The organism is Nocardia carnea (assembly GCF_029869215.1).
GTDB lineage: Bacteria > Actinomycetota > Actinomycetes > Mycobacteriales > Mycobacteriaceae > Nocardia > Nocardia carnea_B.
The window spans coordinates 1-57,671 of the sequence record NZ_JARWPM010000198.1 but is presented as its reverse complement, the minus strand read 5'-3'; the positions used below and the strand labels follow the sequence as shown (position 1 = coordinate 57,671).

At 65.6% G+C, this 57,671-nt stretch carries 52 protein-coding genes, 3 pseudogenes and 1 other annotated feature (1 of these 56 running past the window's edge); of the genes and pseudogenes, 33 read left to right on the top strand and 22 right to left on the bottom strand.

All coding sequences use genetic code 11. The features are described 5' to 3' along the window. Window positions 1-193, top strand: the 3' portion of a protein-coding gene (locus tag QH276_RS13315) for a hypothetical protein (RefSeq protein WP_043737905.1). It extends 101 nt beyond the left edge of the window; the window shows 193 of its 294 coding nt (coding positions 102-294); the start codon falls outside the window, past its left edge; the stop codon is at window positions 191-193. Between the two features lie 29 nt (window positions 194-222). On the opposite strand, the gene QH276_RS13310 is transcribed toward QH276_RS13315, so the two are convergent. Continuing rightward, the gene (locus QH276_RS13310; protein ID WP_082393299.1) at window positions 223-1,158 is read right to left on the bottom strand and encodes an SUMF1/EgtB/PvdO family nonheme iron enzyme; all 936 of its coding nucleotides are present in this window, start codon (window positions 1,156-1,158) and stop codon (window positions 223-225) included. A gap of 66 nt (window positions 1,159-1,224) precedes the next feature. Then, complete coding sequence (locus QH276_RS13305; protein ID WP_043737908.1) at window positions 1,225-2,004, bottom strand: aminotransferase class IV family protein; 780 nt, start codon at window positions 2,002-2,004, stop codon at window positions 1,225-1,227. A 200-nt stretch (window positions 2,005-2,204) separates the two neighbouring features. On the opposite strand from QH276_RS13305, the gene QH276_RS13300 reads away from it, so the two are divergent. The 15 genes and pseudogenes from QH276_RS13300 to QH276_RS13235 all read left to right on the top strand — a co-directional run bounded on the left by QH276_RS13300 (window position 2,205) and on the right by QH276_RS13235 (window position 16,376). Further along, a complete protein-coding gene (locus QH276_RS13300) occupies window positions 2,205-2,408 on the top strand; it encodes a hypothetical protein (RefSeq protein WP_043737910.1) in 204 nt (67 codons plus the stop codon). Between the two features lie 6 nt (window positions 2,409-2,414). Next, entirely contained in the window at window positions 2,415-2,696 is a 282-nt protein-coding gene (locus QH276_RS13295; protein ID WP_068048176.1) for a hypothetical protein, read from the top strand. Continuing rightward, complete coding sequence (locus tag QH276_RS13290) at window positions 2,674-3,642, top strand: nucleoside hydrolase (protein ID WP_157227750.1); 969 nt, start codon at window positions 2,674-2,676, stop codon at window positions 3,640-3,642. Before QH276_RS13295 ends, QH276_RS13290 begins: the two co-directional genes overlap by 23 nt. Further along, window positions 3,642-3,869: a hypothetical protein gene (locus QH276_RS13285; RefSeq protein WP_043737912.1), complete on the top strand. Its 228-nt coding sequence runs from the start codon at window positions 3,642-3,644 to the stop codon at window positions 3,867-3,869. Before QH276_RS13290 ends, QH276_RS13285 begins: the two co-directional genes overlap by 1 nt. 28 nt (window positions 3,870-3,897) lie before the next feature. Continuing rightward, complete coding sequence (locus tag QH276_RS13280; protein WP_054814843.1) at window positions 3,898-4,692, top strand: SAM-dependent methyltransferase; 795 nt, start codon at window positions 3,898-3,900, stop codon at window positions 4,690-4,692. Between the two features lie 92 nt (window positions 4,693-4,784). Next, a pseudogene (locus QH276_RS35535) lies at window positions 4,785-5,327 on the top strand (D-sedoheptulose-7-phosphate isomerase); the annotation flags it as partial. 96 nt (window positions 5,328-5,423) lie between these two features. Then, the gene (locus QH276_RS13275) at window positions 5,424-6,788 is read left to right on the top strand and encodes a PfkB family carbohydrate kinase (protein ID WP_232111129.1); all 1,365 of its coding nucleotides are present in this window, start codon (window positions 5,424-5,426) and stop codon (window positions 6,786-6,788) included. Further along, window positions 6,785-7,762 (top strand): NAD-dependent epimerase/dehydratase family protein, encoded by a 978-nt coding sequence (locus tag QH276_RS13270; protein ID WP_043736640.1) that lies wholly within the window; start codon window positions 6,785-6,787, stop codon window positions 7,760-7,762. Before QH276_RS13275 ends, QH276_RS13270 begins: the two co-directional genes overlap by 4 nt. Before the next feature lie 14 nt (window positions 7,763-7,776). After that, window positions 7,777-8,886, top strand: a complete 1,110-nt coding sequence (locus QH276_RS13265; protein ID WP_138456835.1) for a hypothetical protein — start codon at window positions 7,777-7,779, stop codon at window positions 8,884-8,886. A gap of 152 nt (window positions 8,887-9,038) precedes the next feature. Beyond that, the gene (locus QH276_RS13260) at window positions 9,039-10,163 is read left to right on the top strand and encodes a cytochrome P450 (protein ID WP_138456836.1); all 1,125 of its coding nucleotides are present in this window, start codon (window positions 9,039-9,041) and stop codon (window positions 10,161-10,163) included. After that, window positions 10,160-11,434, top strand: a complete 1,275-nt coding sequence (locus QH276_RS13255; protein ID WP_051047262.1) for a hypothetical protein — start codon at window positions 10,160-10,162, stop codon at window positions 11,432-11,434. The genes QH276_RS13260 and QH276_RS13255 overlap by 4 nt, the downstream gene beginning before the upstream one ends. Then, complete coding sequence (locus tag QH276_RS13250) at window positions 11,431-12,582, top strand: glycosyltransferase family 9 protein (RefSeq protein ID WP_043736645.1); 1,152 nt, start codon at window positions 11,431-11,433, stop codon at window positions 12,580-12,582. The genes QH276_RS13255 and QH276_RS13250 overlap by 4 nt, the downstream gene beginning before the upstream one ends. A gap of 4 nt (window positions 12,583-12,586) precedes the next feature. Beyond that, entirely contained in the window at window positions 12,587-14,311 is a 1,725-nt protein-coding gene (locus tag QH276_RS13245; RefSeq protein ID WP_051047263.1) for a carbamoyltransferase family protein, read from the top strand. Beyond that, window positions 14,308-15,678: a GDSL-type esterase/lipase family protein gene (locus QH276_RS13240; protein WP_051047264.1), complete on the top strand. Its 1,371-nt coding sequence runs from the start codon at window positions 14,308-14,310 to the stop codon at window positions 15,676-15,678. Before QH276_RS13245 ends, QH276_RS13240 begins: the two co-directional genes overlap by 4 nt. Continuing rightward, entirely contained in the window at window positions 15,675-16,376 is a 702-nt protein-coding gene (locus tag QH276_RS13235; protein ID WP_043736648.1) for a hypothetical protein, read from the top strand. The genes QH276_RS13240 and QH276_RS13235 overlap by 4 nt, the downstream gene beginning before the upstream one ends. Window positions 16,377-16,532: 156 nt before the next feature. On the opposite strand, the gene QH276_RS13230 is transcribed toward QH276_RS13235, so the two are convergent. After that, on the bottom strand, window positions 16,533-16,892 hold the full coding sequence (locus QH276_RS13230) for a hypothetical protein (RefSeq protein ID WP_043736650.1): 360 nt from the start codon (window positions 16,890-16,892) through the stop codon (window positions 16,533-16,535). A 237-nt stretch (window positions 16,893-17,129) separates the two neighbouring features. Continuing rightward, window positions 17,130-17,633 carry an HIT family protein gene (locus tag QH276_RS13225; protein WP_043736653.1) on the bottom strand — a complete coding sequence of 168 codons (504 nt, stop codon included), beginning with the start codon at window positions 17,631-17,633 and terminating at the stop codon, window positions 17,130-17,132. Window positions 17,634-17,745: 112 nt separating this feature from the next. On the opposite strand from QH276_RS13225, the gene QH276_RS13220 reads away from it, so the two are divergent. Both QH276_RS13220 and QH276_RS13215 read left to right on the top strand, forming a co-directional pair. Further along, window positions 17,746-18,519, top strand: a complete 774-nt coding sequence (locus QH276_RS13220; protein WP_043736656.1) for a class I SAM-dependent methyltransferase — start codon at window positions 17,746-17,748, stop codon at window positions 18,517-18,519. A gap of 53 nt (window positions 18,520-18,572) precedes the next feature. After that, window positions 18,573-19,517, top strand: coding sequence for a dihydrodipicolinate synthase family protein (locus QH276_RS13215; protein ID WP_082393294.1), 945 nt, complete (start codon window positions 18,573-18,575; stop codon window positions 19,515-19,517). Between the two features lie 12 nt (window positions 19,518-19,529). On the opposite strand, the gene QH276_RS13210 is transcribed toward QH276_RS13215, so the two are convergent. The 4 genes from QH276_RS13210 to QH276_RS13195 form a co-directional block, all read right to left on the bottom strand. Further along, window positions 19,530-20,141: an AAA family ATPase gene (locus tag QH276_RS13210; RefSeq protein ID WP_051047265.1), complete on the bottom strand. Its 612-nt coding sequence runs from the start codon at window positions 20,139-20,141 to the stop codon at window positions 19,530-19,532. 55 nt (window positions 20,142-20,196) lie between these two features. Continuing rightward, window positions 20,197-21,699: an exonuclease subunit SbcD gene (gene sbcD, locus QH276_RS13205; protein WP_113975353.1), complete on the bottom strand. Its 1,503-nt coding sequence runs from the start codon at window positions 21,697-21,699 to the stop codon at window positions 20,197-20,199. Window positions 21,700-21,825: 126 nt separating this feature from the next. Further along, a complete protein-coding gene (locus QH276_RS13200) occupies window positions 21,826-23,301 on the bottom strand; it encodes a hypothetical protein (protein WP_043736662.1) in 1,476 nt (491 codons plus the stop codon). 401 nt (window positions 23,302-23,702) lie between these two features. Next, window positions 23,703-24,038: a helix-turn-helix domain-containing protein gene (locus QH276_RS13195; protein WP_197986988.1), complete on the bottom strand. Its 336-nt coding sequence runs from the start codon at window positions 24,036-24,038 to the stop codon at window positions 23,703-23,705. A 562-nt stretch (window positions 24,039-24,600) separates the two neighbouring features. Here QH276_RS13195 and QH276_RS13190 point away from each other — a divergent pair. Beyond that, window positions 24,601-25,074, top strand: a complete 474-nt coding sequence (locus QH276_RS13190; protein ID WP_280397855.1) for a DUF488 domain-containing protein — start codon at window positions 24,601-24,603, stop codon at window positions 25,072-25,074. Here QH276_RS13190 and QH276_RS13185 read toward each other — a convergent pair. The 3 genes from QH276_RS13185 to QH276_RS13175 form a co-directional block, all read right to left on the bottom strand. Further along, window positions 25,071-25,859, bottom strand: a complete 789-nt coding sequence (locus QH276_RS13185) for a hypothetical protein (protein ID WP_280397854.1) — start codon at window positions 25,857-25,859, stop codon at window positions 25,071-25,073. The two genes, QH276_RS13190 and QH276_RS13185, sit on opposite strands and share 4 nt — an antisense overlap. Before the next feature lie 703 nt (window positions 25,860-26,562). Next, window positions 26,563-27,573, bottom strand: a complete 1,011-nt coding sequence (locus tag QH276_RS13180) for a hypothetical protein (RefSeq protein WP_280406746.1) — start codon at window positions 27,571-27,573, stop codon at window positions 26,563-26,565. 923 nt (window positions 27,574-28,496) lie between these two features. Continuing rightward, window positions 28,497-28,754, bottom strand: a complete 258-nt coding sequence (locus QH276_RS13175; protein ID WP_280397852.1) for a hypothetical protein — start codon at window positions 28,752-28,754, stop codon at window positions 28,497-28,499. Between the two features lie 92 nt (window positions 28,755-28,846). On the opposite strand from QH276_RS13175, the gene QH276_RS13170 reads away from it, so the two are divergent. Continuing rightward, window positions 28,847-30,079: a sodium/glutamate symporter gene (locus QH276_RS13170; protein WP_280397851.1), complete on the top strand. Its 1,233-nt coding sequence runs from the start codon at window positions 28,847-28,849 to the stop codon at window positions 30,077-30,079. Window positions 30,080-30,305: 226 nt separating this feature from the next. Beyond that, window positions 30,306-30,803, top strand: a complete 498-nt coding sequence (locus QH276_RS13165; RefSeq protein WP_280397850.1) for a hypothetical protein — start codon at window positions 30,306-30,308, stop codon at window positions 30,801-30,803. A gap of 18 nt (window positions 30,804-30,821) precedes the next feature. Here the strand turns inward: QH276_RS13165 and QH276_RS13160 are convergent, their stop codons facing one another. Then, the gene (locus tag QH276_RS13160; RefSeq protein ID WP_280397849.1) at window positions 30,822-32,492 is read right to left on the bottom strand and encodes an ABC transporter permease; all 1,671 of its coding nucleotides are present in this window, start codon (window positions 32,490-32,492) and stop codon (window positions 30,822-30,824) included. Beyond that, entirely contained in the window at window positions 32,489-33,403 is a 915-nt protein-coding gene (locus QH276_RS13155) for an ABC transporter ATP-binding protein (RefSeq protein ID WP_280397848.1), read from the bottom strand. The genes QH276_RS13160 and QH276_RS13155 overlap by 4 nt, the downstream gene beginning before the upstream one ends. 91 nt (window positions 33,404-33,494) lie before the next feature. On the opposite strand from QH276_RS13155, the gene QH276_RS13150 reads away from it, so the two are divergent. After that, window positions 33,495-33,986, top strand: coding sequence for a GbsR/MarR family transcriptional regulator (locus QH276_RS13150; RefSeq protein WP_280397847.1), 492 nt, complete (start codon window positions 33,495-33,497; stop codon window positions 33,984-33,986). Between the two features lie 28 nt (window positions 33,987-34,014). Here the strand turns inward: QH276_RS13150 and QH276_RS13145 are convergent, their stop codons facing one another. The 4 genes from QH276_RS13145 to QH276_RS13130 form a co-directional block, all read right to left on the bottom strand. Further along, window positions 34,015-34,953 (bottom strand): hypothetical protein, encoded by a 939-nt coding sequence (locus QH276_RS13145; protein ID WP_280397846.1) that lies wholly within the window; start codon window positions 34,951-34,953, stop codon window positions 34,015-34,017. Further along, window positions 34,950-35,813: an alpha/beta fold hydrolase gene (locus QH276_RS13140; protein WP_280397845.1), complete on the bottom strand. Its 864-nt coding sequence runs from the start codon at window positions 35,811-35,813 to the stop codon at window positions 34,950-34,952. The genes QH276_RS13145 and QH276_RS13140 overlap by 4 nt, the downstream gene beginning before the upstream one ends. A 53-nt stretch (window positions 35,814-35,866) precedes the next feature. Then, the gene (nhaA, locus tag QH276_RS13135; protein WP_280397844.1) at window positions 35,867-37,177 is read right to left on the bottom strand and encodes a Na+/H+ antiporter NhaA; all 1,311 of its coding nucleotides are present in this window, start codon (window positions 37,175-37,177) and stop codon (window positions 35,867-35,869) included. A gap of 198 nt (window positions 37,178-37,375) precedes the next feature. After that, on the bottom strand, window positions 37,376-37,840 hold the full coding sequence (locus QH276_RS13130) for a GbsR/MarR family transcriptional regulator (protein ID WP_280397861.1): 465 nt from the start codon (window positions 37,838-37,840) through the stop codon (window positions 37,376-37,378). A gap of 90 nt (window positions 37,841-37,930) precedes the next feature. On the opposite strand from QH276_RS13130, the gene QH276_RS13125 reads away from it, so the two are divergent. Then, window positions 37,931-38,830: an ABC transporter ATP-binding protein gene (locus QH276_RS13125; protein ID WP_280397843.1), complete on the top strand. Its 900-nt coding sequence runs from the start codon at window positions 37,931-37,933 to the stop codon at window positions 38,828-38,830. After that, window positions 38,820-39,614, top strand: a complete 795-nt coding sequence (locus QH276_RS13120) for an ABC transporter permease subunit (RefSeq protein ID WP_280397842.1) — start codon at window positions 38,820-38,822, stop codon at window positions 39,612-39,614. The genes QH276_RS13125 and QH276_RS13120 overlap by 11 nt, the downstream gene beginning before the upstream one ends. 64 nt (window positions 39,615-39,678) lie before the next feature. On the opposite strand, the gene QH276_RS13115 is transcribed toward QH276_RS13120, so the two are convergent. Next, window positions 39,679-40,311 (bottom strand): potassium channel family protein, encoded by a 633-nt coding sequence (locus QH276_RS13115; RefSeq protein WP_280397860.1) that lies wholly within the window; start codon window positions 40,309-40,311, stop codon window positions 39,679-39,681. A gap of 31 nt (window positions 40,312-40,342) precedes the next feature. Further along, the gene (locus QH276_RS13110; RefSeq protein ID WP_432278581.1) at window positions 40,343-41,776 is read right to left on the bottom strand and encodes a TrkH family potassium uptake protein; all 1,434 of its coding nucleotides are present in this window, start codon (window positions 41,774-41,776) and stop codon (window positions 40,343-40,345) included. 358 nt (window positions 41,777-42,134) lie between these two features. Here QH276_RS13110 and QH276_RS35530 point away from each other — a divergent pair. After that, window positions 42,135-42,780: pseudogene (locus QH276_RS35530) on the top strand (potassium channel family protein); the annotation flags it as partial. On the opposite strand, the gene QH276_RS13095 reads toward QH276_RS35530, so the two are convergent. After that, window positions 42,774-45,689, bottom strand: coding sequence for a UPF0182 family protein (locus tag QH276_RS13095; RefSeq protein WP_280397840.1), 2,916 nt, complete (start codon window positions 45,687-45,689; stop codon window positions 42,774-42,776). The pseudogene QH276_RS35530 and the gene QH276_RS13095 overlap by 7 nt on opposite strands. Before the next feature lie 374 nt (window positions 45,690-46,063). Here QH276_RS13095 and QH276_RS13090 point away from each other — a divergent pair, with 374 nt between their 5' ends. From QH276_RS13090 to QH276_RS13075, 4 genes are read left to right on the top strand one after another with little or no spacing between them, the layout of a single operon-like run. Continuing rightward, window positions 46,064-46,552 carry a GbsR/MarR family transcriptional regulator gene (locus tag QH276_RS13090; RefSeq protein ID WP_280397839.1) on the top strand — a complete coding sequence of 163 codons (489 nt, stop codon included), beginning with the start codon at window positions 46,064-46,066 and terminating at the stop codon, window positions 46,550-46,552. 23 nt (window positions 46,553-46,575) lie between these two features. Further along, a complete protein-coding gene (locus tag QH276_RS13085; RefSeq protein WP_280397838.1) occupies window positions 46,576-47,439 on the top strand; it encodes an ABC transporter ATP-binding protein in 864 nt (287 codons plus the stop codon). Then, window positions 47,436-48,155, top strand: a complete 720-nt coding sequence (locus QH276_RS13080) for a fluoroquinolone transporter permease (protein ID WP_280397837.1) — start codon at window positions 47,436-47,438, stop codon at window positions 48,153-48,155. The genes QH276_RS13085 and QH276_RS13080 overlap by 4 nt, the downstream gene beginning before the upstream one ends. Window position 48,156: 1 nt before the next feature. Further along, the gene (locus tag QH276_RS13075; RefSeq protein ID WP_280397836.1) at window positions 48,157-48,891 is read left to right on the top strand and encodes an ABC transporter permease; all 735 of its coding nucleotides are present in this window, start codon (window positions 48,157-48,159) and stop codon (window positions 48,889-48,891) included. 77 nt (window positions 48,892-48,968) lie between these two features. Here QH276_RS13075 and QH276_RS13070 read toward each other — a convergent pair whose 3' ends face one another. Both QH276_RS13070 and QH276_RS13065 read right to left on the bottom strand, forming a co-directional pair. Further along, window positions 48,969-49,322, bottom strand: a complete 354-nt coding sequence (locus tag QH276_RS13070; protein WP_280397835.1) for a hypothetical protein — start codon at window positions 49,320-49,322, stop codon at window positions 48,969-48,971. Window positions 49,323-49,342: 20 nt separating this feature from the next. Further along, window positions 49,343-49,678, bottom strand: a complete 336-nt coding sequence (locus tag QH276_RS13065; RefSeq protein WP_280397834.1) for an ArsR/SmtB family transcription factor — start codon at window positions 49,676-49,678, stop codon at window positions 49,343-49,345. 269 nt (window positions 49,679-49,947) lie between these two features. Between QH276_RS13065 and QH276_RS13060 the strand changes: the two genes are divergently transcribed. The 4 genes and pseudogenes from QH276_RS13060 to QH276_RS13045 all read left to right on the top strand — a co-directional run bounded on the left by QH276_RS13060 (window position 49,948) and on the right by QH276_RS13045 (window position 56,282). Further along, entirely contained in the window at window positions 49,948-50,490 is a 543-nt protein-coding gene (locus QH276_RS13060; RefSeq protein WP_280397833.1) for a TerD family protein, read from the top strand. Window positions 50,491-51,435: 945 nt separating this feature from the next. Next, window positions 51,436-52,679, top strand: a protein-coding gene (locus QH276_RS13055) for an IS3 family transposase (protein ID WP_280397859.1) whose coding sequence is annotated in 2 segments (ribosomal slippage) — window positions 51,436-51,730 and window positions 51,730-52,679 — 1,245 coding nt in all. Because the reading frame shifts where the segments join, the coding sequence is not laid out codon by codon here. Then, window positions 51,722-51,851, top strand: a sequence feature (AL1L pseudoknot). Its footprint overlaps the gene before it by 130 nt. A gap of 54 nt (window positions 52,680-52,733) precedes the next feature. Continuing rightward, window positions 52,734-53,623, top strand: a pseudogene (locus QH276_RS13050) (IS5 family transposase). 634 nt (window positions 53,624-54,257) lie between these two features. Continuing rightward, complete coding sequence (locus QH276_RS13045; RefSeq protein WP_280397832.1) at window positions 54,258-56,282, top strand: hypothetical protein; 2,025 nt, start codon at window positions 54,258-54,260, stop codon at window positions 56,280-56,282. The last annotated feature ends 1,389 nt before the right edge of the window (window positions 56,283-57,671 follow it).

Here is a 57,671-nt window from a genome sequence, read left to right as displayed (position 1 = left end):
CCGGCTGCTCGCGAATCTGCCCGACTCGGTCGATTTGGTGATGATTCCGTCGGAAGCCCACTTGGGCGCGTGGATTCCCGCCGCCCGGCGCACAGCTGAGGTGTGGTCGGTCGATCGGGGCGTGTGCTGGCCCCAGGGTGAAGGCAGGACGCGGTTGATATCGCGCCCCGATCGCCTGCGGGAGATCCGATGACATCTCTCGCGGGCCACACGGAGTATCCGCTATCGGTCGACTTGGTCCGCCTCGTTCGCGAGGCCGGTTGCGACACATCGGAATCCGGTGTCGTCGTCGAGCATCGAATGCGCGGCGTCGTTGAATGCCGACGGTTCGCCTCGGTCGAAGGGGCTGGTGAAGGCACTGCCTTTGAGTTCGTACCGGCCGCTGGTGGTTTCGGTGGCGGTCCATTCCCAGGTGTTGTCGACGAGGTCGTATACACCGAATGGACTGACACCGCTGGCGTAGGTCGCGACAGGGGTTGTCGTGCCAGGGCCGGAACCGCGAATATTGCATTTGGCTGGGGTCGGTTGGTTTCCCCAGGGCCAGACGTTGCCGCGGGTACCTCGAGCAGCTTTCTCCCACTGCTGGCTGGTCGGCAGGGACTTCTGGGCCCATCGGGCATAGGTGGCGGCGTCGTCCCGGCTCACCCAGACCACCGGGTGATCGGCGATCTCACGGGCCGGAGCCGGACCGCCCCAGTGGTGGGGTGCGGAATACCCTTGGGCCGCCACAAATCTCGCGTAATCCGCGTTGGTGGTCGGGAAGACATCGATCCAGTACCCAGCCACCCATACGGGTTGGTCCTGTGGCCCCGCGAGGTAGATCCCTTCGGGAATCCAGGTCATGAGCTTGCCGTCAGCGGGATGGCGGGTGTCGGTGCGTTGCTCAGGTACGTCGGTATCGCGGGCGTCGCTGAGGACGGCCGGGGATATCGCTTCGACGAACCGGGTCAGTTCGTCGCTGCCCAGCCGCGCCAGGATGGTGTCGAGTGCTGCTTGGTTGACCGGGCGGGGGCGGATGTTCTTGCCGCCGGCCTCCCAGCGGGAGATCAGCCGAGGATTGACGCCGATGTGTGCGGCGAATTCGGTGATACTCATTCGCCGTGCGTCTCGCAGTGCGCGCGCTTCGGCGCCGGTCCAGCTGCGGACCACGATGCCCATCGCCTGTGTGCTCCCTTCCCCGAGCGGTGGGTTCCGAGCCTAGTCACAATAGTGGCGCAAAGCAGGTCAGATGCGTTGCGGGGGAATGGATTCGTACTCTGTCCGGAGCCTGGCGATCATCTCATGGTCGACGGGCAGGTCGACGTTGTCGATGCGGGCGATGGCGCGAACGCCGACCGCTGCGTTGGTCGCGACCGCGCCGTCGACATGCGGCAGTTCGGCCAGCGTGATGGGTTTGACGACGACGTCCTCATCGAGGGTCTGGCTGAGCAGGCGCATCGTGATGCCGGGAAGTACCTCGGCCTGCGGCCAGATCAGCTGGCCATCGGAGATCACACCGATATTGGAGGTCGCGATCTCGGTGATGGTCCCATCGGCCAGGGTGAACAGGACGTCATCAGCGCCATCGCGTTGCGCGAGGCGACGCTGGTAGAGACTGCCGAACAACCCGACATGCTTGGTTTTGGGCAGGTCGCGGGTGTAGACGGCCGACCGCAAAGTCAGCGGGGCCTGCGGGACGGCGGGAGCCTCCCGCGAGGTGACGAGGATCTGCGGGTCGGCGTCGGCTCCAGGTTTGCCGAGCCCGAGGTGCGGGTCGAACACAGTGACGCGAACAACCACCGGAGACGCCGTGTCCGGCAGCGCGTGACGGATGAGTTCGCGTACCCGGTCGGGGTCGAGCTCGGTGTCGAACACGGTGCGGCAGTCGCGGATGAGTCGGTCCATGTGCTGGCTGAGTCCGCGAACAGCGTGGTTCTCGACCCGCATGGACGTGAAGTGCCCGTACCCGACCAAACCCAATGCAGCGAGATCGGACTCGGTGATCGGCGACCCGTTGAGTTCCATGGGGCCAGTCTGTCATCGACCGGCCTGCCTGGAAGCAGCGCTGGGTGCTCAACGTCAGCGAAACGTCAGTGCAACGCCGTGAAGCGACAGTTCCGGCCAAGCGCCCGCACACCGATTCTGAGGTTCATGGAAACCACCGAGGGCAGGGCCGGGTTCGGTGCCCGGCCAGGCCGCTCGATACATGCGCAAGGGGTTCAGTGATGACCGACGATCTGCCGCAGCGTAATCCAGGAGCGACGTTGCCCACGCATTTCGAGCGGCTGGGCGAGGCGCTGGCAACGGTCATCGTCGCCCGAGACGAGTCCGGCGGCCCGCTAGCGCGGTCGTTCTCGTGCGACGAGGCGACGATGCGACGGGTCGCTGAGCAATTACCGCTATGGACCGGCGACCCTGCGGCCGATTGATCCGCCATGGAGCGCCGCCTGGTCGTTGACTTCGACATCCCGGGAGTGCCGGTACAGCACTACCGAGCAGAGCGGTGTGCCGCAGAGGCATTCGCCGCCGAAGCAACACGACAGGGACTGGCGCGTGTGACGGTCGACGATCTGGCGACCGACGAGATGAAACAACTTCCGTACCAGCGGCTTTTCCTACCCAGCAGAAGGGACGACCACACTGATGGACTCGATACGAGCACCGATGCGGCCTGGCATGCGGCCGATGGACCGCATGCCCGCCATTATCTGCACTGATGTCGGGCACGACCCGGACGATTTGCTGGCGCTCATCCTCGCTGCGGCGGCGCTGCCGCTGCGGCTGGTGGTGACCAGTGACGAATTCGGCGGCGGTCAACGCGCAAGGCTGGCGCGGTTCCTGCTGAACTTGTGCGGGCGAACCGGGGTCGTGGTGGTCGCCGGCGCGGAAATCGAGGGCGCGCAAGCGCGATGGGTGTGCGACGGTCTGGTGCCCGCCGGATTCCCGCCAGTCTCGGCGCCGGTGACCGGGTCGGTAATCGACGCCGTGCGCGCGGTGCTGGGCGAGACCGGGCGTGCGGCGTGGATCGGTCAGGGACCGATGAGCAACCTGGCCCACCTCTACGCCGACGCACCGGGGTTGGCGCGGCGGCTGACGATCATGCAGATGGGCGGCGGCTTCGCCCATCTGTACAGACGGCCCGATCGTGCCTCGCACAACCTGCGCATGGACCCCGCAAGCGCCCGGACGGTGCTGACCGCGCCCGATCTGGACGTAGCCTTGGTGACCTCCGATGTCACCTTCACCCCCGAGACCGCGATCGACGCGGACAGCGAGGTGTATCAGCTGCTCGCGGCGGCCAACGCGCCGAAGTGGGCGAAACTCGTCGCTGCGGGCTACGACCGATGGTTCGCCGGGGAACGTTCCGCGTCGATGGCGGCCGACCCGCTGACCGTGACCGCTGCGGCCGGGATGGGCTTCGTCGAGTTCGCCACCCATCACGTGACGGTGGCGCCGGACGCGCGCATGTACGACAACCCCGACGGTGTGGCCCTGTCCATGTCGGTGGCGGCGGACTATGCGGCGTTTCGGGCGTGGGTCACCACGGTGGTGCAGCATGCTCTCGAGGTCGGGATGCGATACGACCCCGCCTTGATCGGGCATAAGCCGGGGAACACCCGACCCGTGGCCACCGGGCACGCCATGCCGATCGGTACCCGGTAATGGCCGACAGCCTGGTGCGAGGGCACCTGAACCCGGCCACCTTGACACACACCCAATCCAATATCGGCGACTGCTTCGCCGACCCCGGCGCACTGACCTACGGCCAGGCCCTGCATGCCCAGACGCTGCACCAGTACTGCTCACCGAGCTGCGGTGTCCGCAACCGAATCGATGAACAGCTCGGGACTGCGGCCAGTGAAATCGGAGAGGCGAGCTCAGATGACTAGTCCCCGTCGCGCAGACAATGAGGCGATCGTGCTCGATCCGTCTCAGGCACACAGCGGACGCATTCACGACGTCCTGTTGGGTGCGGGCAAAGACGCCTATCTGGTGGACCTCGAGGCCGGTCACAAGCTGATCACCCACTCCCGCGCCTTTCTGGTCGCGGCCCGCGCGACACGTTTGTGGCTGCTGCGGGCCGTGCGGTACCTGGCAAGTGAACAGCTGGTACGGCAGTTCGTCGAACTCGGCAGCGGCTACCCATGCTCGCCGAACCTGCACGAGGTAGCCCGCAACTGCGCGCCGACCGCACGCATGGTCTACGTCGATCACGACCCGGTGGTCGCCGCCCACGGCCGAGTATTTCTCGCCGACGAACAAACTGAATTCGTCCACGCCGATCTGAGCGACACCGACGCCCTCGTCACCGAGATCACCGCTGCCATGGATCCGAGCGAGCCGATCGCGGTGTGTCTGTCGTTCGTCGCCGAATTCCTGCCCGACCCGGGCATGGTCGTGGACGCGGTCACGACCATGCTGCCGAGCGGCTCGTTCCTGGCACTCAGCCATATCACACGTGACGCTGATCCCGGCCCCGTCGACCGCGCGGCCGATATCTACACCGGATTCGGCATCGAATTCCGTTCTCGCAGTCGCGACGAGGTCGCGGCACTGCTGGCCGGCTATGACCTCGTCGAACCTGGGCTGGTTGCGCCACACCGTTGGTGGTCACCCCACGACGTCGACCAGCGTCGTGCCCGCAACCTCGGCTGGGAGCCGCCGCAGGCCGACGACCTGTGTTGCCGCGCCGCCGTCGGGCGACTGCGATGACGAGGTGAGCCCCGGCGAACGCCAACCCAAATGAGCATCAAATGTGCTGATGGACAAGGAGATCCGTAACCATGATCGAGGCGGGGAGACAGATGAACGAATCCGGCGCGGATCGCGTCGCGAAGTTGTCCGAAGCCCTGGAACGCACCGATCTGGACAAGGTCCGGTCGTGGGGCCAGATGGTAGCCAGCCGACTACGGCGCGGCGGGCGAGTGCTAGCCGTCGGAAATGGTGGAAGCGCCGCGCAGGCGCAGCACCTGGTTGCTGAGTTGGTGGGCCGGTTCGAGACGGAGCGCAACCCACTCGCTGCGCTCGCGCTCACCACTGACTCCGCGGTGGTGACTGCGATCGGCAACGACTACGGCTTCGACCAGTTGTATGCCCGGCAGGTCCGTGCACACGGTCGGGAGGGCGATGTGTTGATCGCGATTTCCACTTCCGGGTGCAGCACGAACGTGATCGCTGCCGCCACAGAGGCGAACGAGCTAGGGATGCTCACCTTCGCCTTGACCGGTCCCGCTGACAGCGTATTGGCGCGAGTATGCGACGAGGTGGTGTCAGTCGATTCGTCGGCGACCTCAACCATTCAAGAATGCCACCTTCTGATCGCGCACGAACTGTGTGCGGCGGTCGATGCGGCTTTGGCATCCGCCCCGTCGACGTCGCAGCCGACCGAAGCAGAGACCGCCGAGTCCGTCCCGCCGCCGACGGTTGAGCACGCTCGGCGCCTGGTGATTGTCGGTGACGTGCTGGCCGACTGTGACTGGTGCGGTGAGGTCACGCGGGTATCGCCGGAAGCGCCAGTGCCGGTGCTCAGCGCGGTGTCACGGCAGTGGCGACCAGGCGGGGCAGGCTTGGCCGCGATCCTTGCCGCCCACGATGGCTGCGAGGTCACGCTGGTGACCGCGATCGGCGCCGACGAGCCCGGCCTGCGGATTCTCAGCGACCTCACCGAGGCGGGGGTGTCGGTGATCGATCTGGGCATCGAGGCGCCGACCCCGGTGAAGATCCGGATGCGGGCACGCGGACAGACCCTGGTCATGGTCGACGACTCCGATCCGGCGGTGCCGGTGGGCGATCCGCCCCCAGAGGTCGCGCACGCCCTTGTCGAGGCACAAGGCGTACTCGTCGCCGACTACGGGCGCGGGGTAGCCGCCCAACCACGACTGCGAGTACTGCTGGCCACCGTGGCGCGGCGTGTGCCGGTGGTGTGGGATCCCCATCGTCACGGCCCGGCACCGACCGACGGGGTGAGCGTCATCGTCCCGAATGCGGAGGAAGCCGATCTGCTCACCGCCGAGGACGGAGCGGCCGGCGACCTCGACAGCGATGTCCGCCGGGCGCGCAGCCTTCGATCACGATGGCGATGCCAGTACGCGGTGGTCACCCGAGGCGCCGATGGCGCTGTCCTGGTCGGCGCCGACACCGATCCCGCGCACGTATTCCCGGCCCCACGCCGGGAGCAAGGCGATACCTGCGGGGCGGGTGATCGGTTCGCCGTGAGGCTGCTCGGTGAACTGATCGGTAATCGCACAATGTCGACAGCTGTGCAACGCGCCGTCACAGCGGCGGCCGACTACGTCGCCGGGCAACGCGCTACGGCGGGCAACCACCCGCGACCGGATGGCGCGGGTGACGGGTTCGCTGTGGCCGATCGGGTGCACGCAGCCGGTGGCCGGGTGGTGGCCACCGGCGGCTGTTTCGATGTGCTGCACGACGGGCACCGACAGCTGCTGGAGGCCGCTCGCGCCATGGGCGACTGCTTGATCGTGCTGCTCAACAGCGACGCGTCGGTGGCCAATTTGAAGGGACCGAACCGGCCGCTGGTACCGCAAGCGCAGCGGGCGGCGATGCTGACAGCATTCTCCTTCGTCGACGCGGTGCTGGTGTTCGACGAGGACACCCCGGCTGCGCTGTTGGAAAGGTTGCGTCCGCATGTGTGGGTCAAAGGCGGCGACTACGGAGCGACCGAACTACCCGAAACGGCCGTGGTGCAACGTCATGGCGGCCAAGTTGTCGTCGGCCCGTACCTGGAAGGGGTGTCGACGAGCGAGCTGATCGAACGCGCTGTCGCCGGGCGGGTGATGCAGCCATGACCCGCTCCGTGCTGGTCACCGGGACGGCCGGGTTCATCGGCGGGCATGTTGCCACCGGTCTGCATGCGGCCGGGTGGACGGTGACCGGAGTCGACCAGAATCCCGCGGCTACGGCGTGGCCGTGGGAATCGATCACCGTGGACGCTGCCGACCCAGCTGTGCTGGCTCGGATCGCTGGAGGGGAGTTCGCGGTGGTCGTGCACCAGGCAGCGGTCAGCGACACCCTCGCCGCAGATGACGAGCGGTTGCGGTGGGCCAACGCCACGGTGCCGCTGCGGCTGGCTCGCGCATGCACCGACTCCGGGACACGACTGGTGTATGCCTCCTCGGGCAGCGTGTACGGCGTGGTGCCGCACGGGGCGTCGTCCCGCGAATCCGACACCGAGGATCGTGGGCGCTGCTCGGGCCCCCTGAATTGTTACGCGAAATCCAAACTCGTCCTGGATCAGTCGATGCTGCGCCGCGCGGCGGTGTTCGGCCTGGATTGCGTGGGGTTGCGCTACACGAACGTCTTCGGTCCCGGCGAGGAATCCAAAAGCTCGATGGCCTCGATTCTGTGGCAGATCGTCACGGCCGTGGCGGCGCGGCGGCCGGTCCGGTTGTTCGACGACACCTTGACCGCCGCGCGGGACTACCTGCCGGTGCAGGTGCTGGTGTCGACGCTGGTGCGGCTGCTCGATACCCCGCAGGTCGCAGGCGTCTACAACCTCGGTTCCGGGACCGCGATCCGGTTCGAGACCTTGCTGGGCTGGTGTACGGAGTGGGCGGGCGCACCGGTGCCGCTGGTGGGGGTGCCGAACCCGATCCGTGACCGCTACCAGTACTGGACGTGCGCCGATATGCGGCGACTGCGCGCCGCGTTGCCTGGCCTGGAGCCGGTGGACACCGAGGTGATCCACCGGTACGCCCGCGACCTGTTCGACCACGCCCGCGCCGAAACCTTCGGCGTCGGCGAGCTTGTGAAGTCCCTGTGATCGGAGGAAACGCAATGTCTACCAGCACAACCGGCGTGCTCGCTGGCGAGAAGGCGCTACGCCACCGGCTCACGGCCTTGTCGCGGTCGCTGCGCGAGGTGACCGCGGTCGAGCACCTCCAAGAGCCGCGGTACATCAGCTACGACACCGTCCGCGATGCCGACGGCACCACCTACGGCCGCAAGAAGGCGATCCTGATGTCGGGCGGCTGTTCGGTGCCGACCTGCACCATGTGTCCGTTCACCAACTACAACAACTTCGGCCTGCACGGCGCGAACCCCCGGGGCTTGCGCGAGCAGGTCGCCACGCTGCTGGCACGCACCGATGACGAGCCGGACTACGACATGCTCGCCCTCTACAACGACGGGTCGTTCTTCGCCCGCCGCGAGGTACCGGCCGAGGTCCAGCTCGATATCGCCCGCCGCGTCGCGGTCACTGGTGTGCGCCGCCTGGTCGTCGAAAGCCTGCCCCAATTCCTCACGCCCGAGACCCTGGCACCTTTCGTCGAGGCCCTCGGCGATGTCGAGCTCGAGGTGGGAATCGGGTTGCAATCGGCCGACCGGCTGGTCCGCGAAACCCTGGTCAACACCCGAATCACCCGTGAGTCGTTCGAAGACGCGGTGGCGTTGATGCAGGCACACCACGTAATTCCCAAGGTGTACCTGATGATCAAGCCCCCGTTCCTCACCGACGGCGAGGCCATCACCGACGTGATCTCCTCCACCGAGTACGTGGCCTCGCTCGGCATCGGCGGAGTCACCGTGTGCCCGACGAGGCTGGCACCGAACACCGTGGCGTGGTGGCTCTACCAACGCGGGCACTACCAGGCGCCGAACCTGTGGACCGTCGTCGACGCCGTGCGCGGCGCGCACGCCAAAGCGGCGGTGCGGGTGGCCTGTATCAACATGCGCGGCACAGACTTCGACTCGGTGTACCCGGACTCCTGCGAGCGCTGCGCGAACGGCATCGTCGACGGGCTGGTGTCCTACAGCGTCACCGGTGACCTCGCCGATTTGCCCGTCACCTGCGACTGCCGGCCTGACATACGAGCGGTCGACCTCGACCATGACGCGATCCTTGCCCGCACCGCGGCATCCCTCGACGTCGGCGAGGCCACCCCGTGAAACCGCCACCTACCATCGCCGAACCACCACCAGGGTCGCACCTGCCGCAGATTCTGGCTGCTGCGCACGCTCGGCATGGCCCCGTCTTTGGTGTCGGCTCAACGACGGGGCCGCCGACGGTGTTCTGCATCGGGCCGGACTCGGTGCGGGAGATGTTCGACCAGGAACGCGCAGGCACGCTGAGGGTGTACAACACTGCGGCGGTGCAGGCGCTGTTCCGCAGAGCGGTGTTCACCCTCCACGGTGCCGAACACCTGCGGGCGCGCAGTTTCCTGTCGACCGGGTTGCGCCACGGTGCGGTCACCGCCTACCTGCCGACAATCGGCGCTATTGCGCACCGCCATGTCGCCCAATGGGCCACCCTGCCGACCATCGAGCTCTATCAGGCGGCGCGCGACTACACGATGGCAGTGTGCCTGGCCGCGATCATCGGCCTGGCCGTCGACGACCCCATCGCACAGCGGGTGCCGGACCTGTTCGACCGATTCGTCGCCGGAACCGAACTCCCACCGACCCGCACGACCGGCAGCGACCCGGCATACGCCGCCGCACTCGCCGCCGCCGAGGAACTGCGCGCCCTGCTCGAATCGCCCGCAGTGCGCATAGAGGGCAGGGCCGAGTCGGTGACCTCGAAGCTGGTCGCCGCCGGTCACGCCCCGGGCGGAAGCTTGGCTGATCATCTGCTGGCCCTGCTGATCGCCGCGCGAGAAACCACCGCCAGCCTGGTTACCTGGTTGCTGGTCGAGTGCGCGCTCGACGACCAGCTCGCCACCGCGCTCACCGCTGAAGCCCGCAGTCTGGTCGAGAACCCGTTGCAGGTGCTCCAGCACGGCGCTATCCCGCAGTTGCGGCACGTGCTGACCGAGTGCACCCGAGTCCATACACCCAACACGATCGCGACCCGGCGGGCCACTACGCCGGTGACGCTCGGCGGCTATCTGGTCCCAGCAGGCTGGCACGTCGCCTACAGCGCTCCCGTCACCCACCTTCTACCGCAGGAATATCCGGACCCGGAAGCGTTTTGCCCGCAACGCTTTCGCAGTGCCGAGGGCAGGCGCCGCGCCGCGGGGCTGCTCGCGTTCGGACGCGGCCCGCACGCCTGTGCAGGTCGCGGGTTCGCCGAGGCCACGACACTGTTGCTGGCGGCGGCTGTGCTGGCCGAACACTGGATCGACCTGCCGGCCCGACGACCAGAGGTCGGCCGATTCCAGCCGGTCCGGGCGCCAGCGGGGCCGGTCGAAGCCCGCATACGCACAAGGGAGGTGGCTGGCCGGTGAACATCGACGACATCGTCGACCGGCTCGCCCGGTTCGAAACCGCGACAGCAGCCCGGCTTCATCTGATCGCCAGCGAGAACCAGATGCCCGCCGACGCCCGGCTGCCGTATGTGAGCGCTGCCGCCGTCCGCTACTGCTTCGGCAGCGCCGAGGACACGCACTGGGCGTGGCCTGGACGCGACGAACTCGCCGAGCTGGAATCGGTAGCGGCCCACGCCATCGGAGAACTCCTCGGCGCCCAGCATGTGAACACCAAACCCGTCTCGGGATTGTCGGCGATGACGGTGGCGCTCTCGGCGCTGGCCGGGCCGGCACACACCGTGCTCAGCCTCGCCGAAGCCGATGGCGGTCACGGCTCGACACAGTTCGTCGCACACAGGTTCGGGTTGAACTGGCAGCCCCTGCCCGTCGACCCAGCCACTATGGGCGTCGACCTCGAGCTGCTGGCCTCCCAGGCCCGCCGGACCAGCGGGCCCGTGCTGGTGTACCTCGACTCGTTCATGGCGTTGTTCCCCCATGACATCGCCGGCATCCGGGCCGCGGTCGGCGAGGACGCGGTGATCCATTACGACGGCTCGCACACCCTCGGCCTGATCGCGGGCGGCGCGTTCCAGAACCCCCTAACCGAAGGCGCCGACAGCCTCGGTGGCAGCGTCCACAAGACCTGGCCCGGTCCGGTCGGCAAGGGCATCGTGGCCACCAACGATCCGAACCTCGCCCACCAGATCGACACCCACGCCGCCGGATGGATATCGCACCATCACCCCGCCGACGTCGCCGCGCTGGCGATCTCGACGGCATGGATGACCGCCCATGCCACCCACTACGCGACCGCGACCGTCACCCACGCCCGCCGCCTGGCTTACGCCCTCGCTGCAGAGGGGTTCACCGTGTGCGCGGCCGACCACGGATACACCCGATCACACCAGGTGTGGATCGACATCGCTCCCACGTGCCCGGCTGATACTGCCTCACGGCTGCTGTATGAGGCCAGGATCGTCGTCAACGCCATCCCGTTGCCCTACCTGCCCGAGCCCGGCCTGCGGCTGGGAGCACAGGAACTGACCTTCGCCGGTCTCGACGCCGCGGGTTTCGACGAACTCGCCGCGCTCATGGCGCGCGTACTCATCCACCGCGATCACCCTGAACAGGTCGCCCGCAACGTCGCAGACCTGCGCATCCGCTACGGCATCGGCGACGCCGCTGCGGCCGACCATACGGCGCAGGAGGTGCTGCGCCGAGCGTGGCGGCAGGAAGAGAGGACTTCATGAACGCCACTGATCTGCCACTGACCACCAGCGACTTCTTCTGGCGACCCGACTGTCGTCATTTCATCGGCGGCCTGCCGTGCAAGCACTGGCGTCCTTGCCCAGGGTGCACACTGTATGACCCGGTGACCCACCGCATCCTGATCGTGATGCTCAAACGGATGGGCGACATGCTCATCGCCTCCCCACTACCGGCCCGCATCAAAGCCGAACACCCCGGCGCACACATCACCTGGCTCGTCGGCGCCGAATCCGCCCCCATCGTGGAGATGATCCCGCACGTCGACCGCGTCCTGACCTGGGAGACCGAGACCGCCCACACAGTGCTCGCCGAACACTACGACGCCGTCTACAGCTTCGAACGCCACCCCGCCGTGGCCGGGCTCGTGCCCCGGATCAGCGCCGAGCACCACGCCGGCCTCGCCTACGGCGGCGAGAACAACAGCCTCTATCCGATCGGCACAGCGGCCCGGCACTTCTTCGCCATGAACACCTGGAACGACTTCCGCACCAGCGGAAACAGTAAGACGTGGACCGAGCTGTACTTCGAGGTCGCCGGCTACATCTACACCGGCGAGCCCTACCAGCTGTCGGTGCCGGACGCGGCCAAAGCCCGCGTCGCCGCGCGGCTAGGTACCAGCGGCGGCTGGGTCTGCCTTAACGTCGGCGGCTCCAAGACGACCAAGCTGTGGCCCACCGGTCACTGGGCCGACCTCGGGCGGCGACTGCTCGGCGACGGGCACCGGCTGGTCATCACCGGCGGCCCCGCCGACGCCCGCACCTGCCACCAGCTGTTACGAGAACTGGACACCGGAGTGGGCCGAGTGCGTCACGACGCCATGACCCTGCAGGAATTCGCCGCGGTCCCGGACTTCTGCGACGCGATGGTGACCGGCGACAGCCTCGGATTCCACCTCGCCCTCGCCTACGACCTGCCGGTGGTGCTGCTCCTGGGCCCGAGCAACGGCGCCGAAGTCATCCCCAAACACGCCGACAATGTCACCGCGCTGCGGTCGACTCTGCCGTGCTCCCCGTGCGCACACCGGGTCACCTGCGGCGGGATCGGCGGCTGCATGGACACCATCACGGTCGCCGACGTCCATGGCGCGGTCCGCAACTCACTGTCCACAGCCGCCGTGCGGGAGGGCTGACCGCGTGGGATACGTGCTCGGGCTCGGCGGCCCCTACCATCACGACGCCTCCGCCTGCCTCGTCGCCGACGGCCAACCCGTCGCGTTCGCCGAAGAGGAACGGTTCTCCCGAATCAAGCATCACCGCGATTCCCGCTCGGCCGCCTCCTCGGCCGCATGGTGCCTGGCCCAGGCCGGAATCCGGTGCGGTGATATCGACGAGATCGCGGTGGCCTGGAACCCGTACTGGCCGAACCCCGCCGATGAGATCACCGACCCAGACCTAATCGCTGAACTCCTCGGACCGCTCGGCACCGGCCCGGAAAGACCACGTCGACTGACCATCGTCGGCCACCACCTCGCCCATGCCGCCAGCGCCTTCTACCCCGCAGGTGTCGCCGACGCCGCGGTCATCGTGGTCGACGGCTCCGGCGACGGTGTCTCCACCAGCATCCATCACGGAACCCGAGCCGGTCTGCGATGCCTGCGAACCTTCCCGTTCACACAATCACTGGGCTGGTTCTACCAATTCGCCACCGAACACGCCGGGCTCGGCGACTGGACCCACGCAGGCAAACTGATGGGCCTGGCCGCCTACGGAAAACCGACCATCGACCTGAACTTCCTGCACCCCACCCGCGACGGCTACCACCTCGACCTCACCCCCTACGGCCTCGCACCCGAGGCCGACCACACCGCCGGCTACACCGACCTCACCTACTACCGAGCCCTGCGCCACGCCTACCGCAAGGCATTCACCGACGCCGGAATCCCGCGCCAAGCACCAAGATCGGACGACGCCCACCAAAGCCTCGCCGCCGACCTCGCAGCATCGGCCCAATTCCTGCTGCAACGCTGCCTGATCAGCGTCGTCTCCACCGCTCTGGAGGAAACCGGCGCGACCGCGCTGTGTCTGGCCGGCGGTGTTGGGCTCAACTGCACCACCAACGGCATCCTCGCCCGCACCCCCGACACCGACACCTTGTTCGTGCAACCGGCCGCCGGTGATGCCGGATGCGCTCTCGGCGCAGCCCTGGAAGTCGCGCACCGCCGCGGTGACCACACAGTGCCCGGTCCTCGCCAAGCACACGCCTTCTTGGGTCCGGCCTACGACAACCACGCCATCGAGACCGCCCTGCACGATGCCGGCGCGAACTTCACCACCCCACCCGATATCGCCGCGACCGCCGCCCGCCTGATAGCCGAGGGCAAGGTCATCGGCTGGCACCAGGGCCGCGCCGAAGCCGGTCCACGGGCACTCGGTGCCCGCAGCATCCTCGCCGACCCCCGCACCACCAGACTGCGCGACCGCATCAACCGCGACATCAAACACCGCGAACTCTGGCGGCCCCTCGCACCGAGCATGCTCGACCCGACCGGCTGGACCACCACACCCGACGGCCCGGCAGAATTCATGATCGTCGCCCACGAGGCCACACCCCGAGCACGCCAACAGATCCCCGGCGTCGTCCACGCCGACGGCACACTGCGCCCACAACACGTCGACCCCGCACACCAACCGGAATACGCCCGACTCCTGCACGCCCTCGAAGCCGAGACCGGGATCGGCGTCGTATTGAACACCAGCTACAACGGCCCCGGCGAACCGATCGTCGACACCCCAGCCGACGCACTCGCCAGCGGCGCCCGACTCGGCCTGGACGCCCTCGTGATCGGCGACTACCTCGTCACCACACCACCATCGGCACCCACCCATCAACAGCACCGACCACCGAGAAAAGGATCATGACCAGCGTGACCGACACCGACTCGATTGCCCTCACAGACCGAGTCCGCGCCCGCTACGGCGACGCGGTACACATCGGCGCCGACTGCGACATCGCCGACGACGTCGACTTCGTCGTCGACACCGACGCCACCATCACCATCGGTGACCGTGTCAGCATTCGCCGCGGCACGACCCTGCAAGCCAACACCGGCGGACACATCACCATCGGCGACGACACCGCCCTCGGCGAGAACGTCGTCCTGTCCGCCATGACCCGCATCCACATCGGACGCGGCGCAGGAATCTCCAACATGGTCGACATCCACGACCACAACCACCGCGCCCGCACCCCCGACACCCTCACCCCGGGTGAGCCCATCACCCCGTGGGCCAGCGGATTCGACACCGCTCCAGTCACCATCGAGCCCGGCGCGATCGTCGCGAACAAAGTCTCGATCACCGCCGGCGTCACCATCGGCCAAAACGCCCGCATCGGCGCCAACGCCGTCGTCACCGCATCCGTGCCGCCGAACACCACCGCCGTCGGCGCGCCCGCCCGCGTCACCGCCCGCCACCCCGGACCCCTCGACCCCGAACACCCCCGACCCCAACTGCGGATCGGCTGGTTCGGAACATCCCTGATGGAACACTACGAAGCCCACAACCCCCGCCTCGCAGTCCAAGCCGATCTCCCCGAGATCGGCGAACAGATCACGGTCACCGAATGGCGCAAACGCGGCTACGTCCATGTCCTGACCACCGGATGGTCCACCCGCTACCCATGGATCACCTTCACCACCGACAACCACGGCGAAGGAGGAGCAACCAGCCGCGACGTCCTGACCAACCTCCGAGCCGCAGTCGACGCCGGCGGCCGATGGGACCTCGCCGTCCTCGGAGTCGGCCTCAACGACGTCTGGCGACACCACCAAGGCCGGATGAGCGAAGCAGTCGGCATCGGCGAATACGACACCAACATCCGCACCGCCCTCGGGCTCCTCAGCGCCTGCGCCCGCCGGATCGTCGTGATCGGTGAACCCCCGATCGGCTGGGACCCCACCATCGACGTCGCCGCCGCCAACGGCGATCTGACCGAATACAACCAGCGCGCCCGCCGCGCCGCCGCCGACCACGACGCGGTCTTCGTCGACATCTGGGACGACATCACCTATGTCGCCACCTGCTTCGGATGGTCACCCGCCACCCCCACGGCCCCAGCCGCCGAAGCACCCAGCGTGTGGGCCGACGGAGTGCACCTCTCCGAACAAGGCGACGAAACCGTTCGACACATCACCGACCAAGCCATCACCGCCCACCGAGTCCTCGATGGCCTGCTCACCCTCGACAGGCTCGACCGCGCGACCGCGGCTCGGGAATACGCCCAGTGACCCTCGCCCACCCGGCGATCAAGACCATCGCAGACGTTATGCGAAGTGCGGACCCTCCTCGCGTCGTCTTCTGCGATTGGCACGGAGTGCTGTGCCGGAAACCGTTCTGGCACAGCATTACCGACGATCCGGATCACTCCCTTTACGCTGTTCTGAATCGAGAACTGGACCGGCTGTTCACGACAGGCAATCGGGAGGGCCGCGAATGGATGTGCGGAAAGCGCAGCTCCCGCGACATCCTCACCAACCTCGCTGCCACGCACTCGGGCCTCGATGTTGACCAGCTCCTGACGCAACTCGCACACGACATCGCCCACATGCCCGTAAACCAGTCGCTTCTCCGAGCACTGCGTGACGCCCGGTACCACTCGACCGTTGTCCTGGCGACCGACAATATCGACGCGTTCACCAGCACCTTTCACGCCGTCACGTCCAGTCATAACGAACAACCATCAGGCACGGAGACGCTGAAAGAGGCTGCCGCCGTATTCGACGACATCATCAGCTCGAGCGACACCGGCGTACTGAAATCCGAAGACCCTGAAGCCTTCTTCGGCTCCTGGCTGACCACCGCAGGGCTCTCCTTCGGCGAGGCGCTTCTGATCGACGACCGCGCCGACAACTGCGCGGCATTCGAACGATGCGGCGGTGCCGCCATCGAATGGACCCGATATCGGCTGGAAGAGCTGTCCGCCTGAACGAGCCACCGTAGACCTGCTGCCAAATGCAAACCGGAGCGTTCAACCGAGCAGCAGCAAGAACACGAAGCATCAGAAGAGAGCCGACGACCGATGGCCGGTGGATTGATCGGCCACCGGTCGAAGCCCTCTGATTTCTGTGTGGCAGGCCAGCCCCTACTTCAGCGCTTGCAGGGCGGTATGTACCTCAGCGACCTCGTCGAGCAGCATGTCGAGACGGTCGAGCAGGTCCGCCCGCCGTTGATGGGTGCTCACAACAGGCAGTTCCGAAGCCTCGCTGGTGCCGACTTCGGAGCGGTCGAGCGGCTGGTCCGTCGCCGGGGTCGTGCCCTGGTCTTCTCCGAAGATTGTGCTGCATAGTTGGCGGACACGTTCTTCGTCGTTGCGGGAGAAGCGCCACGCTTCACCATCCGAGGTGGGTGTGCCACCGAGTTCGTCCGCCGCGTCGTGGAAACGGCGGTCGTATGGTGCCTCGACTTCGACCTCGGACCCGACCGAGATGATTACACTTTGCATTGCGGAGCCCTTTCTCCGTACCTGCCCCGGTCTGGTGTTGGCCCACCAGCCGGGGCGTCTCAATTCTGGCGGATACGACGCTATATGTGCGCCCGGAGACCATCAATAGGTAATTCAGCGAAAAGATTTCCACAGCAATATTTTTCGCGAGTCCATCGGAAAACAATTTAGGGATTGGTCCTACACTTGGCGGTTACTCAGCTACCTGCGGATATGAATTCTTCGACGCATGGTGGTTCAGTTCGTGCCGTCGGCAGCCAAGGCGGCGCGGATGAGGCCGGCGAGTTCGACTGCCTGCTCCAGAGACCAGGACAGTATTCCGTTTTCCGCCATCAGGGCATGGAATTGCTGTTCGCGGTAGGGCACTCCAGGTGGTAGGGCGGCAACGTGCCAGTGGAGGTGAGCGTTGCCCTGTTGGCTGCCGAGACTGGCGATATATAGCCGTTCGGTGGGGACCACCGTTTGCAGTGCTCTCCCAACGCGGCGAACCATTCTCATCAGTCGCAGATATTCGTCTTCGTCCAGGTCGTCAACCACATGCTCATGGTGATGTTTCGGCGAAACGAGCACGTAGCCGGGCAGGGTCGGATACCGGGACAGGAACGCGATGTTCTCATCGTCCTCAGCAACGATCTGCTCAAGCTTCGAGTCGTGCTGTCCCGCGACGATGGCGCAGATGAAGCACGGTTTCGAGCGAACCCGCCGTTCATAGTCGTCGATGTCGAACGAGATGCGTTCCATGACAACGATTCTGCGCCGATCCTGCTCACGAAGGCGCCGGAACGGCACGATAATTACGCGGCGCGGTGCCGCCTGATCGGGGTGGTCGCGGTGAGCAGAAGGAGCTGAATCAATGATGTTCGACGACAAGTTGGGCGAGTTCCAGCAATGGCAGGCCAGCCCATGGGGCAGGCTGCGGTACACGGTGGCGATGGCGAACCTTGTCCGGCACCTGCCCGCCGAGCGAGGACTGGAGATCCTCGATGTCGGTGGTGGCAATGGTGTGGAAGCGGTTGAACTCGCTCGACGCGGACACCACGTCACCATCGCCGACCCCTCACCCCAGTCCCTCGCCGAAGCGAACACGATCGCCTCCGAGCGTGGCGTCCGCGACCACATCACCACATACCCGGCCGATATCGACTCCCTCGGCGCCACGCTGGGCACCGACGGCTTCGATGTCGTGCTACTGCATAACGTGCTTCAGTACCTTCCGGAGAGGGAACGCACCGCAACCATGCTGGCGGACCAGCTTCGGCCGGCTGGGGTGCTGTCGCTGATAGCACCCAACGCTGACACCGACCCACTGCTGAGTGCGGTGCGTGGCCTGGATCTGGACGAAGCACTGTGGCTGCTGGATAGCCCCACCCGGTACAGCGGCGCGTACGACACCAGAACTCACGCCTGCTATGCCGACCGGGTCGCGGCGGACCTGCGCACGGCGGAGCTGAGCGTTATCGGGAGGTACGGCATCCGCTGTGTCTGCGACCTCATCGTCGACGACTCCCGCAAGTCCGACCCGGATTTCTACAGCAAGCTCGAGCGGCTGGAACTCACCTTGTCCCACCGCGCTCCGTACACCCATACCGCACGGTTCTTCCACCTCATCGCAGCCCGCGCACAGTAGATGCTCCGCACGGCGTACGTCCCGAGGCGTTCGCCGAGCCTCTCGTCCGCACGATGCGCTGCGGAGAGCGTGGGAGGCTGGGGGCCGTGACCGAATCCTTCTCCTGTCCGATTGTCGCTACGGTAACGCCGTACCAACGTGGCGGTCACCTGGATCTTTCGGCGTTGAGCGACTATCTGGATCTGATTGGGGCTGCGGGTGTCGAGACGGTCCTGGTCAACGGAACCACCGGGGAATTCGCCAGTCTGACGGTGCGCGAGCGGATCCAGGTCGCCGAGCACTGCCGAAGCAGGTGGAGCGGTGTCCTGGTCGTGCACGTGGGTGCATGCGCGGTCGGTGATGCCGTGGAATTGGCGCGCCACGCCAGCGACTTCGCCGATGCGCTGGCGGTGATGAACCCGTTCTTCTTCGCCGAGGCTGCCGAAACCGGGATCGGGGCCTACTTCCGCGCAGTGTTGCCGCACTGCCTGCGCCCGACACTGCTGTACAACTTCCCACGCCACACCCAGGCACCAATCCCACCGCGGCTCGCCGCGCAGCTGGCCGGAGAGTTTCCGCAGCTGACCGGGATCAAAGACTCCGGGAAGGACCGCTCATTGACCTACGAGTATCAGCAGATCGGCCCCGACTTCCGGGTGTATCTCGGTGACGACCGGATCGGGGCCCGGATCGCGGAGATCGGGGCGGCCGGGGTGGTCACCGGCGCCGGAGGGCCGGTCGCGGAGCTGCCGGTAGCGGTCGCAGCGGCGGTGGCGGCCGGTGACATCGAGCGTGCCCAGGCCCGGCAACACGAATTCGACCGCTACACCGACGCCCGTAAACGACTACCCATCAGCGATGTCGCCTTCGCCAAAGCCGCGGTGTCGACCCGGCTGCCCGGGTTCCCGACCCTAGTCCGGCCACCGCTGACCTCAGCATCACCCGAACATGCGCGAGAGATCCACACGGTCATGAGATCGATACTTCCGCTACTCCACCGTGACAACCCGGCGTACTGATCAGAATCCGGTTCAGTTTTCGATCACGAGATCGCACACTGTGCGGGCCAGTTCCCGAACTCCGGAATCGAGAACACCGGACCGATACCCAGTCCAGTCCGCCAACTTGGGTGCGTCGCGGGCAGAACCCCGTGCGATCATCCGCTGTCGAACCTGTTCGGTGGGCGAGTCTATCCACACGGTCACGACCGGCAGGTCCGCCTCAGCTTCGGTGTGCTGTCGCATGAAAACTCCCAACGGAAGTCCTGCGGCGCCTGCCGCACGCATGGTCGACAGGAACGGTGCGTCCAGCACCACCGGGTGGTGGGTGGCCACGGTCAGGCCGGTACGGATGAGGCTGTCGTAGATGCCCGGCGCAACGACCTCGCGGTAGGTGTCGGAATCGCGATCGAACGGATCGCCGGTCAGCCGCGTCATTACCGACTCCTCCAACGCCGGTGCGAGTGTGTCCTTGTCCAACACGACCGCGCCCATCCCCGCGGCGAGCCACCGCGCGGCCGAGGACTTGCCTGATGCGGGGAATCCGCAAATCACCATCGCACCAGTGCTCCGGATCGGTGCCGCCGCCTGGTCGAGCTGCTCGCAGACCAGGGCGGCCAGGGACGTCGACTGCTGTTCTTTCATCACCGATGGACTCCATCACACTTGCTTGCGCTGGCGAATTCAAGCCGCGTGCTGGTCACGTTGCGGGAACCGGTGTGCGTGCGCGGTGGGCGCGAACACGGCATTTGCCGGAGCAGTACAGTGCTGGTCTGCCACCGCGGCGCTGTTTCAGTGGTGCCGCGCACCCCGGTGCGGCGCAGATCCCAAGACGGTTCGGGCGACCTTCGGCAAGGCCGGGCCGTTCGGCCGGCGTCGGCGGTAGGGTGTGGCAGCCGTCCCGGTGTACTGGCCACTGGCTTTCGGTGCGCCACAGCTGGCGGTGGGTGCCGTGGTCGTCGACCTCGTAGGGTTGATAGCCGAGCCGAGCCAGTTCGGCGGCGTCGAGTCCGCGTTCGCGATGGAAGGTGTTGATGGTCGAGGCGCCGATGGCGCTGCGAATCTGGAAGCAGGGGCGTCCAGGGTGCGCGCCGCAGCGTAGGCACGGCTGGTCCATTTCGCCGTAGAACCCGCGCCAAAGCTCGCCGGTCACAGGCATGCTTGTGGCGAGGGACGCGTGTGGTTCGGCTTCATCAGGATGAAGTGGAGTCACGCTCGCGGTGACGGGATCGACCCATTCCGCGCGAACCAGGAACGGGAACCGCCTGCGTAGCTGCTTCCATGCCCCGGATGGCCGAAAGGCGTCTGTCAGCGTTGCGTGCACGTAGTCCAGCGACCGCGTGGCGGCCGTGAGCTCGGTGAGGGTGCCTTCGACCCGGACCAGTCCAGACGGCATGAGTAGAGGGACTTCGGTGGTCGAGGTCAGCCCGTCTGCGCCGAGGTCGATCATGCAGACCGATTTCGGCGGGTCGAAATCGATGGGCCGCGGGCCGAAGTCGTAGACATAGGGCAGAGGCGAGCCCGAGTAGCGGACCGCGCGGGAGACCGCGTGCGGCCAGTGTAGGTCACCGAGCGCGACATAGTCGATTCCGGCGAACACCTCGACCGGGACCGTGTGACGGCTACCGACCCGCAACCGTTCCGGACCGCGTTCGGTGGGGTCGGCCACTGGAACATGACCGACCACCACCGAACGCGCTTCCGGACGGCCCGCCAGGTCCGCACGCACTCGCGTCATCGCGGTAAGCCAGCGATCGGCGTGCGACCGGCCCGCACCACAACCGAGCGCGGATCCAGTGAACTGCAGACATGGAACCCCGTACACCGCGACAGACCCGTGCTCGTCGTCGAACAACACCGGCCTGCCGATGCCGGCCACGCTGGTCACCAAGTGCAACCCGCCTGCGGCAGAGAACACTGCTCCGGCTCCCAGACGGATCGGTGAGTCATGGTTACCTGCTATTATCAGCAGCTGCGCGCCAGCAGCTCGGATCGCGGCGAACGCGTCCTGACACACAGCAACCTCGGCCTCAGATGGATCGGTTCTGTCGTATATATCGCCAGCGACGACCACGAGATCGACTTCCCACTCCTCTACGAGTGCTGGGATCTCCCCGACGAGTATGACCCGCTGAGCGGCCAGCAAGGGCATGCCACGCATCCGGAACCCGATATGCCAGTCGGACGTGTGCAGGATCCGCATGCGCGACAGGATATTCCGCGCCACTGACAACTCTCGCGGACCGGGGTCACAGTGCCCAGGGGTACCCGCAAGGAGTTCCAGCGGTGGGCCTTCGTGCGGCAGGCGCCGGCCGTTTCGCTGCTCCGATTACCAGCCGAAGTAGCTGCGGATGAGCAATTCGTCCGGGCGTGGCTCGGGTATATGGAGGTCTTTTGGCGCGCATCCGAGGAGTGGGTGGGCGTCTGCGGTGGGGTCGGTGGGGTGGTGGAACAGGATCAATTCGATCACTGTGTCGACGTAGGCGAGCGCCGTGGTCATCAAGGTGACCGCGAAGGTGGCCAAGTCGCCGACGGTCGTCGGTTCGGCCGACAGGACCGTGGTGCTGGCCTTCCAGACGCCGAGTTTGGCGACCTGTTGCTGGGTGAGTTTCACGTCGTCGAGCAGGTCGAGGTTTACGGCGATGGTGGTAGCGCTGCCGTATCCACGGCTCGGTACCGGCCCAGTCGGCAGTACGGCCTCATGGATGTAGTTGCGCAGTGTCGAGGTGATGTAGGCGTAGGTTCTGTATTCGACGATCCGGTCCACGATCTCACCGGCGGCGTATTTCTCGACGATGTGGCTGGTGATTAGGGGCAGAGAGTGCAGGCTCTTGGGTTCGTTCCTCTTCGGTCCCCGGCCGTCGTGCAGCCGTCTGAACAGTCGGCCGAATGTGTCGAATACTGCGGTCAGGTAGAGCAGTTCGCGGTCGAATGCCTCGCTGACCCGCTCGGTGGTATCGGCGGTAGGTGTGTGCGGCCCGTTGTGGGTCGACAGTGCGGCCAGCAACTCGTCGAGCGCGCGCAGCGCGCGCTGGGCCCGTGCCGAGATCGAGCCGAGGTCGGAGACGACATCGGTGTGCCTGCCCATCAGGGCGGCCACCATCAGGTGGCGAAGATGCGGGATGTGGCTCTCGATCCCGATGTGGTAGACCCCGCTGACCGATCCGGCGCGCAGATCGTCGTAGACGATGACGCCCGTTCGGTTGTACCGCAGGCTCAGGTTTCCCGTCATGCGCAGATAGTGACCGAATATCGGTAGCAGGTCGGGAGGGGTGATCATGGCGGCGATATCGTTGTCGGCGACTTCGGGTCGGCCCGCGGTCGGCGCCTCGGTCACCACAACGTCTAGCCCGAGTTTGAGGGCCACGGCCGCCAGCGCTGCGGCGCGGTAGCGGTCTTCCTCGGTGAGGTCGGATTCTGCCGACTGTAGGGCGTCGAGGTTGGCGTAGACGCCGAAGAACGGGCACCAGCCGCCGAAGGTCTGCTCGCCTGCGGTGTAGGTGGTCACCCAGACCTGCGACGCGTCGGCGATCTTTTCCAGTTCGCCGAAGCTGTGATAGTCCACGACATGCACGATCGCGCAATCGAGGCGCTGCCTCCACGGTTCGGTCAGATCGTCGTGTTGCTCGCCGAATACGAGGAACGCGGGCTCGATTTCCGGGCGCCGTCGCAGCACCGATACGAAGTCGGCGATATCGGGCGGCTCGGCCCCCAGGGTCGACAGATCCAGGCCGACTCGCAGCGGGCCGCGTCGCCGGGACGAGTGGATACAACGGCCGATGCTCGCCATGTGGTGCACGGACATACCTCATGAAGCGATGCTCCGGCGCGTCGTGGGGCAGTACCAGCCCCTCAGTGCCGGTCACGCCGAAAGTCTCTCCCGCCACGGCAGTCCGGCGCTACATCTGTTTCGATGACAGCGCCCGGTGTAGCGGGTCGGCCTGGTGGTGGTTCGGCCAGCCGCCTGTTCTGGTTTCTCGTCGGCGGTCGCCGTGCTCCGGCGGGGCCCGGCGGCCGTCGAACCAGCCGCGGACGGCGATGAATCGGAGCTGGCCGGGCCGTCCGCGTCTCATTCGATAAAGCCCGGCTCCATCGGCCGATGGCATCTCTACCCCAGGGGCTCATCGCCACGATCCGCCACCGACCGGTCATCCGGGCCGCAGTCTCGGAACACCTCTCCTTACGAGGCGATAGCGTAGCCACCGATTACACTCGCGCTCTCCCATGAGGATCCCGCGTGGGTATTCCGCGCCGACGAAGTGCCGTCAGGACGGTGGTGTGGTTGACGTCGAGATGGTTGCCGACCCGGGCGAGTGACCAGCCGAGCTTGTAGAGATGGATGGCGGTGTCGACCTGGTCGGGGGACAGCCCGCGGCGGCGCATCGGTACCTCGTGTCGGTGGAGGATATTGCTGACTGTGCGCCGTTCGATACCGAATCGGGCAGCCAGTTCATACACGGTTGCTCCGGCCTGGTAGCCGGTGATCAGCTCCGCGACTTCATCGGCGTCGAGTTGCCGTGCCCGCCGGGGTCTGATTCTCACCACAGGCGGTGGGGCCGATGTTGTGGGGTCGGGTAGCTTCTGGATCAGGTTTTCCAGGGCTTCCGCCTGCGTTTCAGGGCTTCTACCTGCGCTTTTAGGGTTGTAGTAAGGTCCCCCAAGGTCCACTTAAAACCCCAGGTCAGGCCGGGTTTAGTACCTGGCCTGACCTGTTTTATTTTGACCAACCCCCCGTTTACCCCCCGTTTTGGTACTGAAATGGTATTGACGATGGTTCTGTCGTTGTCCTGCCTGTGAAACTGTGTGACCTGATCCGGGTGTATGTCCGGGACCGGGAGTCATTGTGGCAGGTCGGGTAGGTCTGCCAGTGTCTGTAGCGCGCCTTCGTGCCGGGCTTGGACGGCCAGCCAGAGATGGGGCGGGACGAGGCAAGTCCGAAATATCGCTGCGCGCGTCGAATGTGTCTGCTCGGGCATCTCTGCCGTCACCGCGAGACTCAGCGCACACGGCTGGTCGGACTCGGACTGAGCTGTGGTCGTGATTCGTGCGTGCACCTGTGGGTCCATCGCGCTACATCGCAGTGGTTGGTGCACCATAGGAACTTATGGGAGCCCCTGACACTGCCGCCGATGGCGACGCCGCCGAAGGAACCCTTGTCAGCATCGGCTACGAAGGGAAAACCATCGACGATCTCGTCGCCCAGCTCGTCGAGCAAGACGTCCAGGTGCTCGTCGATGTACGCCTGACTCCGCTGAGCCGCAAACCTGGGCTGTCGAAGACGAAGCTCGCCGAGGCTCTTGATGTGGTGGGCATCGGTTACGTCCACCACCGTGCGCTCGGCAATCCGAAGAACAATCGGGATGGTTTCCGTGCCGGTGAGCCGGAATCTCGCGCCCGGTATCACGACGTACTCGATAGTGCCGCAGCGGCCGATGCTCTTGCGCACGTGTGCGAGCTTCTCGACGGTGGTGTGGTGGCGCTGCTGTGTTTCGAGCACGATCATGCCGAGTGCCATCGTGACATGGTGGTGCATCGGCTGCTTGAAGCCCGGCCCAAGGCTGCGGTGGTGCACGTCTAGAACAAGGCGAGTTCGGTTTTTGGGTACCAGACGCCGAGTACGGAGAAGGATCGGCGGTGCTGGTTCTGGTTGCCGACGTAGAAGTGAACATCGCGGTCAGGTGCGAGCATGGTGTCGCGCCACTTCCCGAGGAGCATCTTCTGCGCTCGGAGGGCACCGTAGGACTTCAGCCAGCGTCGGCTGGCCTGTCCTGCCTCCCAGTCGAGCACTTTCTGGTTGTGGCCGCGGCACTTCGACGATTCGCAGCGGTACTTGTATCGGACAGCGAATGGTGCGGGTTCCAGTGGCCTGAGTGAGGTGCCGAACAGGTCCGGCGCCGACGACTTGTCGATCTTCGCTTGTTCCGCTGCGGACCAGGGTTCTCCGGGGACGACGCTGACCTCGACGTCGGTCGGTTTGATGAGTCCGAGCGACGGTGACGGGGTGCCCATGCCCCCGATCGGGTTTTGTGCGAGGAGCCCGCACATGGTAGCGGCGCCGATGAGACCGTCGAGATTCATCCGGCGCCGCTGCCAATTGCTGCTTGTGTCCAGCAGCTCTATGTGTTCCAGCTCTTCTTGGCGAGGGCGGAACGACTCGGGGCGGTTGTCATTGGGCTGTCTGTACGTGCCGTTGAGAAGCAGGATTTCGTACTTCTTGAACTGTTTGTCGAAGTCTTCGTTGCGGAACTTCACCGGGTACAGACGGATCCACTCGGGGCGCTCCCGGTCGAGCCTGACTCCCGCCACGCAGACGGTCTCGCCGTATGTGTCGCTCGGGTTCGGGTAGGTCTTGACGGTGATCATGACCTTTACGGTCTCGTCCCCTGCGCGCGGTTGCCTGAGCTCCGTCGCGTCTGTGGCGCTGGATAATTCGCTATCCCCCATTAAGCCAGCGTAACTGGGAACTCGGCTCGGAACGGTCGAAACCGCGCCCGAACGCGCTCTCCCCAGCTGGGGTTTCTGTCGGCAGCCCCGCCCCACCGCCTCGCAGAGGTCACTCCGGCCGTGCAGGCCTGCTCGAATGGAGCCTCGCCGGACTACCCGTAGTAACACAGACCGTCTGACGACGGTATGCGGGATTGCATCCTGTACCGCAGTACAGGCTTACCGTCGAAAATGACAACCTCCAGTGCCCGACGAACGGGGTGCGGGATGTCCGCACGCTGCTCACCGCGAAGCAGTCGATCCGAACCGCCGAGTTCGCCCGGTTCTTCGTCAGCGGCTGGAACCCCGCTCACTGGCGACGCCGAACCGGTTGTCCTGGATCCGGCGGCCTGGGAGTCGAGTTGCTGCTCGTTCTTCAGCTTCGAGTTCACCACCACCGACGGGTCCTTGGGGGCGGTGTCCTGCCGCCTATATGGAGGTTCTCGGCGCCATGGCCGCCCGGGCGCACGGGTCCGCGGCTCGCGGTGAGCCGGCTGCGGACCAGCGAGCTCGCGGACTTCAGCACTCACCATCATCACCGACGTCACCGGTTTCATCGCGCTCGCCCAGCGCCTCGGGAGTTTCAGCTGAGCCGGGCATGGTATTTCGCCATTTCTCGATGCTCGGGTCTGGGTAGGGCGTGGATGGTCGCCAGGCCGGCGAGGTGGTGGGTTTCGCCGGTACGCAGAACGACGGTGTGCTGTTGCCGGGCGTCGGTAAGGTCGATTTTTGTCGTCGGCCCGGTTTCGGGCCGGGGTGCGTCGAGTGCGATCGAGATGTGATGGGTGCCGGGGGCGAGTTGTATCCACATCCGTGTCCAGCCGGCGGGGATGGCAACGCCGTCGATGGCGACGTCCGGCGGCGGTATCCAGGGACGTCCGCCGGGTACCTCGGCTTCGCCGATGCGGATGACGCGCCAACGCTGCAGGGGGTTCAGTCGCCGTCCTTCGCGTCCGGCTGCGGTGGCCAGTTCTTCGGGGGTGTGGGCGGTCAATTCGTAGCGGAGGTGCAAGCAGAGCGCGGACCATCCCGGTGCGGGACGGGGAGTCGCGGACTCGTCGTAGTCGATGACGCGCACATCCGGCGGGGTCGATGGGTCCGGAGGGTCGACCGGCGGTTGTGGAGCGGGTGACCGGAGCGCATCGGCAACCGCACCGGCGACGAGTATCAGGCCACCGCAGACGCCCGATCCGATCGCACCGTAGGTGAATAGCGCACCGGTCGAGACCAGGTCCTCGAGCGGGGAGTCCAGTAGTTCCGCGGTGATACCCAGCAGGGCCAGCGCTGCGACGCAGGCCAGGACCGCCCGCACCACCGCGGTGACCCGACGGTCCGCGGCAGTGAATTTCGCCGGCGGGACGGTGCCGAGCCACACGCCCTCGTGCACGTCCGCGTCCGGCTCCCGGAACCGGTGCGCTCCGGAGCCGAGGACGCTCGAGTAGTACAAGGTGACCGTCTCGTCTTCTACGAGGTGGAGGCGGCGATAGCAGCGCGAGTGGCTGCCGGCCACTGCGACGAGGTGCTCTCCGGCCGTGATCGTGATCCGGGTGATGCCCCATCCCCACGAAGCGGGGTACCCATCGACGTAGACCACCGGGACGTTTGGCCGGGATACCCGCAGATCGACGCGTTGCGCCCGCGGCGGATAGGAACTGTATCCCGTGTGCACCACCAGCGTCGCGGTGCCCGGATCCGCAGCGGCAGCCGGTAGCTGACGAGGCCACCCCGCTGCGTGAACAGACACGCGCGCGGCCGGGTGCGGCCGCGCAAGCCAAGCGCGGGACGGCGGGAACCGCGTGTGGGTTTACAGTCGCCCCCACACGGGGGTTGGTGGCCCGGGCGCTGCTGGCCCGGCCGCGGATCCTCGTCCTCGACGATGCCACCTCGGCGGTGGGCGCGGTCACCGAGGCCGCCAGTTTCGGCGCCCGGCCCGCCCCGGGGGCCCGGCCCCCGCCGGGCCCCCGGTTCGCCCCGGGCCCCCCCCCGGGGGTTAAACACCCCCGCGCGGGGCGGGGGGGGGCCGCGCATGCCAAGCGCGGAACGGCGGAAACCGCTTGTGGGTTACCAGTCGCCGCAACACGGGGATTCGTGCCCGGAGCGGCAGTGCCGTCACGTACGCGGTGGTGGCCGCCAAGGCGGTGCGAGCCATCGCGGTGTTCATGTGCCGCTGGCCAGTAGGCCTGGACCTGGGGTGAACGCCTGTAGCGCAGTGGGCTCGCGAAACGCGGTGCGTGCCAGGGCTGATTTTCGCAGAATTCACCCGATCGTCAGACCATACCCGATCCACGCCGGACCGGTGCCGACCAGACTTCCCGGCACACCAGCGCCGAGCCTGCCTCACCGGGCAGCCGGGCGCAACCCCGAAAAACCCGCCCCCGAACGCTGCAGTGGCCGCAGTAGTGCGGCACCGTGTGCTCGCCGACTCGGGCTGGCAGTGATCGACTGCCGGCCTCGGCTGTATTGGTGTCCATTGTTCGCGGAACGGCTCATCTATCGCCGCCTCGACAGGTATCTCCATCAGGGGGAGCGGTTCACAAGCGACGGACCAATCTTTATTGTACCGTCAACTAACGGTACGTTTACTCCGCTCATCACACCCAGCGGCAGGTTCTGCGGGGGGATGTGGTCGGTGTCGCGACGACGGAAGTAGGTGGGTATGTCTCCCAACGCAATTGGCTTCGCACTGTTGTTGCTGGGCGTGATGATGTTGATCGCCAAAATCATCAGGGTCAAGTGGCGATTGGCGCAGAAGTTGTTCATTCCCAGTTCGATCATCGGCGGGGCACTGGGCCCTGCTGATCGGGCCGGATGTATTCGGCCGGATCTCCGGACTGTTCGGCACCGACCGGTTCGCCGAATCGGGGCTGATGACCCCGGAGATCATCGAAGTGTGGAAGACCCTCCCGGGCCTGTTGATCTCGCTGGTGTTCGCCGGTCTGTTGATGGGGCACAAGCTGCCGTCGCCGCGCGAGGCGTTCCGGGTGGCCGGGCCGCAGATCACGTTCGGCATGACGGTGGCCAGCGGTCAATACGTGTTCGGGCTGCTGCTGGCGATTCTGGTGCTCGGGCCGGTGTTCGGGCTGCCGGCGATGGCCGGCACGCTGATCGAGATCGGGTTCGAAGGCGGACACGGCACCGCCGCGGGTATGGCCGGCACGTTCGAGGAATTCGGCTTCCCCGAGGGGCAAGACCTGGCACTGGGGCTGGCCACGGTGGGCGTTCTGTCCGGCATCATCTGCGGGATCGCGTTGATCAACTGGGGTGTGCGCACCGGCAAAACCACCGAACTGCGCGCGGACGCGCAGCCTTCGGTGGCCGAGCGTGCGGGACTGGTGGAGAAGGAGCGGCGTCGTTCCGCGGGCACATTGACGGTGAATCCCTCGTCGATCGAGCCGCTGACCCTGCACTTCGGGTTGCTGGCGGTGGCAGTTCTGATCGGGTGGCTGATGCTGACCGGGCTGCAGTGGGTGGAATCGAAGCTGTGGGCCGACAGTTTCGAACTCTTCGCGCACGTGCCGCTGTTCCCGATTGCCATGATCGGCGGCATCATCGTGCAAGGCTTGATCCAGGCATTCGATCGCGAAGAGATCGTGGATGTGCAGATGATCGAGCGCTTGCAGGGTTTCAGCCTCGATGTGCTGGTGATCGCTGCCTTGGGCACCTTGTCGCTGACGGCGATCGCGGCGAATATGGGGCCGTTCATCCTGTTGGCCGTGACCGGGCTGGTGTGGACGGCCGGTGCCTTCATTTTCCTGGCGCGTCGGATGTTGCCGGATTTCTGGTTCGAGCGGGGAATCGCCGATGTCGGTCAGGCCATGGGTGTGACCTCCACCGGGCTGATCCTGCTGCGGGTTGTCGACCCTGATCTGAAAACCCCGGCATACCAGGCATTCGGGTACAAACAGCTGATCATGGAACCGTTCTTCGGCGGCGGTCTCGTCACGGCCGGCGCGATTCCCATCATCGCCAACTTCGGTGTCGGCTGGCTGCTCGCCGGCATGCTCGCCCTGTTCGTCGGCGCCCTTGCCGCCGGACTGTTGTACTTCGGTCGGCGCCCCGTCGCCGCTGCTGCCGCGGAACCGGCACCTGTCGCACCCTGATCGATGGACGGGACCTGACCTGCCCCGGCGCGGGATTCGCGCCGGGGCGGGCGGTTTCCGGGGCAGAGGAGGGGAGAGATAGTCGGTGCAATCGGATTTCCAGTCCTCGTGAGACCGAACGCAATCGGATGCCTAGCCGTGACAGGGATTTTTTCGATGACCGACAATAGGTTTCGTGTACCGGCGAAAGTCCTACCCCGGGCGGAGCGACGCCGGTGCCCTGCTCGTGATGTGGGTGATATGCCTGCCCTTTGCTTGGTTTTTCGGGCATCTCATCAAAGACATACCGATCCGGAATGCTGTGGTGGTGGCCGCGGGTCTCGACTGGGCCGGTGAGCGGGGCACCATCACGGTCGCCCGTGCCCAGCGGGTATACGAAGGGGGCGGTCGGGGCGGCGGGCACCGAACCGTCTACTGCTTTGGTGATTTCACGCCCACGGGCGAATCCCTGCCGCTTCGCGATATCCGAACCCACGTGGACGGTTCCTGCGAGGCAGGTCGTGTGTTCCCGGCCCGGCTGGTACGGGCCGACCCGTCCAACTGGATCGATGGAGCGGACCAGGATCAGGCCTATGCCGGTGCCGGATGGGGTTCTGCGTTGTTCGTCGGCGTGTTCATGGGAGCTTTTCTGCTGATCGTCGGGGGAGTACCGATCGTGTGTGCCGTTCTTTTTCCGATCATGATCCTGCGGAACCTGTACGACAGGTTCCGCAGGACCCGCTGATCAGGCAGCCGGTGTGCGTTATGTGGCGTCCAGATCGCGCTCCCGGAAGCGGTAGGCGCCGACGGCAGCGGATAGTGCCGCCAGGACGGCCAGCACGATCAACGCCGGCCAGCGCAGCTCTTCCATCGGGATACGGGCGATGTGCTGGAACGGGGACAGATCATGGATCCACTGCGGCAAGTCCATGATCGGGCCGAAGAACCCGACAATCAGGGCGAACCCAAACAGCGCCCAAGTGGCGCCGATCGCCTGCGGAAGGACACCGTAGAGCAAGGCGGCAATCGCGAGTACCAGCAGCACCGCCGGCCCGAATACGAGGTGGGATACGAGACCGTCCACGACGTAGCCGGCGTCGCCGACCGACAGGGCCAGCGCAATCCCGAGGGCCAGGCCCGTCGCGGCGAGCAGGGCGAGGACGCCGAGCGCCGCGACACCGATATATCCGGCGAACCAGACGACCCGGCCGGTCGCGGTGGCGAGTACCGGTTCGGTGCGGCCGGTGGTTTCCTCGGTGCGCAGGGATTGCACGGCGAGGATCGCGAAAACCGTAACCAGCAGCGCGTCGAAGAAGGCCATGGTGCCGAGGTAGCCGTCGAGCATTCGGCTCGCGTCGCCGCCCATGACGTCGACGACCTGGTCGGGCAGGTCATCGAAGGAATCGACGATGGTGTTGCCGATCCCGCCGTAGAGCGCGCCACTGGCCACCAGGGCGCAAGTCCAGCCGATGAGCCCGGCCCGTTGCAGGCGTGCCGCCAACGCCACCGGTGTGGACAGCCAGGCCGGGGCCTCCCGGTGGCCGGGCCGTGGCGGTACCAGCCCGGCACCGAGGTCGCGGCGCGAGGAGAGGAAATAGGCCACCGCGGTGACCACCAGAACCAGCGCGACCGAAAGCAGCAGCGGCCACCAGCGCCCCTCGGCGTACGCGCGGGTCTGCTGTGACCAGGCCAGCGGGGACAGCCACGACAGCGCGCTGCCACCTTCCCGGACGGCATCGCCGGCGGCGCGGATGACATAGGCGATGCCCAGTGCCAGACCCGCGAGCCCGGATGCGGCGCGGGAGTATTCGGTGATCTGCACCGTGACCGCGGTGATCGCGGCGAAGGCCAGGCCCGCCGCACCGACACTGGCACCGAACAGCAGGGCGTCGGAGGTATCGAGCCCGGCCGCGGCGAACGAACCGGCGATCAGCAGTGTCACCGCGAGGTTCGCGATGACCGCGAGGACGAGTGCGGCGGTGAGCTGGGCATGGCGCCCGACAGCATTGGCGCGGACGAGTTCGGCACGCCCGGTCTGTTCTTCGACGCGGGTGTGCCGGGAGATGAGCAGGATATTCATCAGCGCGGCGAGCAGCAGGTAGTACAGGCCGTAGACGGCGACGATCACCGATTCGACGGTGGGGTCGGTCAGGCCGTATCCGGGGCCCGAGATCAGCGCGCCGACGACGCCCTCGCTGAACTGGCTGACCGCCCGCAGGTCTTCGGGAGTGGTGTACACCTGCTGCAGTGCCGAGGCGTAGTAGACGCTCATCAGCGTGATACCGAGGACCCATGCGGGGAGCTTGATCCGGTCCCGCCGCAGATCGAGCCGAACCAGCGCGCCGGTACCGGCGAGGGTATCGCGCCAGGTGGTCTGCTGCGCGTCGATCGGGGTCGCGGCGGGTGTGCCGGAATGTAGTGTCGTGCTCGTCATTCGCCTGCTCCGTTACCCGCGGCGGCGAGTTCGTCGCCGTAATGACGCAGCATGAGCTCTTCGAGTGTGGGCGGGTGGCTGGTGAGCGCGCGCACCCCGGCGTGACTGACGGCGGCGATCGCGGCGTCGAGCGCGTCGGTGTCGACGTCGAAACGGACCCGGCCGTCCTCGGTGATCACATTGTGGACGCCGGCCAGCGCGCTCAGGTCCCCGATCGGGCGTTCGGTCACGGCTTCGACCGTGGTGCGGGTCAGATGCCGGAGCTCGGTGAGGGTGCCCGTCTGCACGACCCGCCCGCTGCGGATGATGCTCACCCGGTCGGCGAGTTTCTCGACCTGCGCCAGGATGTGGCTGGACAGCAGGACCGTGCCGCCCCGGCTCTTCACCTCGGCGACCACATCCTGGAACACCACCTCCATCAGGGGGTCGAGCCCGGCAGTGGGTTCGTCGAGCAGGAACAGATCCGCGTCCGAGGCCAGTGCCGCGATCAGGGCGACCTTCTGCCGGTTGCCCTTCGAGTAGGTGCGGGCCTTCTTCGTCGGATCCAGATCGAACCGTTCGATCAGCTCTTCGCGACGGGTCGTGTTCACCGCGCCGCGCAGCCGGGCGAATACGTCGATCGCCTCCCCGCCGGTGAGATTCGGCCACAGTTCCACATCGCCGGGGACGTAGGCCAGGCGCCGGTGCAACGCGACCGCGTCCCGCCAGGGATTGCCACCCAGTAGTTCGACCGAGCCACTGTCGGGGCGTAGGAGTCCGAGTAGGACCCGGATGGTCGTGGTCTTCCCGGCACCGTTCGGGCCGAGGAAGCCGTGGACCTCACCTCGCTGAACGTCGAGGTTCAGATCGTCGAGCGCGGTGGTGCGGCCAAAAGTCTTGCGCAACCCGGAGATTGCGACGGCTGTGTTCATGCCTATCAGCGTACATTTCTTTCACAAATGTGTGAATAGTTTGAAGGCTATGATGTAACTGCATGTGTCGGCAGGGGTAGAGGAGGTCTGTGTGGACGAGCAGGACCAGCAGGAACAGGCGGTCCTGCGGTTCGTCGAGCAATTCGCGCTGTTGCTCGCCGACTCCGGCACACCGCGGATGGCGGCCCGGGTCTTCGCCTACGTCCTCGCAGACGATGCCGAGCGCTACACCGCCCAAGAACTCTCGGCCGGGCTCCAGGTCAGCCCCGCCGCGATCTCGGGCGCCGTCCGCTACCTCGTCCAAGCCGGGTTGCTCGGCCGGGAACGCGAACCCGGGGCGCGCGCCGACACCTATCGGGTCTACGACGACGATGTCTGGTACGCGATCACCAGCCAGCGTCAGGAAGCGCTCGACCGGGCGTTGCGGTTCCTCAGTGATGGTGTCGAACTCCTGGACGCCGCCCGTCCCGGTGGCCGCCGGGTCCGCGAGACGCTGGAGTACTACCGGTTCATGCGCGCCGAACTTCCCGAATTGATGAGCCGCTGGCAGAAGCGCCGCCGTGAAATGTTCGCCGACGATTGATCTGCACCCAGCTACGCTCGTCGAGTCCTCAGCGGGCGATATGGCGCCGGTGCTCGAGGCCGAGACCGTCGCCTGCCTCGAAGACGATCCGGTCGTATTCGATGAGGAAGCCGAATATCAGCGGTCGTAGCAACGGCGGAGCGTTGGGTTCGACTGCCACGGTGTGGCCTGCTGTGGTGATCAGGATCCGGGCGTACTGGAAGTAGCCGTCGGCGCTGGTGACCTGCCACGACAACGGTTGGTCGAGGGCGGTGGCGAAGGCGAATGCGGCACCGCGTGCGTCACAGAGTGCGAAACCGAGACGCGGGTACATGCGCCGATCGCGCAGGATTGCCCCCGCGTATATCCCGTTCGCGTAATAGAAGTAGCGGGCGGCAGTGCTGTGCCGGATATGCAACGCGGCTGTGCCCGGCTCCTCCAGGACGGCGAGTCGATAGCCGATACGGCGCCCGGTCCAGCGCGAATATCCGTCGGCGTCGGTGACCTCCGCATCACGGAGGTGATACAACTCCTGACCCGGCCGCAGACTGGTGGTGAAGTCGTGGGTCATCCGGCGCGCGCGGGCACGGCGCCACCGTGCGATCACCCACCCCGTCAGCACCATTGCATACACGGTCGGTACCGGTGCGAGCTGCCACGCGAGCGTCGACGGGGTATCCACGTATGCGCCCCAGATCGGCCCGACCACGACGTCGAGCCGGTGTCCCTCGTCGACACCGCTCGCCCCAGCGATTCTGCCATCGCCCCCGGTACCGTCCGGAAAGGTCCACTCGCCCGAGCAACCGGCCGGCCGCACGCTGGTGCAGTGGTCGACCTCGGCCACGACCGGCCGGCCTCGGGCGAAGTCGTAGATCACCGATATCGCGTATGCAGTGTTTGCCGTGAGGATCGCGACCAGCACTGCCGAGGCGATCCAATTCGACCGCCCCTGCTCCCGCTGCACGCCGGCCGGCCGAACCGGTCTCACAGGCGTTCGGTGAGGTCGTCCACCAATGCCACGACACCGGCCGGGTCGTCGTCGAGCGCCAGGTGCCCAAAGCCTCTGAGTACGCGAAGTTCGGTTCCGAGCAGGTCGCGGACGGCGGGCGCGAGTCGGTCGGGTGGCAGGAAGATGTCGTGGGATCCGGTGGCCACCACACAGGGGGTCGACCGGCAGTGGTCGAGCAGTTCGGGCGCCAGCGGCACCGGTGCCAGGGTGGTCCGGCAGTAGCGGGCGACCAAGGTCATCCACTCCACGAGATGCGCTGACACGGGCTGTTCCGGGCCTGTCATCAGACGCAGGAGGCGCTGGGTGCGGTCGGGTGAGGGCGCGGCGAGCCAGGCCAGGGTTGCCGCGAGCAGCCGTGGCGGTACCTTCAGGCGCACGAGCCCGGCCGGCGCTACGAGTACACGGCCGGCGACTTGTTCGGGTGGGCAGACCAGGGCGATCGCGCCGCCCAGTGAATGCCCGAGCAGTACGGCCGTTTCGGGCACGGTCTGTTCCAGCACCTCGCCGAGCCACCGCCCGTACCATGCCATCCGGTCCCGGCGCGGCCGCCGTGACGTGCTCAGCCCGGGCTGTCCCGGTACATCCAGCGCGATGACCCGGTAGCGTGCCGCCAGTTCGGCCAGGAAGGGGAGTGCGGCAGCGGTGTTCATATTCGTTCCCGGGACTACCACAACGGTGGGCCCCGACTCGTGTTCATGGCCCAGCGCCACGACGCGGGTGGCTCCGGCCGATGTCGTGATGGTCCAGCACCGATGGGCAGTGTTCCATTCCTGTAGTTGCTCGGTGCACCACAGGCCGATCACTTCACCGCTGGGTGTGTTGACATACGCCGAAACCATCGGCCGGCCTTCCTTTTCCGATGCGGGACGGGCATCGAACGCTGACGGCATGATCAGGACCCCTGCTGGTAGATGTCGGGAACGCCGTCGTTGTCGCCATCGCGGGTCTCTTCTTCGGCGATGCGGCGGTAGACACGGTTACGCAGCCGCAACAGCACCGTCGCCAGGAACGCCGCGGTGAGAGTGCCGACAAGTACACCGATGCGGACGTGGTCTTCCCATCGTGGTTGGCCGGCGAAGGCCAGTTCCCCGATCAGCAGCGAGACTGTGAATCCGATACCGCCGAGCAGGGCAACTCCGACGACATCCACCCAGCTCAGGTCGGCGTCCAACTCGGCTCGAGTCAGCTTGGCGGTGGCGAAGGTGGTGACCAGAATTCCCAGTGCCTTACCGGCCACCAGACCGACGATGATGCCGAGGGTGACCCGATCGGTGAGCGAATCGACCATCCCGTCGAGCCCGCCGATGGTGACGCCGGCGGCGAAGAACGCGAAAATTGGCACCGCGACGCCGGCGGACAGCGGCCGGATCCGGTGTTCGAACCATTCGGCGAGGCCTGGGTCCTGCGCCGAGGGATCGCCTTTACCGGAGCGTGTGGTGAGAACGGGCACGGTGAAGCCCAGCAGAACACCCGCGACTGTCGCGTGCACGCCGGATTCGTGCACCAGCCACCATGTGAGCAACGCCAGCGGTGCCAGTATCCATACCGACCGGACCCCACGCTGGACCGCGACGGCGAAGGCGGCCAACGGGAGTAGCGCCAACCCGAGGTAGGGCAGCTGGAGTTCGTCGGTGTAGAAGATCGCGATGATCGTCACCGCGAGCAGGTCGTCGACCACCGCCAGTGTGAGCAGGAAGGTACGCAACGCGGTGGGCAGATGCGAGCTCACCACGGCGAGCACCGCCAGTGCGAACGCGATATCGGTGGCCGTGGGAATCGCCCATCCCTGCACGGCGTCACCGTTGCCGAGGTTGAAGGCCAGAAAGATCGCCGCCGGTCCGATCATGCCGCCGACCGCGGCCACCACCGGCAGCGCCGCCCGGCGCGGATCGCGGAGGTCGCCGGCGACAAATTCGCGTTTGAGCTCGAGGCCGACGACGAAGAAGAACACTGCCAGTAACCCGTCGGCGGCCCAGGTCTCCAGCGATAGGTTCAGATGCAGGGCCGATGGTCCGAGCTGGAAGTCGCGCAGTGCCTCGTAGGCGCTCGACCAGGGGGTGTTGGCCCAGATCAAGCCGATGGCCGCGGCGACGATCAACAGCATGCCACCGGCGGTCTCGGTGCGCAGAATCGTGGTGATCCGCCGGGCTTCGGGCCAGGAACCGCGAGCGAACAGGGTAGGGCGGGGGCGGGGAGAACTCATCAGCGAGGGTCGTCTTTCGTCGTCGGCGACCCCGGCCCGTATCTGGGCCAGGTGTGCCGACCAGACTTCCCGGCTCTCCTGCTGTAAAGATGCCGTATAGACCACGGTGAACGCAAACCACGACTGCGTGACCAGCCATACTTCGAGGCTGCTTGCCGGTTGACTGCCCGCAGCGTTCTCGTGCCCGGGCGTTACGGCTCAGGTCGATGTGGGGTGATCGACGCTGTACTGCTGGCGCCAGCGCTCGATCAACGGTACGAGTTCGTTGAGCATGAAGGTGTAGAAGTCTTGCATTTCGTGCAGGCGGCGCGCGGTGACGGTGTCCGGGCCGGTGGCGTCGATGCCTTCTTGCGCCGAGTCGCGCATGGTGGCCAGCATCGTGTTCTGCTGTGACATCAGCGCGGCCCAGGCGCCGGCGCGGAACCGGTAGTGGTCGCGGCGGCTGCCCGGCGCGGGGACCCGTTCGATCAGCCCGACCGGCATCAGATGTTTGATCGCGGTCGATACCGCGCCGGAGCTGATCGACAATTCTGTGCAGAGATCGGCGGCGGTCATCGTGTCCTGTTCGGTGTACAGCAGCGCTGTCAGCACCCGCGCTGTCGACCGTTGCATCCCGCCGCCGGCCGAGAGTGTCAGGGCCAGTTTCTCCGCGGCTTCCCGCAATCGCTCATTGGTTCCCATGCCTCCAACGTATCAGTACTGCGAAAATTCTGAGTATTTACAAATCTTTGAAATCTCGATACCTTCTGTCTCATGGTGAAAGCAATCGAGCTGAACGGGCTCACGAAGACCTACGGCTCGTCCCGAGGTCTGGTCGAACTGTCCCTGTCGGTCGAACGAGGCGAGGTCTTCGGCTATCTGGGTCCCAACGGTGCCGGGAAATCCACGACCATCCGCCTGCTGCTGGACCTCATCCGCCCCACATCCGGGACCGCCCGTGTCCTCGGCCTGGATCCCCGGGCCGACGCGGTGGCGTTGCACGAGCGGATCGGCTACCTCGCCGGGGATTTCGTCGCGCCCGGGCGCCAGAAGGTCGGGGCGGCGCTGCGTTTCCTCGCCGCCCTGCGCGGCGGAGCAGGCGCCGATCGTATCGACGCGTTGTGTGAGCGGCTGGAACTGGATCAGACCGAGCAGATCTCGGCGCTGTCGAAGGGCAACCGGCAGAAGGTCGGGCTCGTGCAGGCATTCATGCACGAACCCGAACTGCTCATCCTCGACGAACCCACCTCGGGTCTGGACCCTTTGGCCCAGCAGATCTTCCTCGACATGGTGACGGAGGCCGCCGGGGCCGGGCAGACGGTGTTCATGTCCAGTCACATCATGAGCGAGGTCGAAGCGGTCGCCGACCGCGTGGCCATCATCCGCGAAGGCCGGCTGGTCGCTCTCGACACCGTCGCCGGCTTGCGCGCCGGCGCCGTCCGTGATGTCGAGGTCACCTTCACGGGGCCCGTCGACACCGCTGCCTTCACCGGCTTGACGGGCGTCGCCGAGGTGCGGTTCGACGGTTCGACGCTGCGCTGCCAGGTGACCGGCAGCCCTGACGCCCTGCTGCGTGCCCTCGCCGGGCATCACGTCGCAGGACTGCTGGTCACCGAACCCGCCCTCGAGGACCTGTTCCACAGCTACTACACCGGAGAATCCGATGCTGCCTGATATCTACACCCGGACCCTCACCGACAACCGCCGCGCGCTGGCGGCCTGGACGATCGGCACCGCGGCGGTCGGGTTGATGTATGCCGCGTTCTACCCGCAGATCGGGGGGAGTGGCGGGATGGCCGAAACCGTCCAGAACTACCCCGAGGCCATGCGCGAAGCACTGCGCATGCAGGATATCGGCTCGGCCGCAGGTTATCTGGGGTCAACGGTGTTCGGGCTGCTGCTTCCGCTATTGGTCATGGCCTTCGGGGTCACTTTCGGTGCCCGCGCCGTCGCGGGGGACGAGGAAACCGGCTACCTGGACCTGCTGCTGGCCCATCCGGTCGGCCGCACCCGGCTCGCGGTGGAGCGGTTCGCCGGGCTGGTCACCGGCGCGGTCGCGATCGCGGTCCTGGTGTTCGCCGGGATGCTGGCCATCCGGTCCGGTGCGGAACTCGAATCGATCGGTATCGCCGAGTTCGCCGCGCAGTGCGTGCAATTGGCGCTGCTCGGCATCACCTTCGGTGCACTGGCCCTCGGGTTGGGGGCCGCGCTCGGCAAACGCGGTCCGGTGCTGGGTATCTCCGTGGCCATTGGTGTGCTCACCTATATTGCCGGCAACCTCGCCGGAGTGATCGGCGCGGAGTGGTTGAAGTATCTCTCGCCGTTCCACTACTACATCGGCAGCGAACCGCTGCGCAACGGAATGCCATGGGCCGACGCGGCGATTCTGCTCACGGTGAGTATTGCCCTGGTGGCTCTCGGGTTTCTCCGGTTCAACCAGCGGGACCTGCGTTCCTGAATTCCATCCGCCCGAGCCCCGCGGTTACGTAAGCCGCGGGGCTTGCCCGCGTGCCGCAATGTGTTCAGGTGAGATCGGCGAAGCCTTCCGCTTCTTCGATGCGGCCGGACACGATGAGCACATCACCGGCGGCGACCACGGTATCGGCGGTGGCGTAGGTGAATTCGCCGCCGCGGTGCTTGATCGCGACCACGGTGATATCGAAATGCTGGCGTAGGTCGCTGGTGGTGAGCGTCTTGCCGATGCTGGTCCTGGGTGCGCTGGTTTTGGCCATCGCATAGTCGGCGTCGAACTCGATGTAGTCGATCATCCGTCCGGTGACCAGATGGGCGACCCGCTCGCCCATATCGTGCTCGGGCAGCACCACGTGATGGGCGCCGACGCGTTCGAGGATCTGGCCGTGGCGGCGGCTGGTGGCCTTTGCCCAAATCTTCGGGATCCGGAAATCGGCCAGTAGCGAGGTGGTCAGGATGCTGGCCTCCATATTGGAGCCGATTCCGACCACCGCGTGCGGGAAGTCCGGTACCCCCAGCTGTTCCAAGGCCTCCATATCGGTGGTGTCGGCGACCGCGACATGGGTCAGTTCGTCGGAATACTGCTGGACCAGAGTCTGATTGGAATCGATCGCCAGCACTTCCGAGCCGTGGGTGACCAGTTCCCGGGCCAGCGCGCTGCCGAACCGTCCGAGTCCGACCACCACGACCCGGGTGCCCTGTTTACGCGGAGTTCTAGCCGACAATGGGACGCTCCTCGGGCAGTTCGTAGCGGCGGCTGCGGTCGCGCAGCGCCAGCGCGGTGGCCAGGGTGATCGGGCCCAGCCGCCCGATGAACATCAACACGATCAACACGATAAGCCCCGGATCGGGGATATCGGCGGTGATACCGGTCGACAGACCTACCGTTCCGAACGCCGACACCGCCTCGAACAGCACCGCATCCAGGTCCATCCCGGTGATCACCAGCAGCGTGAGCGTGCCGAGCGCCACGGCGCCGACACCGAGCAGGGCCACCGTGATCGCCTGACGTTGCACGGGTGCGGCCAGCCGCCGCCCCATCACATGGACTGTCGGCTCGCCCCGCACCTCGGCTGCGATCACGAACGCCAGCAACGCGAACGTGGTCACCTTGATCCCGCCGGCAGTGCCCGCGCTGCCACCACCGATGAACATCAGCACATCGTTGATCAGCAACGTAGCCGAATGCATCGCCCCCACATCGAGCGAATTGAAGCCCGCGGTGCGAGGCGTGAGCCCGTGAAAGCCACCGACCAGCAACTTGTGCGCAGTACCCAGCGGCCCCAAGGTGCCCGGGTTGGTCCACTCGAACGCGATCACCGCAACCACCCCCACCGCACTCAGCAGGGCGTAGGTGACCAGCGTGATCCGAGTGTGCAGCGACCACCGCCGCCATTTTTTGCCCGGTATCCGTTGCCGGCGCAGTGTCCGGGTGACCTCGAAGATCACCGGAAACCCCAAGCCTCCGATGACCAGTGCCAGTGAGATCGGCACGATGATCCACGGGTCGGTGGCGAACCCCATCAGACTGTCCGAATACAGCGCGAATCCGGCGTTGTTGTAGGCCGACACCGCATGGAAAACCCCCGAATACACGCCATGCCACCCGCGCTCGCCGTATCCGATCATGAACCGGGCCGTGAGCGCGACCGCCACCAGTGCCTCGACCAGCAGGCTCATCCGGATGACCCCGATGACCACCCGCCTGCTTTCTCCCAACCGCACCGTTTTGGTTTCCGTCTGTGCGATGAGCTGCATGCGCAGGCCCATTCGGCGCGCCACCAGCAACCCCAGTAGTGAGGCCAGGGTCATGATCCCCAGTCCACCGATCTGGATCAGCCCGAGAATCACCAGTTCACCGAACAACGACCAATGACTTTCGGTGTCCACGACTACCAGCCCGGTGACACACACAGCCGATACCGCCGTGAACAACGCCGTGACCGGATCCGTGAAAGTTCTCGACTCCGACGAGATCGGCAGTATCAACAGTAGAGTGCCCACCACGGTGGCCGCACCGAAGCCGAACACCACAAACCGCGCGGGATGCCGCGGTTGCCGCAACCAGCTGCCGAGCCGGCGCGCCGTTGTGCTGCCGGGAAGCGGGCGAGCAGCACCAGGGGGTGTGCGTGGAGTACTCAGGGGCATTCCTCGGGCCGGGCCGCGCGACACCGTGGCCGCCGCCGCTGACGGGTGGACCCGCCGGAAGCTACTGCCATCCCGGGGCGATCGCAAGACTGTGGGCCCACCGTGCCGGACGCGCCGCACATCCCACCGGGGCGGTGGTGCCGAGCTGCTACCGTGTTCGGCGGTGTGCCGGGAAGCCTGGTCGGCGAGCATTATCGTGCTGCGACCAGGGAGAAATCGTGAACTGCTGCTGTACAGCCCGCCGATACAATTCGACCCCGCCAGGCCGGACGGCAAACGAATCGGCGCGGCGGTGATTTTCCCGGCACGGGCGCCGGCCCGCTCCCGCGCTGCCCGGGCGGCATTCAGGCTGGTCGGGATGGTACGCATCCCCGAACACACACCCAGCCCCATCCGTGCCATCGGCCTGCGTATCGGATACGCGCTCGCCGCCCTGGCCGCCGCTGTACTCGTCGTCTACCTCGGACGAGACGGCTACAACGACGCCGCCGACGGCAAAGTTTCGCTTACCGACTGCGCCTATTACGCGACCGTGTCCCTGTCCACCACCGGGTACGGAGACATTCGCCGATCACCGACCAGGCGCGGCTGGTCAACACCTTCGTCGTCACACCACTGCGCGTGTTCTTCCTCATCGTGCTCGTCGGCACCACCCTCTCGGCGCTCACCGAGAGCTCCCGGCAAAACTTGCGCATCCAACGCTGGCGCCACCGTGTGCACGACCACACTGTGATCATCGGCTACGGCACCAAAGGCCGCGCCGCCGCCCAAGTCCTGCTTGCCGCCGACATCCACCCCACCTCCATCGTGGCAATCGACCCGACCGCGACGACACCACGGTCCTGGCCACCCTCACCGCCCGCCGCCTGGCACCCCGCGCAACCATCACCGTCGCCGCCCGTGGAAGCGAAAACACCCACCTCCTGCACCAAGCAGGAGCCAACAGCGTGCTCATCTCCTCCGAAACCGCCGGACGACTCCTGGGCTCGGCCACCCATCAGCCACCGGGGTCCTCGGCACCGTTCAGTTGTTGCTGGATCCGGTCGAGCGCGTCGCGGATCGCTTCGATCTGAGCGTTGAGCTCGGCGATCGTCGCCTCGTCCAGCGAGGGCGGGGCCTGCTCGGGCGGTACGGCTCCCGGCGGTGGTGCGAGTGCCGGCGGTGGCCTGCCGGGTGAAGGTGGTGCCGCGGGGCTGCCGCCGGGCGCGGTGGCGAGGTTTCCGGTGTCGGCGCCGAATACCTGGTCCAGTGCCTCAGCGAGAGTGGGGGCGTAACCGACCCTGACGCCGGCCGTGGCGGGATCGCGGTAGCTCACCAGAATTCGGGCGAGCTGAGGGAAGGTCGAGGTGTTCGGTGTGGTCGAAATCCGCTCGGTGAACAGTGGTTCGACGTAAAGTATGCCGCCCTCGGCGATCGGCAGAGTGAGCAGGTTGCCGTACTGGATGCGGTTCGACCGTTCCAGCAGGGTGCGTTCGGACGCCACGCGGGTATCGGAGATCATCGAGTTCTGGATCTGCTGCGGCCCCTGGGTGAGGGTGTCGGTGGGGAGTTGCAGGATGGTGAAACGGCCGTAGTCGCCGGGGTCCGAACCGACCGAAATATAGGCGGACAGGAACTCCCGGTTGAACCCGACCATCGCGCTGGCCAGCCGGAATGACGGCTCCGCATCCTGCGGATCCCCCATCAGGACATAGAACGGGGGCTGATGGGGGTTGGTATCGACGGTCGGATCGCTGGGTACCGACCAGAACGCGTTGGTGGTGAAGAACTCTCGCGGTTCGTTCACATGGTATTTGGCCAGCATCTCGCGCTGGACGCTGAACAGATCCTCCGGATAACGGAAATGGGCCCGCAGCTCGTCGCTGATCGATTCCTCGGGTTCGACGGTTCCCGGGAAAACACTCATCCACGCATCGAGGACGGGATCGTCGTGATCGACCTGATAGAGGGTCACCGTGCCGTCGTAGGCGTCGACGGTGGCTTTGATCGAGTTGCGTGCGTAGGAGATCTCCTCGAACGGGCCGGCGGCGGGATCGCCCGGGTTGGCGAGGGCCTCCAGCGAACCGGTTTTCGCATAGGGGTAGCCGTCGATCGTGGTGTACGCATCGACGATCCAGACGATCCGGCCGTCGACCACCGCCGGGTACGGGTTGTTGTCGGTGGTCAGCCAGGGGGCGACCAGCTCCACGCGATGCCGCGGGTCCCGGTTGAAGATGATCTTCGAATCGGGGCCGATCGCGCCGGAGAAGATGATGTTGCGTTCGGCGTAGGCGGTGGCGAAGGCCAGGCGGTTGAACCAGTTCCCGATCGGGACACCACCGGCGCCGGTGTAGGTGTATTTCGTGCTGTCGGTGTCGTATTCGCGTGGTTCGGTGCCGCCGCCGACAATGGCGTAATCGGGGTCGGCCGCGGCGATCACCTCACCGAAGTAGATCCGGGGCTGATCGACGGGAATCAGCTGGTTACCGGTCGCGCCGGTGGCGATATCGCTGACCGTGTAGATCGGATAGCCGCTGTTGCTGCTGCCGGTATCGCCGGCGGCGTCGCGGACCGCGGCATTGACGCGGTTGGCCGGGGCGGCGACGAACCCGTTGCCGTGGGTGTAGACGGTATGCCGATTGACCCAATGCCGCTGATTGCCGCTCAGCGCCTCCGGGGTCAGCTCCCGCGCCGCGACCACGTAGTCACGCAATTGCTCGTCGATGCGGTAGCGGTCCAGATCCAGATTCTCCGGAAAACTGTAGAAATTCTTCAGCTGCTGTTGCTGGGTGAAGGTTCGCGACAGCACATTCGGATCCAGCAGGCGGACATTCGCGAGGGTCGTCGCGTCCGCCGGGACCTCCGGCGGCGGGCGGGTCCCGATACCTGGGTACGGCTGGTACTCGACGCGGTCGCCACCGATCCCGTATGCCTGCCGGGTCGCGGCGATATTTCGCTCGATGTAGACACGTTGCTTATCGGCGGCGTTCGGACGGACCGAGAGTTGCTCCACCGCCAGCGGCCAGATCCCGCCCACCAGGATCGATGACAACAACAGCATCGCGGCGGCCAGCGCGGGGATGCGTAGATCCCGGACCACGACGGCGGAGAAGAACGCCGCGGCGCAGATCACCGCGATCGCGAACAGGATGAGCTTGGCCGGCAGCACGGCGTTGATATCGGTGTACCCGGCGCCGGTGAACGTCGGTTCCTGGCTGTCCCCGGCGAGCAGCGTGTATCGGTCGAGCCAGTAGGCGATGGCTTTCACCAGGACGAAGAGCCCGGCGAACAACACCAGCTGGACGCGGGCGGGATGGCTCAGACCCGGGCGACCACCGGAGAACCGCAGGCCACCGAACAGATAATGCGCTGCCAGACCGGCGAGGAAACCGAGGAAGATCACCACGAGCAGCCAGGTCACCACGAGCCGGTAGAACGGCAGGTCGAAGACGTAGAAACCGATATCGTGCCCGAACTCGGGATCGCGGATATCGAAGGATCCGCCTTGCAGAAACAGCTGGACTGTCATCCATCGCGACTGGCCGATGAGCCCGCAGACCAACCCGATCCCACCGGCGATCCCCAGCCCGAACAACCGGCGCCGCCGCAACACTGTGGCCCGGTAGGGCTGCAGATAATCCACCTCGCCGGGGGTTGCGGCCACCAGCGGGCGATAGCGCAACGCCGCCCACATCGCCGTGAGAACAACCGCGCTGACGAGGACCGCGATTACGGTGAACAGTGATAGGCGGGTGATGAGTACGGTGCTCCAGACACTGCGGAAGCCGACTTCGCCGAACCACAACCAGCTGGTGTAGGCACCGACCAGTCGCGCGATAACGAGCAGTAACATGAGCAGGCACGCAGCGCCGATCAGCAGCAGTCGCGCGTTGCGGGGCAACTGCGGCAGGCTCAAACCATCGGTTTCGCTCATAACCCACACTTCCGTGGCTGCGTAGCCTGTGAGCGGGGTGCCGGTACCGGCCCTATTGTTCCGATTCTACCGACGCGGCCCGAACCCTCCGCGACCACATCGTCGACGATCTCTGCCGCGTCGAAGCCGGAACGGTCCCGGGAAAGCCGACGCGGTCGGTGCGGCGAATACATCGCGGCGAAACCTCGTCGTGAGGCGATCGAACGCCCCCGCGCCCGTTTTTACGGCATCCATACCGAGGGCATTCGGCGCCGAGGACGGAGTTGTACAGCCGGAAAACCGTCGTGCGACCCCACCTGTCAAAAGTTTCAAAAACTATTGAAACTTTTGATACCATCTGTTGGGCAATAGGTTCGATCACAGAAACGAGTGGTATGGCCAGCTCTCCGCAGCGCACCGCACGGCATGAGTACGCCGACGAGATCGGCTTGTATTACGAGGAACGGGGTCTGCCGCGCATCGCAGGACGCATCCTGGGATGGCTACTGGTCTGCGAGCCACCCCAGCAATCCGCCGACCAACTAGCTGCTGAACTCGGTGTGAGCCGGGGCTCCGTCAGCATGTCCATGAAACTGCTCCGCGCCAACGAGGTCATCGAGATCGTCGCCTTTCCCGGTGATCGGCGCACCTACTACCGGCTGCGCCCCGGCTTCTGGCTGGAGGAAGCGAGCCAGAAGGCCCGCCAAGCCGCCGAATGGGTCAAGGTCGCCGAGCGCGGTCTCGATCTGCTCGCCGATTCCCCGCCCGAATCACGGCGCCGCCTGCACGAAGCCCGCGAGATGTATTCCTTCCTTGCCGAGCAGTACGCCCGGATCGAAGTCTTGTGGCACGAACGCCAGGCGAACGCATCGGACCGTCCCTGATCGAGATCGGAACAACGCCAGTCATGAGTCACGTCATCGAAATCGACGGCCTCACCTTCACCTATCCCAAATCTGCCGAGCCGGCAGTCTGCGGTATCGATGTCACCGTCGAATCCGGGGAGATCTTCGGTTTTCTCGGTCCGTCGGGTGCCGGGAAGTCCACGACGCAGAAGATCCTCACCGGACTGCTGACCGGTCACGGCGGCCGGGTGTCGGTGTGGGGCAAAGAGCCCGCCGCGTGGAAATCCGAGTACTACCAGCGGATCGGGGTCTCGTTCGAGCTACCGAACCACTACCTCAAACTCACCGGGCGAGAGAATCTGGAGTTCTTCGCTTCGCTGTACGACGGACCCACCGAAGACCCGATGCGGTTGCTGGAGCGGGTCGGGCTCGCCGAGGCCGCCGATACCCGGGTTGCCAAGTACTCCAAAGGAATGCAGATGCGCCTGGTATTCGTCCGGGCGCTGCTGCACCGCCCGCAATTGCTGTTCCTGGACGAACCGACCTCCGGGCTGGACCCGGCGAACGCCCGGATCGTCAAGGACATCATCACCGAACTGCGGGCCGACGGTCGCACCGTCTTCCTGACCACCCATGACATGTCCACCGCCGACCAGCTGTGCGATCGGGTGGCTTTCGTCGTGGACGGCAGGATCGCCGCACTGGCCTCACCCACCGAACACAAACTGTCCCGCCACCGCCGGCAGGTCACCGTCACCTACCGTTCGGGCTCTGCGCTGGAACACAAAGACTTTCCACTGGACGGGCTGGGTGACGACCCCGCCTTCCTCGCACTGCTGCGCGAGCAGCACATCGAATCGATGCACAGTCAGGAAGCCAGCCTCGACGATGTGTTCATCGACGTCACCGGCAGGGGCCTGAAATGAGCGCGTCCACCACATTGCGGCAGGCCTTCGTCCTCGACCTCCGGCTGCAGGTCAAATACGGCTTCGTCTATGCGGCGGTGTTCTCCGCTCTGGTATGGGAGGTCTTCCTGTATCTCGTACCCGCCGATCTTCATCCGGTGGTGCTTCCGTATGTCGTCTTCGGTGACCTCGCCATCGTGGGATTCTTCTTCATCGCCGCGGCGGTGTATTTCGAACGCGGTGAGCGCACCTTGTTCGCCCTGCTGGTGACACCGATGCGGTTCCGCGACTACTACACCGCCAAACTGGCCGTCCTGACCCTGTTGAGCCTGCTGCTCTCCCTGGTCATCGCGATTTCGGGCGTCGGCGCGGACTTCGATCCGGTGGCGTTGACCGTCGGAGTCGTCCTGTGCACGGTGCTGTTCTTGATGGGCAGCTTCATTTCGGCCACTCCGTTCGAGAACGTCTCCGAATGGATCATGCCCTCCACGGTGGTTCTCACCGTCCTGTCGGTGCCGCTGTTGAACTACTCGGGACTGTGGAACAGCTACCTGACCTACCTCGTGCCCACCCAAGGGCCACTCATGCTGCTCGGCACCGCTTTCGACCAGACCACGCTGGAACCGTGGCAGCTGGCCTACGCCACGCTCTACCCACTCGTGTCGATCGCTGTGCTCGGTGTGGTCTCGCGCCGCATGTTCGACCGGCACATCGTCGCCTCGCAGGGAAAGGAATGACATGGCCGCAGTAATGGCCGCCTACGGCCGCAACGATCTGCGCAACATCCGCCGCGACACCCTGCTCATCGGCGTTTCCCTCGGCCCGCTCGGCTACGCACTGGCCATGTGGTTCGTCCCGGCTCTCACCCGCTACCTCGATCAGCAGCACAACTTCGATCTGTTGCCCTACCACACCATCATCATCTCCGGATTCGTCCTGATCGCTCCCTGCGCGGTACTCGGCTTCATCTGCGCCATGATCCTCATCGAGGAAAAGGACCAGCGCACACTGGCCGCCCTGCGAGTGACCCCGGCGCCGCCCATGAGCTATCCGCTCTACCGGGCCGTGACGACTACCCTCGCCACGGCGGTATCTCTCACCGTCGCGCTGTGGCTCACCTTCCTGGTACCCGCCGATCTGATCATCGCCGCAATCCCCGTCACCCTCCTCTGCGGAATGAACGCGACCCTCATCGGCCTGATGCTGGCTGCCCTCGCCCGGAACAAAGTAGAGGGAATGGCCCTTGTGCGCGGGCTCGGCGGTGTTCTCGTCGGACTGCCCCTGATCCCGTACTTCTTCGACGACAACCCCTTCATGCTCCTGTTCGGGCTGTTGCCGACCTACTGGCCGGCCAAGGCTTACTGGGAGGCCGCCGACGGCGGCACCATGTGGCCGTACATCCTGATCGGCGCCGGCTATTGCGGCCTGCTGTGCTGGTGGTTCCTCCGGCGACTCGGACACCAGAAGTACTGAACGATTCGGTACCGAAAACCGGAAGAGGCCGATATCGGCCGGTTCGACGCGCCGAGGACGAGCAATGTAGTGATGAGTCAGGCGCCGTGCGGCCTGGGCGCCGGCGCGCTCCGCAGAATCAGCAGTAGGGCCAGTACCAGGTATGCTCCGGCAATTGCGAGGTTGAGGACACCTTGGCTGGTCTGGCTCTGCTCGAAACGGTCGAGTGCGGCAATGGTGATCACGCCGGAACCGAAGAGGTAACCGACCGTCAGAGCGGGCGCAGCGATGCGAACAGGGAGTGCCGCGCCCACCAACAGCAGTAATGAGAACGCGGCATCGGGAACGGCGAACATGTTGTCCGCCCGGTAGTCGGCGTCGATGGTCAGCATGATGATCAACCATGAGCTGACCGGTACGGCAGCGATTCTGGCGACGGTGATCAGCGACATGTCCACTCCTGGCGTGTTGTTCAGTGACGGGGCTGCTCCGGTCCGGCCACGGTGAGGATCGAGTCGACCAAGCCGGGGAATCTGGTCTCGAGTTCAGCGATGCGCAGGGTGTTCATTCGCTGTCGCCCGCTGTCGAACTGGCGGATCAGCCCGGCGTTGCGCAGAGCCTTGAAATGGTGGCTGAGGGTGGATGGTGCGACGCCGAGACCGAATGTGCCGCACGGCCGGTCGCCCTCCTCGATGAGCATCCGTACTATCCGCCGTCGAGTCGGGTCGGCGAGGGCGTGCAGGACATCGTCTATCGACACCTCGTCGATCGATGGGTGATCGGCGGACTTCCACCGTCCGAGGGGCACCACACCTCCTGGAGAATCTCTTCTACACCTGTCGAATACAAACTAGCCGAAGCGGAATCTTTTCGATAGATCTCGAAGAAATATTCGTGACGCGCGCATCGGCTTCGCGACACCGCAGTGACGATCCAGTCCGGTGCTCGCCGAAAGCCCTTCTCCCCGGACGGGGTACGCCGTTATTGACCTCGATGCCCGCATAGAGTGGTGGGTCGAGAGAGTACGTGTGCAACCGGTGCCAGCGCGCCCGGTTGCCGGAGCGAAAGGGGGACGCGGTGGATTTTCTGCCATTGGTCACCGACCGCGGCGAGCGGATCGACTTCCTGATGATGGGTCTCGGCTGGGACCCTGCGCAGCGGAGGCTGTTCCGGCATCGGGAGATCGATCTGAACGCGACAGCACTGCTTTTCGGTGGGCAGCAACTGGTCGATGCTGTCTATCACGAGCAGTTGACCTCCCAGGACGGCTCCGTGCGGCATTTGGGTGACAGCGTGACCGGTGACGGCGAAGGCGACAACGAGGTCATCTCGATCGATTTCACCCGGGTTCCGGCCGTGGTCGACCGGATCGTCCTGCTGGTCACCTGTTACACAGGCCAGACCTTTGCCGAGGTCGAGAACCCGTTCTGCCGGTTGGTGGATGCGCGAAACGGGGTCGAACTGCTGCGGCACGACCTGAGTCTCTACCCCGCCAGCGGTTTCGTTCCGGCGGTGCTGGTTCGTGGCGAGCACGGATGGCGGCTACGTGAAATAGCGGACAAAGTCAACGCCCAGCATCCAGTGGAGGCAGTGCCCCAGGTTCAGAGGTACCTGGTCTGATCGCTGTCACCCTCCGTCCTCGGTGGTGCCGCAGTTGTTGTTTCGGTGAGTGAGTCGTCGACCGGCGACCGGGCCGGAGTTGTCGATCCGGAAACATCTGGGTGTCCTGTTGACGAGCAGCTCACTCAGTTACTCGAGTGTGCCGGCGCTCACGGCGGCACCATCTTCCGAGTTACCTCGAACGAAGACCGGCTCGACGTCGCCCAGGACATCGAGGCGGTGGGCCTCGCCGACGGCTTCGACCGTACGACCGCCACCGATGCGGATGCTGCGAGTGACCTCTCTGTGAGCAAAGGGGCTGTAGCCCGTAGACGTGGTCGGACGCCACAGCGCGATCGAGAAGCTCTGATCACACAGCGTCGGCCGCCGTGCCATGTCGGGAAGAAGCCGGTAGATGCAAGACTCGAGCGGGCCCACCGGTAACCCCGCGCTTTCGTCGTCGAGGTGGCATCGGCATCAGGCTTTTGTCGAGAGGAGACTGTTCGAGAACTGAAGGCGGGCACCATCGGCGGGTTCCGCCCTTTGTGCTGGTCAGCTCTCTTTTCGTGCTCCTGGCCATCTCGGCGAGGTGAACCGGGCCGCTTTCCTGTCGTGCGTCGGGGGATTTGACGCTTTGACCAACGATCAGTGCGGGCCGGGTTCGTGCTGCTGGTCTCGGGGCAAGCCGCGAAGAGGCGCCGCGCGGGTTGGGCCTCTGCGGAAGCTGTGATCAATGCATTGCAATTCCGTTGCAGCCCAGCGTTATTCGTGAAGCCAGAGACCTGCACTACCGGTTACGGTGGTCGCCGCGCCGGGGTGGTCGTTGGTGTTGGGCTCCGCACACCGATCCTGTCCGGGCCGGTGGGCTCATGACGGTCTATGTGGGGGTCAGGGGTTCGAGTCCCCTTAGCTTGAACCGTCACGGGTTGGGGGCCGCTTCCTTCGTAGAGGACGATGGTCACCATCATGTCGAAGCGTTACCCGCCCGAGGTTCGTGAAAAGGCCGTGCGTCTGGCTCTGGAAAGGCTCGATGAGTACGGATCTGCCTATGCCGCTGCCCGTGCGATCGGCCCGCTGGTCGATGTGCCTCACGAGACTTTGAGGTTGTGGATCAAGAAGGCCCTCGAGACGGGATCTCGCTCCGGGGCACCAGCAGCGACGGGCTTGGCGTCGGCCGAGCGGGACGAGTTGGCGCGGCTGCGGAAAGAGAACCGGGAACTCATGCAGACCAATGAGATCCTGAAGCTGGCTTCGAGTTTTTTCGCGCGGGAACTCGACCCGCGACACCGCTGATCGTCGGGTTCATCGACGAATACCGCCAGGTCTACGGCGTCGAGTCGATCTGCCGCGCACTATCAGCGCACGGCGTGCAGATCGCGCCCAGGACCTACCGCAAGGCCCGGCATCGGCCGGCCTCGGAGCGTGACATCACCGACGCCCAGGTCGAGAACGCCCTGCGGGATCTGCAGGACACACCCGAAGCGATGTACGGCCGCCGGAAAATGACCCGCTACCTGCGGCGCCAGGGCCACGAGGTGGCATTTTGCACAGTCGACCGGTTGATGCGGAAGCTGCATCTCAATGGCATGGTCAGGGGCCGCAAACACCGGACCACGATCCCAGCAAAGGACTGTATACGTGCTGGTGACAAGCTCAACCGAGACTTCACCGCTGCTGCCCCGAACCAGGTGTGGGTCGCCGATTTCACCTATGTCTCGACCTGGACCGGATGGGCGTATGTGGCGTTCGTGTTCGACGCCTACTCCCGCGCGATCGTCGGCTGGACCGCGGCGAGTTCGAAGACGACCGCCCTGGTCACCAAGGCGCTCAATATGGCGGTCTGGCGGCGTGATCATTACGGTCATCCGGTCGAGCCCGGCCTGAGATTTCACACGGATGCAGGATCGCAATATACGTCGGTGATATTCACCGAATCACTTGCTGTGCAGGGCCTCTCGCCATCCATCGGATCGGTTGGCGATGCCTACGACAACGCCTTGGCCGAGTCGATCATCGGCCTGTTCAAAACCGAGGTCGTCAATCGGCACGGCCCGTTCAAGACGCTCACCGAGGTCGAATTCGCACTCATGGAGTGGTGCGACTGGTACAACAACACGCGTCTGCATTCCCGGCTGGACTACCTCAGCCCATCAGAGTTCGAGTCCGCGTACTACGCTCAAAATCCGCCACGCCGACCGGCGCTGGTCTGAAACCGAAGCCGGTCCCTTACCCGTGACGGTTCATGGTGGCTGATCGTCCATCATGTGTGCCTTGGTACGGTAGTTGGTGATCGGTATCAGGTTCTGACGGACAAGCAGTGGGAACTGCTCAAGCTATTGTTGCCGAAATCCGAAGGGCGCGTGGGCCGTAACTTCTCCAACAATCGTGTGGTGGTCGAGGGGATGTTGTACCGGCTGCGCACGGGTGTGCCGTGGCGAGACCTGCCGGAGGTGTACGGGCCGTGGCAGACGGTGTGGAAACGGCGCCGCCGATACGCTGCCGATGGCACCTGGGATCGGGTGCTGACCGCGTTGCTGGCGTTGGCCGGTACCTCCGGTGACCTGGACTGGGTGGTGTCGATCGATTCGACGATCGTGCGCGCGCACCAGCACGCCGCCGGGGCCCGGGCCGCCGACCCGGAGTGTGGGTTATGAACCGGCCGACCACGGGCTGGACCGCTCGCGAGGCGGGCCGCCGACCAAGGTTCATGTCGCCACCGACGGCGATGGGCGGGGCCTGGTCGTGCTGATGACGCCCGGACAAGCTGGTGACTCGCCGATGTTCGACGCAGGTGTCGGTGCCCCGACTCGACGGGGGACCGCCCCGACGCAACCCCGACACGGTCGTCGCGGACAAGGCGTACTCAGCAGCGTCGAATCGGGCCTTGCTGCGGCGCAAACGTATCCGGGCAGTGATCCCGGAGCGTGCCGATCAGATCGCCAACCGTAAACGCCGAGGGCGCGCCGGCGGGCGCGCACCGGACTTCGACACTGTCGCCTACAAGCGCCGCAACGTGGTCGAACGCGCATTCAACAAGGCCAAACACTGGCGTGGGGTCGCGACTCGCTACGACAAGATGGCCGTGACTTACCGTGCGGGGTTCACTATGGCCCTGATCGTCGAATGGCTCAGATCATTGGGAGACACGACCTAGCCGACTGGCAACTCCTGGCGATGCCGGCGCGGTGTGGTGGGGACCTCATGCGTCGGGTGCCGACGAATGGCACACCAGCTGTACGACACCGGGATACCCGAATGCCTTCGACACGGTTCAATCGGCGATATGGAAAAGAGCAGTCCTCACACAAACGCACCAGTACGGTCCTGGGGGCAGGCATCTGTCTGCTGCGAGCCCTGGCATCACGGCATGGGTTTCAACAAACTCCGGTGGCCGGTCGAGCGCAGCTTCGCCTGGTTGCACGACTCCAAACGCTTGCGGTCTGGTGCGAATGCCCACTGGTTTTCTCACGCTGACACCGGGTCTCGTTCGGTCGGGCCTGCCACTGAGCACAGCCGGGTTCGGCCGAGAACAGCCGAGTGCAGCCGAGTGCAGCCGAAGAGGGTGACTGCGATTGATTTTGCCTTTGGAATGGGAGTCCAACACACCAAAGGAGGCGATATGTGGAAAGAAATCGGTATGACGTTTCGGGCAGCGATGAAGGATTGGGGCACCACCGCGCGGCTGTGCGTACTGGTTGCTGTCCTGGCCATCTCTGCTGCTGCCGTCACATGGATCGCGTCCGCCCGGTGACTACCTGGAGCGGAAGTGATTTGGCAGGATACTGCTCGTGATAGACGATGAGGCGCAGCAGTCGATCGAGGACCTCGCTGCTGCACTGGCCGACCTGCGGATTCATGCTGGAAAGCCAAGCTTCGCGCGGATTCAGAGCTTGTCGAAGTTGCGGGGCTCGGATTCAGCGGTGGGAAAGGCGGCATCGCTGCCGAGTACGACTGCCTCAGATGCTGTGAGGGGCAAGCGGCTACCCTCGGCTGCGACGGTATTAGCCTTCGTCGATGCGTGTCGCAGAGCTGCCTATGAAGACGGGATCGTCATCGATTCTCAGCGGTTCGAGCGAGCGATGTGGCAGCAACGGTGGCGTATGGCGCGGGATCTCCAGGATATGCAGAACGACGCCTCCGTAACCACATGCTCCGCCGCTACCAATAGCGGGCCAGCGGTCGGAGTAACCGATCATGGCGAACCGGCGGTGCCTGCGCCGACTGCAGTGCAACTTGGGGATAAAATTGCGCATTCTGGGACAACGTTTTCCAGGGCCGACCCGCTCATGTCTGTGTCTACGAATCGATCGAACTCGCGTAGTGATCCTTTGCAGGATGTGCTCCGCAAGCCAACGGAGATCCAAATCTCTTCGATCGAGATTCTCGAATCTAATATCTTTGCTGCCCAGGTTATTCGCTTCGATCGTCTCACCGGCATCGTCGGTCGGCATGGGACTGGCAAGACGCTCCTGCTGCGGTTACTCGATCATGCCTTCGGACTGGCACCCCACCTTCTAGCGCAGCCCAATCTAGGCACCCTCGAACATCTCGGCAACCCGATCGAGTTCGTCGCTGACGTCACTGTGCTACGCGCTGGCCAGCCAGTCACCCGCCGAGTCGAATCCGCGGCGGACGGCTCTGACCGAGAGTCGGGGAGCGCTCGCTATCGCGGGTGGGAATCCAGTCTCGGTGCCGAGTTCGCGCCACACTTGCTGAGCGTCCCACTGATGTTCGACCTCCTTGAGAACCACAACCAAGAGTTCGATCGCAGGTTTCGCGCCAATAACTATGACCAGCACGCTCAATACGACTACACGACCCGAGACCTTCACGCAGCTCGGGAGATCGTCGGCCGAGACTACGCATCGATCACAGCACACAGCTACTGGCACAGCCGCGACCCCGAAGGATCGGCCTTCAGCTTCGCAGCCATAGATGTGGACGGGAACGAGATTGGCACTTCGATGATGAGCCTCGGTGAGATATGGACCCACTATCTACTCGGCCACGAGAATCTCGTCACGGACGCCCACGAGCCGCGTCTTATTGACGAACCCGAATCCTTCCTCGCGCCACGGGGCCACGGGCTCATCGTCGACGAACTGATTCGACAGACCGTGCGCCATCGCCGTCAGCTGATTCTATCGACGCATTCTCCGCAAGTCCTGTCCCGATTCCCCGTATCGAATCTGCGGATGTGCACGCGGACATCGAACGGAATCCGGGTTGCCGAGCCGACCAGCCTGGCCCAGGTACGCGACGCTATCGGCGTCGAAGTCGCTGTTCGTGTGGTGGTGCTGGTCGAGGATGCACTCGCAGCGACGGTATTCACGCTGCTGTGCGAACAGACCGATCCGTCGTTGGCCCGGGAAGTCGAGGTGGTGGCGACCGGCGGGCCGAATGAGGTCGTCGCTGGTCTGCGGGTGATGTCATCGTCCGGCAGAATCATATACGTAGGGGTTCTCGACGGCGACCTGCGATCAAACCCAACCCCGCCCTTCGCCGCGGGCCGACTCTTCTTCCTACCCGGGATGCGGTCCCCGGAGCACGAACTGCGTCATCTGGCATCGCGCGCACCCAGCAAATTGGCACAGAAGCTGGGGTGCTCGACCTGGGATATCGAAGTAGCGCTGGATTCGTTGACCCGTCTCGATCATCAGTACTGGATCGGTCGAGTTGCCGAGCAGCTGGCGCGCCCACCGGAAGTACTCACTCATGCCCTCGTCACACTGTGGATGCAGGAAGCGGAGATTTCAGAGTTCATTGAGGTCGTTTCGCATATTCGCCGTATTTCTGAAGGGGTGACCAGGTGACCTGTCGCCCTGTTCCGCCAAGGACTCATCGCTGGCATCGGGTTCCTCGCGTTGATCCGGATTGCAGCCGTGCTCCGCTGCGCCGCGGCGTCGACCGAGCGCGGAGCTCGGTGCGAGTAGAACAACCGGGCAGGTGTCGCGGATCAGCTCGACTACCGGTTGATCGTCGAGAGCGGCCACGGGCACCTTCTGGGCTCGGAATTCCTCGGCGCGAGTATTGCACGCGGCACCGCGGGTCACCCGCCGATAGCACCAAATAGGATGCGCTCTGCCCGCATCGCCACCACCGCCATCGCGATCACCGCCTGGCCGACAGGCTGGACTCGCGATAGGCGGATCGATCGAGTGCGGCGGACCGGTCATCGTTGGTCCCGAACCTGGGGCTGGTGCGAGCCCCATAGTGATCGATTGGCGTGTTCATGCCTTCCCGTCCAGCTCCGGTAGCCGGAGTTCCGCACGGTGTACCAACGTGGGGTTTTGGGTCGGTTCCCCCTCCCGACATGAACCCCCACACGATGGGCACTGCAGGGTGAGTGACAGGGACGGATGGGGGTTGCGGGGCGTGGGGTCGCTGATATGCCAGGTTCTAGGTGATCGCGGACTGGTCGACGACGGCTCTCGAACTGCCGTTGTCCGCGATGTGCAGTGTTGAACTGCAGATGAAAGAGGGCGACGCTCCATGGGGCAGATTTGCCTGAGTTGGGTGTCCAATGCGGGCATGAACACTTATATAGTGGTCTGACCTGGGAATATGCAGAAAAACGGCTCATGCAATCTGGGTATAATCGCAGGTAGAGACGTTTTCGTGGTGTCCGGAGGGGGATCAGAACACTGGCTTTGCAGCAGGTGTGCACACTTTCGGGGTGCATGCCGTCACAGTACACGATCGTGCGGGTACTCCTTCCTTATGGCTTCGACCCTGTCGACTTGTACCGACGAGCAGTCCTGGCCCCGGTGCCTGTATACGACCGCCGCCGAGATGGTGAAGTAGCGAGGTGGAAAGATCAGGGGGCCTCGATGCGCACTTTGCCAAGTGGGGGCGCAGCAAGGGCTGGATGCCGTTGTACCCGGACCAAACCTCACCACCGCAGAGTATCCGGCTTGGCCCCCGCAGCCCACCGAGTCGCGGCGCTGGGCCGGATTTGGACACGCACGCCGTATGACTTGCCGGGGCCGCCCGCCCATGAGAGTCCTGTTCGGGTCAGTGGTCCGCGGTGAGCCACGCGGGCTGGAATGAGCACCGCCACCCTGTAGGGCCATCCCCGCGGGTGGGGGGGGGCGCCCCCCCCCCCCCCCCGGCGGCCCCGGGGGCCCGCGGGGCCCCCCCCCCCCCCGGGGGGGGGCACCCGCCCCACCCCACCCCCCCCCCCCCCCGGCGCCCGGCCCACG

Coding starts and splice junctions, on each gene's coding strand:
- QH276_RS13080 (WP_280397837.1), top strand. CDS start 47,436: ATGAGCGCGTCCACCACATTGCGGCAGGCCTTCGTCCTCGACCTCCGG.
- QH276_RS13170 (WP_280397851.1), top strand. CDS start 28,847: ATGACCCCGGAGATCATCGAAGTGTGGAAGACCCTCCCGGGCCTGTTG.
- QH276_RS13290 (WP_157227750.1), top strand. CDS start 2,674: ATGCCCGCCATTATCTGCACTGATGTCGGGCACGACCCGGACGATTTG.
- sbcD (WP_113975353.1), bottom strand. CDS start 21,699: ATGCGGATCCTGCACACGTCCGACTGGCATATCGGGTTCCGGATGCGT.
- QH276_RS13250 (WP_043736645.1), top strand. CDS start 11,431: ATGAACGCCACTGATCTGCCACTGACCACCAGCGACTTCTTCTGGCGA.
- QH276_RS13070 (WP_280397835.1), bottom strand. CDS start 49,322: ATGTCGCTGATCACCGTCGCCAGAATCGCTGCCGTACCGGTCAGCTCA.
- QH276_RS13120 (WP_280397842.1), top strand. CDS start 38,820: ATGCTGCCTGATATCTACACCCGGACCCTCACCGACAACCGCCGCGCG.
- QH276_RS13285 (WP_043737912.1), top strand. CDS start 3,642: ATGGCCGACAGCCTGGTGCGAGGGCACCTGAACCCGGCCACCTTGACA.
- QH276_RS13185 (WP_280397854.1), bottom strand. CDS start 25,859: ATGATCACCGTCAAGACCTACCCGAACCCGAGCGACACATACGGCGAG.
- QH276_RS13095 (WP_280397840.1), bottom strand. CDS start 45,689: ATGAGCGAAACCGATGGTTTGAGCCTGCCGCAGTTGCCCCGCAACGCG.
- QH276_RS13295 (WP_068048176.1), top strand. CDS start 2,415: ATGGAGCGCCGCCTGGTCGTTGACTTCGACATCCCGGGAGTGCCGGTA.
- QH276_RS13200 (WP_043736662.1), bottom strand. CDS start 23,301: ATGTCCGTGCACCACATGGCGAGCATCGGCCGTTGTATCCACTCGTCC.
- QH276_RS13215 (WP_082393294.1), top strand. CDS start 18,573: ATGCGCTGCGGAGAGCGTGGGAGGCTGGGGGCCGTGACCGAATCCTTC.
- QH276_RS13085 (WP_280397838.1), top strand. CDS start 46,576: ATGAGTCACGTCATCGAAATCGACGGCCTCACCTTCACCTATCCCAAA.
- QH276_RS13300 (WP_043737910.1), top strand. CDS start 2,205: ATGACCGACGATCTGCCGCAGCGTAATCCAGGAGCGACGTTGCCCACG.
- QH276_RS13240 (WP_051047264.1), top strand. CDS start 14,308: ATGACCAGCGTGACCGACACCGACTCGATTGCCCTCACAGACCGAGTC.
- QH276_RS13260 (WP_138456836.1), top strand. CDS start 9,039: ATGTTCGACCAGGAACGCGCAGGCACGCTGAGGGTGTACAACACTGCG.
- QH276_RS13225 (WP_043736653.1), bottom strand. CDS start 17,633: ATGGAACGCATCTCGTTCGACATCGACGACTATGAACGGCGGGTTCGC.
- QH276_RS13310 (WP_082393299.1), bottom strand. CDS start 1,158: ATGGGCATCGTGGTCCGCAGCTGGACCGGCGCCGAAGCGCGCGCACTG.
- QH276_RS13270 (WP_043736640.1), top strand. CDS start 6,785: ATGACCCGCTCCGTGCTGGTCACCGGGACGGCCGGGTTCATCGGCGGG.
- QH276_RS13175 (WP_280397852.1), bottom strand. CDS start 28,754: ATGATCGAACTGGGAATGAACAACTTCTGCGCCAATCGCCACTTGACC.
- nhaA (WP_280397844.1), bottom strand. CDS start 37,177: ATGAGTTCTCCCCGCCCCCGCCCTACCCTGTTCGCTCGCGGTTCCTGG.
- QH276_RS13125 (WP_280397843.1), top strand. CDS start 37,931: ATGGTGAAAGCAATCGAGCTGAACGGGCTCACGAAGACCTACGGCTCG.
- QH276_RS13190 (WP_280397855.1), top strand. CDS start 24,601: ATGGGAGCCCCTGACACTGCCGCCGATGGCGACGCCGCCGAAGGAACC.
- QH276_RS13210 (WP_051047265.1), bottom strand. CDS start 20,141: ATGAAAGAACAGCAGTCGACGTCCCTGGCCGCCCTGGTCTGCGAGCAG.
- QH276_RS13265 (WP_138456835.1), top strand. CDS start 7,777: ATGTCTACCAGCACAACCGGCGTGCTCGCTGGCGAGAAGGCGCTACGC.
- QH276_RS13230 (WP_043736650.1), bottom strand. CDS start 16,892: ATGCAAAGTGTAATCATCTCGGTCGGGTCCGAGGTCGAAGTCGAGGCA.
- QH276_RS13305 (WP_043737908.1), bottom strand. CDS start 2,004: ATGGAACTCAACGGGTCGCCGATCACCGAGTCCGATCTCGCTGCATTG.
- QH276_RS13160 (WP_280397849.1), bottom strand. CDS start 32,492: ATGACGAGCACGACACTACATTCCGGCACACCCGCCGCGACCCCGATC.
- QH276_RS13090 (WP_280397839.1), top strand. CDS start 46,064: ATGGCCAGCTCTCCGCAGCGCACCGCACGGCATGAGTACGCCGACGAG.
- QH276_RS13155 (WP_280397848.1), bottom strand. CDS start 33,403: ATGAACACAGCCGTCGCAATCTCCGGGTTGCGCAAGACTTTTGGCCGC.
- QH276_RS13110 (WP_432278581.1), bottom strand. CDS start 41,776: ATGCCCCTGAGTACTCCACGCACACCCCCTGGTGCTGCTCGCCCGCTT.
- QH276_RS13220 (WP_043736656.1), top strand. CDS start 17,746: ATGATGTTCGACGACAAGTTGGGCGAGTTCCAGCAATGGCAGGCCAGC.
- QH276_RS13075 (WP_280397836.1), top strand. CDS start 48,157: ATGGCCGCAGTAATGGCCGCCTACGGCCGCAACGATCTGCGCAACATC.
- QH276_RS13140 (WP_280397845.1), bottom strand. CDS start 35,813: ATGGTTTCGGCGTATGTCAACACACCCAGCGGTGAAGTGATCGGCCTG.